45 protein-coding genes, 1 tRNA gene and 2 pseudogenes (1 of these 48 running past the window's edge) are annotated in these 57,671 nt (G+C 71.9%); 26 read left to right on the top strand and 22 right to left on the bottom strand.

All coding sequences use genetic code 11. From position 1 onward, the window contains the following. On the bottom strand, nucleotides 1-390 hold the 5' portion of the coding sequence (locus NW895_RS34690) for a phytanoyl-CoA dioxygenase family protein (protein WP_289940770.1). It extends 789 nt beyond the left edge of the window; 390 of the gene's 1,179 nt are visible here — the first part of the coding sequence; it begins with the start codon at nucleotides 388-390; its stop codon lies beyond the left edge, outside the window. A gap of 107 nt (nucleotides 391-497) precedes the next feature. Here NW895_RS34690 and NW895_RS34685 point away from each other — a divergent pair, with 107 nt between their 5' ends. After that, nucleotides 498-1,532, top strand: coding sequence for a LacI family DNA-binding transcriptional regulator (locus tag NW895_RS34685; protein WP_289940768.1), 1,035 nt, complete (start codon nucleotides 498-500; stop codon nucleotides 1,530-1,532). A 67-nt stretch (nucleotides 1,533-1,599) separates the two neighbouring features. Then, nucleotides 1,600-2,211 (top strand): TMEM175 family protein, encoded by a 612-nt coding sequence (locus tag NW895_RS34680; RefSeq protein WP_289940767.1) that lies wholly within the window; start codon nucleotides 1,600-1,602, stop codon nucleotides 2,209-2,211. A gap of 6 nt (nucleotides 2,212-2,217) precedes the next feature. Here the strand turns inward: NW895_RS34680 and NW895_RS34675 are convergent, their stop codons facing one another. Further along, nucleotides 2,218-3,381 carry a Gfo/Idh/MocA family oxidoreductase gene (locus NW895_RS34675; RefSeq protein WP_289940888.1) on the bottom strand — a complete coding sequence of 388 codons (1,164 nt, stop codon included), beginning with the start codon at nucleotides 3,379-3,381 and terminating at the stop codon, nucleotides 2,218-2,220. A 114-nt stretch (nucleotides 3,382-3,495) separates the two neighbouring features. On the opposite strand from NW895_RS34675, the gene NW895_RS34670 reads away from it, so the two are divergent. Continuing rightward, on the top strand, nucleotides 3,496-4,521 hold the full coding sequence (locus tag NW895_RS34670) for a LacI family DNA-binding transcriptional regulator (RefSeq protein WP_289940766.1): 1,026 nt from the start codon (nucleotides 3,496-3,498) through the stop codon (nucleotides 4,519-4,521). 339 nt (nucleotides 4,522-4,860) lie between these two features. Here NW895_RS34670 and NW895_RS34665 read toward each other — a convergent pair whose 3' ends face one another. Further along, on the bottom strand, nucleotides 4,861-5,748 hold the full coding sequence (locus tag NW895_RS34665; protein ID WP_289940764.1) for an EamA family transporter: 888 nt from the start codon (nucleotides 5,746-5,748) through the stop codon (nucleotides 4,861-4,863). Between the two features lie 68 nt (nucleotides 5,749-5,816). Here NW895_RS34665 and NW895_RS34660 point away from each other — a divergent pair, with 68 nt between their 5' ends. After that, nucleotides 5,817-6,671: a LysR family transcriptional regulator gene (locus tag NW895_RS34660; protein ID WP_289940763.1), complete on the top strand. Its 855-nt coding sequence runs from the start codon at nucleotides 5,817-5,819 to the stop codon at nucleotides 6,669-6,671. 106 nt (nucleotides 6,672-6,777) lie between these two features. Further along, nucleotides 6,778-6,851: transfer RNA gene (locus tag NW895_RS34655), tRNA-Pro, on the top strand. A 151-nt stretch (nucleotides 6,852-7,002) separates the two neighbouring features. On the opposite strand, the gene NW895_RS34650 is transcribed toward NW895_RS34655, so the two are convergent. Further along, nucleotides 7,003-7,641, bottom strand: coding sequence for an HAD-IA family hydrolase (locus NW895_RS34650; protein WP_289940887.1), 639 nt, complete (start codon nucleotides 7,639-7,641; stop codon nucleotides 7,003-7,005). A 133-nt stretch (nucleotides 7,642-7,774) separates the two neighbouring features. On the opposite strand from NW895_RS34650, the gene NW895_RS34645 reads away from it, so the two are divergent. Further along, nucleotides 7,775-8,209, top strand: a complete 435-nt coding sequence (locus tag NW895_RS34645) for a VOC family protein (RefSeq protein ID WP_289940762.1) — start codon at nucleotides 7,775-7,777, stop codon at nucleotides 8,207-8,209. Nucleotides 8,210-8,270: 61 nt separating this feature from the next. Here NW895_RS34645 and NW895_RS34640 read toward each other — a convergent pair whose 3' ends face one another. After that, nucleotides 8,271-9,329, bottom strand: a complete 1,059-nt coding sequence (locus NW895_RS34640) for a LacI family DNA-binding transcriptional regulator (RefSeq protein ID WP_354670146.1) — start codon at nucleotides 9,327-9,329, stop codon at nucleotides 8,271-8,273. Nucleotides 9,330-9,622: 293 nt separating this feature from the next. Between NW895_RS34640 and NW895_RS34635 the strand changes: the two genes are divergently transcribed. From NW895_RS34635 to NW895_RS34610, 6 genes are all read left to right on the top strand, one after another. Next, entirely contained in the window at nucleotides 9,623-10,711 is a 1,089-nt protein-coding gene (locus tag NW895_RS34635) for a fatty acid desaturase family protein (RefSeq protein WP_289940761.1), read from the top strand. Between the two features lie 13 nt (nucleotides 10,712-10,724). Then, entirely contained in the window at nucleotides 10,725-11,033 is a 309-nt protein-coding gene (locus tag NW895_RS34630) for a MocE family 2Fe-2S type ferredoxin (protein ID WP_289940760.1), read from the top strand. A gap of 3 nt (nucleotides 11,034-11,036) precedes the next feature. Beyond that, nucleotides 11,037-12,290: an FAD-dependent oxidoreductase gene (locus NW895_RS34625; RefSeq protein WP_289940759.1), complete on the top strand. Its 1,254-nt coding sequence runs from the start codon at nucleotides 11,037-11,039 to the stop codon at nucleotides 12,288-12,290. A 36-nt stretch (nucleotides 12,291-12,326) separates the two neighbouring features. Beyond that, complete coding sequence (locus tag NW895_RS34620) at nucleotides 12,327-13,328, top strand: aldo/keto reductase (protein ID WP_289940757.1); 1,002 nt, start codon at nucleotides 12,327-12,329, stop codon at nucleotides 13,326-13,328. Continuing rightward, a complete protein-coding gene (locus NW895_RS34615) occupies nucleotides 13,325-14,140 on the top strand; it encodes a creatininase family protein (RefSeq protein WP_289940755.1) in 816 nt (271 codons plus the stop codon). The genes NW895_RS34620 and NW895_RS34615 overlap by 4 nt, the downstream gene beginning before the upstream one ends. A 394-nt stretch (nucleotides 14,141-14,534) precedes the next feature. Continuing rightward, nucleotides 14,535-16,346, top strand: coding sequence for an ABC transporter ATP-binding protein (locus tag NW895_RS34610; RefSeq protein WP_289940754.1), 1,812 nt, complete (start codon nucleotides 14,535-14,537; stop codon nucleotides 16,344-16,346). 49 nt (nucleotides 16,347-16,395) lie between these two features. On the opposite strand, the gene NW895_RS34605 is transcribed toward NW895_RS34610, so the two are convergent. The 6 genes from NW895_RS34605 to NW895_RS34580 all read right to left on the bottom strand — a co-directional run bounded on the left by NW895_RS34605 (nucleotide 16,396) and on the right by NW895_RS34580 (nucleotide 23,689). After that, the gene (locus NW895_RS34605; RefSeq protein ID WP_289940752.1) at nucleotides 16,396-16,800 is read right to left on the bottom strand and encodes a hypothetical protein; all 405 of its coding nucleotides are present in this window, start codon (nucleotides 16,798-16,800) and stop codon (nucleotides 16,396-16,398) included. 195 nt (nucleotides 16,801-16,995) lie between these two features. After that, nucleotides 16,996-19,458: a CBM35 domain-containing protein gene (locus NW895_RS34600; RefSeq protein ID WP_289940885.1), complete on the bottom strand. Its 2,463-nt coding sequence runs from the start codon at nucleotides 19,456-19,458 to the stop codon at nucleotides 16,996-16,998. Between the two features lie 73 nt (nucleotides 19,459-19,531). Beyond that, the gene (locus NW895_RS34595) at nucleotides 19,532-20,356 is read right to left on the bottom strand and encodes a carbohydrate ABC transporter permease (protein ID WP_289940751.1); all 825 of its coding nucleotides are present in this window, start codon (nucleotides 20,354-20,356) and stop codon (nucleotides 19,532-19,534) included. After that, complete coding sequence (locus NW895_RS34590; protein ID WP_289940750.1) at nucleotides 20,353-21,273, bottom strand: sugar ABC transporter permease; 921 nt, start codon at nucleotides 21,271-21,273, stop codon at nucleotides 20,353-20,355. Before NW895_RS34590 ends, NW895_RS34595 begins: the two co-directional genes overlap by 4 nt. A 2-nt stretch (nucleotides 21,274-21,275) precedes the next feature. Beyond that, on the bottom strand, nucleotides 21,276-22,598 hold the full coding sequence (locus tag NW895_RS34585) for an ABC transporter substrate-binding protein (protein WP_289940749.1): 1,323 nt from the start codon (nucleotides 22,596-22,598) through the stop codon (nucleotides 21,276-21,278). Nucleotides 22,599-22,654: 56 nt separating this feature from the next. Beyond that, nucleotides 22,655-23,689, bottom strand: coding sequence for a LacI family DNA-binding transcriptional regulator (locus tag NW895_RS34580; RefSeq protein ID WP_289940747.1), 1,035 nt, complete (start codon nucleotides 23,687-23,689; stop codon nucleotides 22,655-22,657). Between the two features lie 117 nt (nucleotides 23,690-23,806). Between NW895_RS34580 and NW895_RS34575 the strand changes: the two genes are divergently transcribed. Continuing rightward, complete coding sequence (locus tag NW895_RS34575; protein ID WP_289940745.1) at nucleotides 23,807-25,945, top strand: alpha-galactosidase; 2,139 nt, start codon at nucleotides 23,807-23,809, stop codon at nucleotides 25,943-25,945. A 12-nt stretch (nucleotides 25,946-25,957) separates the two neighbouring features. On the opposite strand, the pseudogene NW895_RS34570 reads toward NW895_RS34575, so the two are convergent. Further along, nucleotides 25,958-26,038: pseudogene (locus tag NW895_RS34570) on the bottom strand (MBL fold metallo-hydrolase); the annotation flags it as partial. 147 nt (nucleotides 26,039-26,185) lie between these two features. After that, the gene (locus tag NW895_RS34565) at nucleotides 26,186-27,271 is read right to left on the bottom strand and encodes a M12 family metallopeptidase (protein WP_289940744.1); all 1,086 of its coding nucleotides are present in this window, start codon (nucleotides 27,269-27,271) and stop codon (nucleotides 26,186-26,188) included. Nucleotides 27,272-27,368: 97 nt separating this feature from the next. On the opposite strand from NW895_RS34565, the gene NW895_RS34560 reads away from it, so the two are divergent. Next, nucleotides 27,369-29,204, top strand: a complete 1,836-nt coding sequence (locus NW895_RS34560; RefSeq protein ID WP_289940743.1) for a LuxR family transcriptional regulator — start codon at nucleotides 27,369-27,371, stop codon at nucleotides 29,202-29,204. Nucleotides 29,205-29,224: 20 nt separating this feature from the next. On the opposite strand, the gene NW895_RS34555 is transcribed toward NW895_RS34560, so the two are convergent. Then, the gene (locus NW895_RS34555; protein ID WP_289940883.1) at nucleotides 29,225-31,792 is read right to left on the bottom strand and encodes a CHAT domain-containing tetratricopeptide repeat protein; all 2,568 of its coding nucleotides are present in this window, start codon (nucleotides 31,790-31,792) and stop codon (nucleotides 29,225-29,227) included. 185 nt (nucleotides 31,793-31,977) lie between these two features. On the opposite strand from NW895_RS34555, the gene NW895_RS34550 reads away from it, so the two are divergent. The 3 genes from NW895_RS34550 to NW895_RS34540 are packed head-to-tail and all read left to right on the top strand — an operon-like array spanning nucleotide 31,978 to nucleotide 34,570. Continuing rightward, nucleotides 31,978-33,408: a S8/S53 family peptidase gene (locus tag NW895_RS34550; RefSeq protein WP_289940742.1), complete on the top strand. Its 1,431-nt coding sequence runs from the start codon at nucleotides 31,978-31,980 to the stop codon at nucleotides 33,406-33,408. 59 nt (nucleotides 33,409-33,467) lie between these two features. Next, the gene (locus tag NW895_RS34545; protein WP_289940741.1) at nucleotides 33,468-34,043 is read left to right on the top strand and encodes a sigma-70 family RNA polymerase sigma factor; all 576 of its coding nucleotides are present in this window, start codon (nucleotides 33,468-33,470) and stop codon (nucleotides 34,041-34,043) included. Further along, nucleotides 34,040-34,570 carry a hypothetical protein gene (locus NW895_RS34540; protein ID WP_289940740.1) on the top strand — a complete coding sequence of 177 codons (531 nt, stop codon included), beginning with the start codon at nucleotides 34,040-34,042 and terminating at the stop codon, nucleotides 34,568-34,570. The genes NW895_RS34545 and NW895_RS34540 overlap by 4 nt, the downstream gene beginning before the upstream one ends. 34 nt (nucleotides 34,571-34,604) lie before the next feature. Here NW895_RS34540 and NW895_RS34535 read toward each other — a convergent pair whose 3' ends face one another. Beyond that, on the bottom strand, nucleotides 34,605-35,402 hold the full coding sequence (locus NW895_RS34535; RefSeq protein ID WP_289940739.1) for an N-formylglutamate amidohydrolase: 798 nt from the start codon (nucleotides 35,400-35,402) through the stop codon (nucleotides 34,605-34,607). Between the two features lie 144 nt (nucleotides 35,403-35,546). Between NW895_RS34535 and NW895_RS34530 the strand changes: the two genes are divergently transcribed. Continuing rightward, complete coding sequence (locus NW895_RS34530) at nucleotides 35,547-36,650, top strand: crosslink repair DNA glycosylase YcaQ family protein (RefSeq protein WP_289940738.1); 1,104 nt, start codon at nucleotides 35,547-35,549, stop codon at nucleotides 36,648-36,650. 81 nt (nucleotides 36,651-36,731) lie between these two features. Here the strand turns inward: NW895_RS34530 and NW895_RS34525 are convergent, their stop codons facing one another. The 4 genes from NW895_RS34525 to NW895_RS34510 all read right to left on the bottom strand — a co-directional run bounded on the left by NW895_RS34525 (nucleotide 36,732) and on the right by NW895_RS34510 (nucleotide 42,925). Beyond that, complete coding sequence (locus NW895_RS34525) at nucleotides 36,732-38,951, bottom strand: NADP-dependent isocitrate dehydrogenase (protein ID WP_289940737.1); 2,220 nt, start codon at nucleotides 38,949-38,951, stop codon at nucleotides 36,732-36,734. A 137-nt stretch (nucleotides 38,952-39,088) separates the two neighbouring features. Next, nucleotides 39,089-40,183 (bottom strand): mechanosensitive ion channel family protein, encoded by a 1,095-nt coding sequence (locus NW895_RS34520; protein ID WP_289940736.1) that lies wholly within the window; start codon nucleotides 40,181-40,183, stop codon nucleotides 39,089-39,091. Between the two features lie 185 nt (nucleotides 40,184-40,368). Then, entirely contained in the window at nucleotides 40,369-41,877 is a 1,509-nt protein-coding gene (locus NW895_RS34515) for an amino acid permease (RefSeq protein WP_289940735.1), read from the bottom strand. A gap of 67 nt (nucleotides 41,878-41,944) precedes the next feature. Beyond that, entirely contained in the window at nucleotides 41,945-42,925 is a 981-nt protein-coding gene (locus NW895_RS34510; RefSeq protein WP_289940734.1) for a hypothetical protein, read from the bottom strand. Between the two features lie 262 nt (nucleotides 42,926-43,187). Between NW895_RS34510 and NW895_RS34505 the strand changes: the two genes are divergently transcribed. From NW895_RS34505 to NW895_RS34495, 3 genes are read left to right on the top strand one after another with little or no spacing between them, the layout of a single operon-like run. Next, nucleotides 43,188-44,627 carry an FGGY family carbohydrate kinase gene (locus NW895_RS34505; RefSeq protein ID WP_289940732.1) on the top strand — a complete coding sequence of 480 codons (1,440 nt, stop codon included), beginning with the start codon at nucleotides 43,188-43,190 and terminating at the stop codon, nucleotides 44,625-44,627. Then, nucleotides 44,624-46,027 (top strand): FAD-dependent oxidoreductase, encoded by a 1,404-nt coding sequence (locus NW895_RS34500; protein WP_289940731.1) that lies wholly within the window; start codon nucleotides 44,624-44,626, stop codon nucleotides 46,025-46,027. Before NW895_RS34505 ends, NW895_RS34500 begins: the two co-directional genes overlap by 4 nt. Then, a complete protein-coding gene (locus NW895_RS34495; RefSeq protein WP_289940730.1) occupies nucleotides 46,024-47,232 on the top strand; it encodes an FAD-dependent oxidoreductase in 1,209 nt (402 codons plus the stop codon). The genes NW895_RS34500 and NW895_RS34495 overlap by 4 nt, the downstream gene beginning before the upstream one ends. 23 nt (nucleotides 47,233-47,255) lie before the next feature. On the opposite strand, the pseudogene NW895_RS34490 reads toward NW895_RS34495, so the two are convergent. Together NW895_RS34490 and NW895_RS34485 are read right to left on the bottom strand one after the other, a co-directional pair. Continuing rightward, nucleotides 47,256-47,552: pseudogene (locus NW895_RS34490) on the bottom strand (enoyl-CoA hydratase); the annotation flags it as partial. A gap of 9 nt (nucleotides 47,553-47,561) precedes the next feature. Continuing rightward, nucleotides 47,562-48,545 carry a lysylphosphatidylglycerol synthase domain-containing protein gene (locus tag NW895_RS34485; RefSeq protein ID WP_289940728.1) on the bottom strand — a complete coding sequence of 328 codons (984 nt, stop codon included), beginning with the start codon at nucleotides 48,543-48,545 and terminating at the stop codon, nucleotides 47,562-47,564. Nucleotides 48,546-48,776: 231 nt separating this feature from the next. Between NW895_RS34485 and NW895_RS34480 the strand changes: the two genes are divergently transcribed. After that, on the top strand, nucleotides 48,777-50,690 hold the full coding sequence (locus NW895_RS34480; protein WP_289940727.1) for an ABC transporter ATP-binding protein: 1,914 nt from the start codon (nucleotides 48,777-48,779) through the stop codon (nucleotides 50,688-50,690). Between the two features lie 127 nt (nucleotides 50,691-50,817). Then, nucleotides 50,818-51,114, top strand: a complete 297-nt coding sequence (locus NW895_RS34475; RefSeq protein WP_289940725.1) for a GlsB/YeaQ/YmgE family stress response membrane protein — start codon at nucleotides 50,818-50,820, stop codon at nucleotides 51,112-51,114. 96 nt (nucleotides 51,115-51,210) lie between these two features. On the opposite strand, the gene NW895_RS34470 is transcribed toward NW895_RS34475, so the two are convergent. Next, complete coding sequence (locus tag NW895_RS34470; protein ID WP_289940724.1) at nucleotides 51,211-52,500, bottom strand: NlpC/P60 family protein; 1,290 nt, start codon at nucleotides 52,498-52,500, stop codon at nucleotides 51,211-51,213. A 374-nt stretch (nucleotides 52,501-52,874) separates the two neighbouring features. Between NW895_RS34470 and NW895_RS34465 the strand changes: the two genes are divergently transcribed. The 3 genes from NW895_RS34465 to NW895_RS34455 form a co-directional block, all read left to right on the top strand. Beyond that, complete coding sequence (locus NW895_RS34465) at nucleotides 52,875-54,311, top strand: hypothetical protein (RefSeq protein WP_289940722.1); 1,437 nt, start codon at nucleotides 52,875-52,877, stop codon at nucleotides 54,309-54,311. Next, nucleotides 54,308-55,858, top strand: coding sequence for an FG-GAP-like repeat-containing protein (locus tag NW895_RS34460; protein ID WP_289940721.1), 1,551 nt, complete (start codon nucleotides 54,308-54,310; stop codon nucleotides 55,856-55,858). Before NW895_RS34465 ends, NW895_RS34460 begins: the two co-directional genes overlap by 4 nt. Nucleotides 55,859-56,737: 879 nt before the next feature. Then, the coding region (locus tag NW895_RS34455) for a polyketide synthase dehydratase domain-containing protein (RefSeq protein ID WP_289940720.1) at nucleotides 56,738-57,671 on the top strand (934 nt) is incomplete at its 3' end.

The raw sequence follows: 57,671 nt of genomic DNA, 5'->3' as shown, positions 1-57,671 counted from the left end.
CTTCTCCAGCGCGTTCCACACCCGGTCGTTGGCGCCCGGCTTGGCGAAGTGGTCGCCGGCGGTCGCCCCCGAGGCCCGCTGCTCGGCGATCAGGGCGCCGAACACCTCGGTGGCCCGGTCGACGACGCCCAGGTCCGCGAAGGCACCCCGGAAGACCACGATGCCGGGTCCGTCGGCGAGGGCACGGACCAGCTCGGCCTGGATCTCGCGACGGTCCCCGCCGGGGCGGCGGAGCCGGTCGGCGTCGTAGACCAGGACGTTCCGCTCCACGCAGGAGGCGTGCGGGTAGTCGGCGGGGTCGGTCGTCCGCTCGACGAGGGCGCGGAACGTGTCGAGGTCGCAATCCTGCTCGGACAGCCAGGCACGGCGGTGTGCGGCGGTGACGGACATGGTCGTCCTTTCGGTGACAGGGGCGACGCAGCGCTGTCATTCTTGTTCTGACAAACCCGTCGAACAACCAGCAGGGACCCATCAAAAACCCCTCAAGGAGCCGGCGCATGGGCCATCCCTTCCCGATCCGGGAGATCGCACGTCAGGCAGGCCTGAGCGAGGCCACCGTGGACCGGGTGCTGAACGGCCGGGGCGGCGTGCGGGAGAGCACCGCGCAGGAGGTGCACCGGGCGATAGCCGACCTCGACCGGCAGCGCACCCAGGTACGCCTGGTCGGCCGCACCTTCATGATCGACATCGTGATGCAGGCGCCGGAGCGGTTCACCACCGCCGTACGGGCCGCCCTGGAGGCCGAACTGCCGTCCCTGCATCCGGCCGTGGTGCGCTCCCGCTTCCACTTCCGGGAGACGGGCCCCGTCGAGGAGCTGATCGGAACCCTGGACCGGATAGCCCGGCGTGGCTCCCAGGGGGTGATCCTCAAAGCTCCGGACGTGCCCGAGGTGACGGCCGCCGTGGGCCGCCTGGTCGCCGCGGACATCCCGGTCGTGACGCTCGTGACCGACCTGCCCGCCAGCGCGCGGCTCGCCTACGTCGGCACGGACAACCGGGCGGCGGGGGCGACGGCCGCGTACCTCATGGGCCAGTGGCTGGGTGACCGCCCCGGCAACATCCTCACCAGCCTCAGCAGCGGTTTCTTCCGCAACGAGGAGGAGCGCGAGATGGGGTTCCGCAGCGCCATGCGCGCCCGGCACCCCGAGCGCGCACTCGTCGAACTCTCCGAGGGTCAGGGGCTGGACGCCACCCAGTACGACCTCGTCCGGGCCGCGCTGGAACGCGACCCGGGGATCCGGGCGGTGTACTCGATCGGCGGGGGCAACATCGCCACCCTGCGTGCCTTCGAGGATCTCGGCCGGGAGTGCGCCGTCTTCGTCGCCCACGACCTCGACCACGACAACACCCGGCTGCTGCGCGAGCACCGCCTGTCCGCCGTGCTCCACCACGACCTGCGCCAGGACATGCGCGAGGCCTGCCACATCGTCATGCGGGCCCATGGCGCCCTGCCGCCCGCGGGGCCCACGCTGCCGTCGGCGATCCAGGTGGTGACGCCGTACAACATGCCGACGCAGGCGACGGCCGTGTGACCCGCCTCAGCGACGGACCGGGCGTGTACGACCGCGTGGCGGGCCTCGGCTCCCTACCGTCGACCGCATGTGGAAGTCACCCCCGGACGGCGGGCCCGAGCGGTTGATCGCGCTGGCCGACGGCGTGTTCGCCATCGCCATCACCCTGCTCGTCCTGGATCTCACCGTGCCGAGAGGGCTGACCTCCGCGCAGTACCACGAGGCACTGCGCGAACTCGTCCCGGAACTGGGGGCCTACGCGCTCAGCTTCGTGGTGCTGGCCGGCTTCTGGCGCGGGCACCGGCAGATCTTCCGCACCGTCCGGCAGGTGGACCGGCAGGTGATCACCCTGTCCATGTTCGGTCTGGGCGTCGCGGCGCTGCTGCCCTTCCCCACCAGGCTGATCTCCGACTACGGCGACGAAGCCGTCTCGGTCGCCGTCTACGCGGCGGCGGTCGCCTCGCTCGGCGCCGGCCATCTCGCGCTGCTCGTGGTCCTGGACCGGCGCCCCTGGCTGCGCGACGCCGCGACCCCGGAGGCGGGCTTCGGGCAATACGGCCTCGACCTCGCCACGACGGTGGCGGTGTTCCTCCTCACCATTCCGCTCACCTTGGTGATGGGGTCCGGGGCCATTCTGTGGTGGCTCGTCCTGATCCCGGCCAAGATCATCCTCGGCCGACGGGCTCGCCGGGCACGCTGACCCCGGTCACGACGGCGAGTCCACCGTCACCCAGGCACCGCTTCGAGCCGACCGCGCCATCGCGTCCAGCGCGGCGGCGCTGTGCACGGCGTCCGCGAGGGTGGCCCCGTACGGGGTTCCCTCGGCGATCGAGCGCAGGAAGCGGTAGGCCTCGATCACCTTCAGGTCGTCGTAGCCCATGGCGTTCGCGGCGCCCGGCTGGAAGGCGGCGAACTCGCCGTGCCCCGGGCCGACGTACACCGCGCTGACCGGCTGGTCCTGGTAGGTCGTACCCCGGCTGATCCCCAGCTCGTTCATCCGGCGGAAGTCCCAGAACACCGCGCCCTGGGTGCCGTGCACCTCGAAGCCGTAGTTGTTCTGCTCGCCGACCGAGACCCGGCAGGCCTCCAGGACGCCACGGGCGCCGGAGGCGAAGCGCAGCAGGCAGCTCACGTAGTCCTCGTTCTCGACCGGCCCGAGCTCACCGCCCGTCGCCCGGCTGTGGCCCGCGGTGGCGCCGGCCGGGCGGGCCCTCTCCGGCAGGAAGATCGCCGTGTCGGCGGTCAGGGACGCGATGTCGCCGAGCAGGAACCGGGCGAGGTCCGCGCCGTGGGAGGCGAGGTCGCCGAGCACTCCGCTGCCGCCCCGCTCCCGCTCGTACCGCCAGGTCAGGGCGCCCTCCGGGTGCGCCGCGTAGTCGCTGAACAGGCGGATGCGGACATGGGTGACGCTGCCGATCTCGCCGGACGCGATCAGATCACGGGCGGCCTCGACAGCGGGCGCGTTGCGGTAGTTGAAGCCGACCGCGCCCTGCACACCGGCCTTGGCGACCGCGTCGGCCACCGCGCGGGCGTCCTCGGCCGTCAGGCCCACCGGCTTCTCGATCCAGATGTGCTTGCCGGCCTCGGCCATCGCGACGCCGATCTCGCGGTGCAGGAAGTTCGGGGCGGTGATGCTGACCGCCTTGACGCGCGGATCGGCGGCCACCTCACGCCAGTCACGGGTCGTCGAGGCGAACCCGAACTGCGCGGCGGCCTCCTCGGCCCGGCCCGGCACCTCCTCGGCGACGGTCACGAGTTCCGGACGCAGGGAGAGGTGCGGATAGTGGTGCGGGACGCGGGCGTACGCCTGGGTGTGCACCCGGCCCATCCAGCCGAAACCGACGACGGCGACGCCGAGCGTGTCCACCACCATGAGAGCCCCTCTTTGGACCGGTCCATCAACGTTCCAGCCCACCCTGTGGGCCCTGATGCAGCGATGTCAACCCTTTGACAAGGCGAGGCGACTCATGGAACGGTCCAATGCATGAGAGCGCCGACCATCCGAGACGTGGCCGAACGCGCAGGTGTCTCCAAGTCGCTGGTCTCGCTGGTGCTGCGCGGCTCCGAGCAGGTCCGGCCGGAGAAGCGGGAGGCGGTGCTGCGGGCCGTACGGGAGCTCGGCTACCGGCCGAACGCGGCCGCGCGCAGCCTCAGCGAGCAGCGCACGCGCACGATCGGCGTCCTCCTCAACGACCTGCGCAACCCCTGGTTCGTCGACCTCCTCGACGGGCTGAACTCCCTGCTGCACGACAACGGCCTGCACATGCTGCTCGCCGACGCCCGCCTGAACCGCCGCACCGGCCAGGATCCCACCGATCCCTTCCTGGACCTCGGCGTCGACGGCCTGGTCGTGGTCGGCACACTGCCCGACCCGGCCGCGCTCGGGGCGGTCGCCGCTCGCATACCGGTCGTCGTCGCGGGTGCCCACGAGCCGGTGCCGCCCGGCGTGGACGTCGTCGCCAACGACGACGCGCAGGGCGCACGGCTGGTCACCGAGCACCTCGTCGGCCTCGGTCACCGCCGCATCGCGCACATCGCGGGGTTCGGCGCCGTCGGCGAGCTGCGCCGGCGCAGCTTCGAGGCGACCATGGGCGAACACGGCCTCGCGGACCAGGCGCTGGTCGAGCCCAGTGACATGACCGAGGAGGGCGGCTACCGCACCACCGTCCGGCTGCTCAGCCGCGCCGACCGGCCCACCGCCGTCTTCGCCGTCAACGACATCGCCTCCGTCGGCGCCGTGTCGGCAGCCGAGGAACTGGGTCTGCGCGTCCCGCACGACCTGTCCGTGATCGGCTACGACAACACCAGCATCTCCCGGCTGCGCCACGTGTGGCTCACCACCGTCGACAGCGCCGGCCACGAGGTCGGCCGCCGCGCGGCCCGCTGCCTCCTCGACCGCATGGACACGCCGGGGGGAGAGGGACGCGTCCACCTCGCCGCGCCGACACTGGAGATCCGCGGGACGACGGCCCCGCCGCCCCGGAGGACCGCCGCCAAGCGTCGAAGGTGACGACGGCCTTCTCGGCGGCCCCCGGCGCCGACGCCGGAACGAAGGCCCGCTCCGCCGCGGAGGACGGGAGGCGATGGCCGAGTCTCCCTTGGCCGGCCGGGCCGGCCAGGCAGGAGCGTCTGACTGGCCGTGGCGGGGCTGTCGCTTCACCGGGCCGCCGGCTTCGTCTGCCACGCCGGGATTCCGCTCGACTTCCCACTCTCCGCGTGACCTCCTGTCAGGTCGTGCCCCGGTCCGCCTGGTTGATACGGCGGCTCGCATGGTCCGGTCCGAAGCGCGGCCGGGGAGGAAACCGCGCCGATCCACGCGCCCCGGGGCTTTCGCGTACCGGCCCGCCCGTCACCTGCGCGACGTCAGGATGCTGAGCGCGTTCGCCCCGACCACCGCCGCGATACCCGCCCACTCCGGCCCGCCCAGGTGCTGCCCGAGGACGACCCGGCCGACCACGGCCGCGAGGACCGGGTTGACGCTCATGAACAGACCGAAGGCCGCGGGTGGCACCCGGCGCAGGGTGAACAGGTCGGCGAGGTAGGGCACGGCCGAGGAGAGCACCCCGGCGGCCACGGCACACCCGGCGGCCCCCGCCGTCGGCGGATGGTGGAGGGCCACGACGAACCCGATCGGCAGGAACAGCACGGCCGACACCCCGGCCGCGGCCGCCGACCCCTGCGCGCCCGGGACACGTCGGCCGACGGTGTGGTTGAGCAGGATGTACGACGCCCAGCACACGGCGGCCAACAGCCCCAGCCCCATGCCGAGACAGTCGGTGGAGGCCTGCGGCCGCATCAGCGTGACGACCCCCGCCGCGGCGACCAGCGCACAGCACACGTCCACGCGCCGCCGGGTGGCCAGCAGGGCGATCGTCAGCGGGCCGAGGAACTCCAGCGTCACCGCCAGCCCGAGGCCGATGCGGTCGACCGCGCTGTACAGGGACAGGTTCATCGTCCCGAACACCACGGCCAGCAGCAGCACGGGCCACCACTGCCGCCAGGTGAACGACCGCAGCCGGGGACGGCTGACGGCCAGGAGCACCGCCGCGGCGACGTACTGGCGCACCGCGACCACGCCGACGGGCCCGATGACGGGGAAGGCGAGCGCGCCGATCGCAGCCCCGGTCTGGTTGGACAGCCCGCTGCCGACCATCGTGGCCACCCCCGCCAGGCGGTTGCGGGACGGCAACTGCGGTGTCGCGGGCGCTTTCACGGGGTGTGCGGGGGCTTCTTGCATGCGCTGATCGTGCCCCCGCCCGGGACTTGCGCAAAATGCATTCGCTGTTCGATCTATACGCTGCGCTCATGGATGTGGAGCTGAGGCAGTTGCGCTGTCTCGTCGCGATCGTCGACGAGGGCACCTTCACCGACGCCGCCCTCGCACTCGGCGTCTCGCAGGCTGCCGTCTCCCGCACGCTGGCCTCCCTCGAAGGGGCCCTGGGCGTACGGCTGCTCAGACGGACCTCGCGCGCGGTGACGCCGACGAGCACCGGACTGCGCGTGCTGGCGCACGCCCGGCGGGTGCTCGCCGAGGTGGACGATCTGGTGCGGGACGCCCTGTCCGGCCACGCCCATCTGCGGATCGGGTACGCCTGGGCGGCGCTCGGCCGGCACACCCTCGCATTCCAGCGCCGCTGGGGCGCCGAGCACCCGGAGACGGAGCTGCACCTGGTGCGCGTCAACTCGCCCTCGGCCGGCCTCGCGGAGGGCGCCTGCGACCTGGCCGTCGTACGCCGTCCGCTCGACGACCGGCGGTTCGGGTCGGCCATCGTGGGGCTGGAGCGGCGGCTGTGCGCCCTGGCCTCCGACGACCAGCTGGCCCGGCGCCGCTCGGTGCGGCTGGCGGACCTCACGGGCCGTACGCTCCTCGTCGACCGCCGCACCGGCACCGCCACTCCGGACCTGTGGTCGCCGGACGCCCGCCCGGCCATCGAGGAGACGCACGACGTGGACGACTGGCTGACCGTGATCTCCACGGGCCGCTGCGTCGGCATGACCGCGGAGTCGACCGCCAACCAGTACCCGCGGCCCGGTGTCGTCTACCGGCCGGTGCCGGACGCCGAGCCCATCGCCGTACGGCTCGCCTGGTGGCAGGACGACCCCCATCCCGCCACACAGGCCGTGCTGGAACTGCTGACCTCGCTCTACCGCGCGTCCTGACCGTGGCGACTACAGGCACACCGACCTCCTGGCCGAGCCGGAGCCTGTCGCACGCATGAGGTAGGCTCGACCTGCGCGATCACGCGGAACTCCGGGTGAAGCGCGCCGGGACGTGGCGCAGCTTGGTAGCGCACTTGACTGGGGGTCAAGGGGTCGCAGGTTCAAATCCTGTCGTCCCGACAGAGTACCTGGGGGGTATCTGCCCAGGTCGGGGCCTTGTTCCACTGCGGTGGGACGGGGCCCTTGGTCGTTTCCGGGACGAACCCCGGATCGCTGTGCCCCACCCAGGCAAAGACGACCTCCCAGTACTGTCCGGTGCCGGCGGAAGGGCTCAGACTCCGGCATCCTCCTGTGGGCCGGACATGCGGGCCAGGATGTGAGGGACTGCGTCACGCAGGCTGACGAAGTGGCGATGCACGCCCTCCACCGCGGCAGCGGCGTTCACGCCCCACACCGTCATCCCGGCGCTCAGCCCGGACCGCACTCCGGACGGGGCGTCCTCGATGACCAGGCAGTCCCCTGGCTCGGCACCCAGCCGTGCAGCGGCCTGCAGATACGGCACGGGAGAGGGCTTGCCCTCTTCCACAGCGGCCGCGTCCACGATCACGTCCGGCACCGGCAGGCCCGTGCGCAGGAAACGGCCACGCACCCGGTGCTCGTAGTTCGAGGTCACCAGCGCCCAGGCACCCGGCGGCAGGCCGTGCAACAGCTCCGACGCGCCGTCGAAAGCCGCATAGACGCCGGACCGCACGTCCTCGTCCTCCAGTTCGTGCAGCAGGGCCAGGCACTCGCTCGGATCACGGTCGGCGGCGACCTCAGCGAACGTCTCCATCGGCCGCGTCCGCAGAGCCACCCGGTAGACCTCGTCGGCATCCAGCCCGTACCGCATCGCCCAGGTTCCCCAGACCCGGCGCTGGTTGCTCACGGCGTCGATCAACGTGCCATCGACATCGAACAGCACGTACTTCATGCGGCCCGGCCGCCCAGGTTCGGTCACGTGTCGATCATGCCAGGCGGTTGTCGGGGGAGGAGTTCTTGCTCCCGCCAACAGGCCGGTCCGCGCCGGGAGATGAGCAACAGAGTCCCCTTGCTATGGTTCGCCGATGTCATCGATCAAGCAGTTCCAGGTCACCTTCGACTGCGCAGAACCTGCGCGCCTCGCCGGTTTCTGGTGCGAGGTGTTGGGATATGCCGTACCGCCGGTCCCGCAGGGGTTCGCCACTTGGGAGGACTACCATCGCTCGCTGCCGCCTGAGGATCAGGTCACCTACTTCGCATGCAGTGATCCCTCCGGCGTGGGCCCGCGCTTGCTCTTCCAGCGCGTTCCCGAAGGGAAGATCGTCAAGAATCGGGTGCATCTCGACGTGCGGGCCGGCACCGGACTCGTGGGTGAAGAGCGCCTCGCCACGCTGGAGGCCGAATGCGCACGACTGGTCGCGCTCGGTGCGGTACACGTGCGAACGCTGCTTGCCGATGACGACAACGAGTCGTGCATCGTGATGCAGGACATCGAGGGCAACGAGTTCTGTCTCGACTGAGCCCCTTGTCCACTCGCCGGCGGAGCAACCCCGGGCACCGGCTTCCCCCCCGGAGCCACTCTCATCCGCGTCCGGACGGCGGCGGGGCCGTGGAGCCCCGGACCTGGAGTGCCGGCGTGATCAGCCGGGTGGTGGCCGGACGCGCGGGTTCCTCGATACGCGCGAGCAGGGCTTCGGCCGCCTGTCGGCCCACTTCGACGGCGGCGCCGTCCACGCTGGTCAGACAGATGGTACGGAGCTTCGCCAGGTGGGAGTTGTCGTAGCCGACCAGGGACAGACGGTCGGGCACCGCGATGCCGAGTTCGGCTGCCGCGGCCAGCGCTCCCATGCAGGACAGGTCGTTCGCGGCGAAGATCGCGGTGGGCGGTTCCGTCCGGCTCAGCAGGCGCAGCGCCGCCCGGTAGCCGGTCTCCTCGGTGAGGTCGGCGGGCTCGACGGCGATATGGGCGCCGAGCCCGTGGGCCCGCATCTCGTTTTCGTAGGCCTGCTGTCGCAGGGTTCCGACGGCTCCGGTGGGGGCGGAGATGTGGGCGATGCGCGTGTGGCCGAGTTCGATCAGGTGACGGGTCGCCAGAGCGCCCCCGGCCGTGTCGTCATTGGCCACCGTGTCCACGCACGGCGCGTCCATGTCACGACTGCCGACCACGACCGTCGGCACCTCCCCCGCCATCTTGGTGATGTTCGGGGACTGCGGCATCGTGCCCGCCAGAACCAGCCCGTCGATCCCCATTTCCAGGAAGGTCGCGGTCAGGGCCTCGTCGGTGAGGCGGTTGAGCTGTCCGTCGCCGAGCAGCAGACGCTGGCCGCGGGCGTGCAGAGGTGGGGTGAGTCCGCCGAGCATGTCCGCGAACCACGGCTGGTGGAGGTCGTTGAGCAGTACTCCGACGGCCCGGCTGCGCCGTTCGGCGAGGCTCCGGGCGGCGGAGTTGGTGCGGTAGTTGAGCTCCGTCACCGCACGCAGCACGGCTTCACGCTTGTCCCGGCTCACCTTCGGGGAATCGCGCAGCACCAGTGACACCAAGGACCTGGACACACCGGCCCGTTCGGCGACGTCCTCCATCGTCGGACGCCTGCCCCCGCGTCCGTCGCCGTCGTGTCCGCCGCTGTGGGCAGTGATCAACGTCGCCTCCGCCGGCCGCCTGTACACCGAACCGATCCGCGTGGGGCGGTGGAGCGCTCCAGCGGAGATACCGCGGGAAGGCGGCTCTCTGGATCGACCGGTGCACCTCCGTACCGTCCCGCTGCCTGCCCAAGCTACACCGGAGGGAGCAGGAGCGTCGCGTTGCCGTAGAAGATCCCGTCGATTCATCGCGGCAGTATGTCTTGACATGACGTGTGGCCGCTTTCACCATAACCGGAATTAGAGCGCTCCAACCATCTGCATGGCCGGCTCGATGGAGAGGACAGGGATGCATGGTGAGGTCCAGGGAACGTCTGCAGCGCTACAGCCTCGTCGGTCCTGAGGGCGAACGCGCGGAGGCGGCGGGGCTCGCGGGCGGCACCGACTGGTTCCGCAGCGAGGTGCCGCGCCGCCGGATGAAGGAGCTGATGCGCCGCTCGGACGGCCCCGCGATCCGCGACACGGTCATCTGGCTGGGCGCCATGGCGGTGTTCGGCACACTGGGCGCGGTCTTCTGGGGCAGCTGGCTCGCGGTGCCCTTCTTCGCCGCCTACGGCGTGCTGTACGGCTCGGCGTCGGACTCACGCTGGCACGAGTGCGGCCACGGCACGGCCTTCAGGAACCGCCGGCTCGACGACGCCGTGTACGGGCTGGCGTCGTTCATGGTCATGAGGAATCCGACCGTGTCACGCTGGAGCCACACCCGGCACCACACCGACACGCTGATCCTCGGCCGCGACCCGGAGATCCAGGTGATGCGGCCGGCCCGGCTGGCCCGCATCCTGGCCAACTTCCTCGGCCTGGTCGACGTGCCCCTGGCGATGCGTGACACCGTCCTGCACGCGTGTGGACGGCTCACCGCCGAACAGCGCACCTTCGTCCCCGACACCGAGCGGCAGAAGGTGTTCCGCACGGCGCGCGTCTGGCTGGCGGTCTATGCCGCCGTGATCACCGCCTGCGTGCTGACCGGATCGATCCTGCCGGCGATGTTCGTCGGCCTGCCGCGGATGTACGGCGGCTACATGCTCTATGTCTACGGCCTCACCCAGCACGCCGGCATGGGGGAGAACGTGCTCGACCACCGGCTCAACACCCGCACGGTGCACATGAACCGGATCAACCGGTTCCTGTACTGGAACATGAACTACCACGTCGAGCACCACATGTTCCCGATGATCCCCTACCACCGGCTGCCGGAGCTGCACGAGGAGATCAAGGACCAACTGGCTCCCGCGTACCCGTCCCTGTGGGCCGCCTACAAGGAGATCGTCCCGGCGGTGCTGCGCCAGTTGAAGGACCCCACCCACTACGTGCGCCGCGAACTGCCCCCGGGCGCACCCCCGCTGCACGCCCGCTCCGACGGACGGGCGCTCGCCCTTTAGGAGGACACCTCGCATGTGGATCGCCGCCTGCCGTACCGACGACGTCGACCCGGAGGACGTCGTCCCCTTCCAGCACGAGGGAGTCGACTACGCCATCTACCGCTCCCCGGACGACGACTTCTACGCCACCGCCGGGCACTGCACCCACGAACGGATGCTGCTCTGCGACGGCCTGGTGATGGACAACACCATCGAATGCCCCAAACACAACGGCCGGTTCGACTACACCACCGGCAAGGCCGCGGGCGCCCCCGTCCTCGTCGACCTGAAGACCTACCCGGTCCGGGTCGAGGACGGCACCGTCTTCATCGAGGTCGGCTGACCCGTGGACGGCACACCCGGGATGGTCGTGGCCGGGGCCGGTGAGTGCGGCGTACGGGCCGCGTTCGAGCTGCGAGAGGCGGGCTGGACCGGCCCGGTCACCCTGGTGGGCGCGGAGAACGCACTGCCGTACGAACGCCCGCCGCTGTCCAAGTCCGTGCTCGCCGAACCCGAGGGCGCCCGCGAGCCGCCCGCGCTGTGCGAGGACCGCGCGCTGCAGGACGCCGGAATCGAGTTCCTCGCCGGGGCCACCGTCACCGGCATCGACCGCGACCGCCACCAGGCCGTCCTCGCCGACGGCCGCCGCATCCCCTATCAGCGGCTGCTGCTGGCCACGGGGGCGAACGCACGGCGCCTGCCACTGGCCGGCGTCGACGCGGGCGGCGTGCGCTATCTGCGCAGCCGGGCCGACGCGATCGTCCTGCGCGACCGGCTGCGGCCCGGGGCGCGCATCGGCGTGATCGGCGCCGGTTTCATCGGCCTGGAACTGGCCGCCGCGGCAGCCGCGCGGGGCTGCGCCGTCACCGTGATCGAGGCGGCGCCGCGCCCGATGAGCCGCGCGGTGCCGGCCGACCTCGCCGCCACGGTGGCCGACCGCCACCGGCAGGCAGGCGTGGATCTGCGCTGCGGGCAAGGGGTCGAACGGCTCGTGCGCCGGAACGGGGCGCTGCTGCTGGAACTGGCCGGCGGCGAGACGGCGGAGTACGACACGGTGGTCGCGGGCGTCGGTGCCGTACCGGAGACCGCCCTGGCGGAGAAGGCCGGGCTGGCCGTCGAGAACGGGGTGCGGGTGGACGACCGCCTGACCACCTCCGACCCCGACATCTTCGCGGCCGGCGACTGCTGCTCGTTTCCGCACCCGCTCTACGGCGGCCGCCGCATCCGCCTGGAGGCCTGGCGCAACGCCCGGGACCAGGGCCGGGCCGCGGCGCGGAACATGCTGGGGGACGACCGGCCGTACGCCGCCGTTCCCTGGTTCTGGTCCGACCAGTTCGACCTCACCCTGCAGATCGCCGGACTGACCGACGCCGCCGCGCGCGCGGTGGTGCGCGCCCGCCCCGACGGGGTGCGGATCCGGTTCGGACTCGAAGCCGACGGCCGGCTGCTGTCGGCCGCCGCGGTCGGCCCCGGCAACAGCGTGGCCAAGGACATCCGACTGGCGGAACTGCTCATCGCCCGCCGGGCCGCCCCGGACCCGGCCGCGCTGGGCGACCCGGCCATCCCGCTCAAGACCCTGCTGCGGCAGGCACCGAGCTGAACAGCGGGTACCGAGCTGAACAGGAGGCACCACCCCATGCGTCACTCGTCCTTCCCCCGCTCCGAAGAGCCGATCAGCAAACTCGGCTTCGGAGCCATGGGATTCGCCGGCTGGTTCGGCGGCACCGCCGACGACTCGGAATCCCACTGGATCGACAGCCTGCTGTACGCCCTGGACCGGGGCGTGAACTTCATCGACACCGCACGGGCCTACGGCACCTCCGAACGCATCGTCGGCAAAGCGCTGAGCCAGTGGTCCGGACCCCGCCCCTTCGTCGCCACCAAAGTCGAGAACCTCTCCGGACAGCGCGGCTGGGGCACCCCCGTGGAGCCCCGGCTCGCCCACCCGCCCGGCCATATCCGCGCCAGCGCCCAGCGCTCGCTCACCGAACTCGGCCTCGACCACGTCGACCTCCTGCAACTGCACATCTGGTGGCCCACGTGGGGCGTGACCGGGTACTGGATGGACGAGCTGCAACAGCTCAAGCAGGAGGGGCTGGTGCGTCACATCGGGGTCTCGATCCCGGACCACCGCTCCGACATGGCGCTGCCGCTGGTGCAGTCCGGCCTGATCGACTCCGTCCAGACCATCATCAACATCTTCGATCCCCTGGCCCTGGACAACCTTCTGCCGGCCTGCGTCGAACACGACGTCGCCGTGATCGCGCGGTGCGTCCTGGACGAGGGCGGACTGACCGGCACCCTCACCGAGGACACCGTCTTCGCCGAGGACGACTTCCGGTACGCGTACTTCGACGAGATCGTGCCGCGCTCCGTCTATCTGGAGAAGGTCGACGCGCTACGGCAGTACGTGCCACGGTACGCCGGCTCGCTCGCCGCGCTCGCCCTGAAGTTCGTCGTCCAGGCGGAGGGGGTCACCACGGCGATCTCCTCGATGCAGGTCCGGGAATTCTGCGAGGCGAACATCGCGGCACTGGAGGAACCCGAACTCCCCTCCGAGATCCATGAGTTGCTGCGCTTCAAGCACCGCTTCATCAAGAACTTCAACGAAACCAAGATCTTTGGGGAGTACCGATGACGACCTCACCATCCGAACACCGCGAAACCGTCCGCTGGGAAGACCTGCTGCCGCGCGAGTTCGAGCAGCGGCTCGCCCAACTGCCGCTGGTCTACCTGCCGATGGGCCTCTGCGAGCCGCACGGCCATGTGGCCGCCTTCGGTCTGGACACCCACAAGGCCGTCCACCTCTGCGAAGAGGCCGCCCACCGTTTCGGTGGCATCGTCGCCCCGACGCAGACCTACCAGATCCATGAGACCGGCTACCACCGTCCCTGGCTCAAGGAGGTGATGGGCGACGTCAATCCGCGCATGGGCAGCCTGCCGCCCGACGTCGTCCTGCGGCTGCTGGTGTACCAACTCCGGGCCTTCGTGAACGCGGGCTTCCGAGCCGTCGTCGTGCTCACCGGCCACAACGCCAACCAGCCCGATCTGCGGCTGGCAGTGGAGGAGTTCCGCCGCGCCCGCGACATCCCGATCACCGCCGTCAGCGACCCGGAACTCGTCATGGGGCAGTTCGAGGGCGACCACGCCGGCCGGTACGAGGTTTCCCAGCTGATGTACGTCCGTCCCGACCTGGTCGACCTCGGCCGCATCGGCGACCGCGACACCACGCCGCTCGGCCGCTTCGCCCAGGGCGAGGACGCCCATCTGGCCTCCGTGGACGAGGGCCGCGCCATCATCGAGGCGAGTCTGGACGCGATCAAGGCGATCGTGGACGGCTGCCGGCCGCTTCCCGAGGCGGACGCCGCGTTCATGTCGTTCGAGGAGGCCGAGGAGGTCTGGCAGCGCGTCGCCGCCCGCGCGGACGAATGGTGCACCCTTCGGGAGTGACCGCGACACAGCGGCGCCGACCGCGGATCAGAGGCCGTTGCGGAGTGATCCGCAGCGGCCTCTGATCGTTCCCTGGCACCGATCGGCAGAGCCGGACGGACCCCAGGCGCAGCACGCGTAACGCCTGGCTGCACACCGTCCGGTCGATGCCGCACATGTGTGCGGGGTGTCAGCCGGCCGGGTAAAAAAGCTTGGACTGCGCGAGCGCCGACGCGGGACACTGCCATTCCTGGCCTGCCCGTACTCGCGTGCAGGGGCCCGTCATCGCCCCGCTCGGCGGAGGGCGGACCGGGGGAGGGGGCTCACTCGAACCGCGGCGCGCACGGCCGTCGAGGCGACGGCATCTCGCCGGAGAAGCGCATGGCCGGCTGCCGCACGACAACACAGGGGTGGGATGGGATCTCCTGAATCGCGCGTTCCGCCGAGCAGGGGCTCGGTGCTCCTCGCGCTTCGTCACTACGGACGGGAGTTGGTCCGGCTCCGGCGGCTGACGGGGCCCGCGATGCTGCTGCCGGCCCTGGGCAACATCGGCATCAACTACATCGCGCCGCTGGTCGTCGCGAAGCTCGTCGGCCGCATCGCCGGCGACGGCGGTGCCAGCCTCGGCTCGACACTGCCGTACGTCCTCTGCTTCGCCGGCGTCCTGCTGCTCGCGGAGGCGCTGTGGCGCATCGGCCTGCACTGTCTGAACCGCCTTGACGCGCACGGTATCGAGCACCTGTACGTGATCGGCATGGACGAACTGTTCGCCAAGGACGCCGCGTTCTTCCACGACAACTTCGCCGGGTCGCTGACCAAGCGCGTCCTGAGCTTCGCCTCCCGCTTCGAGGAGTTCGTCGACACGCTGACGTTCCACATCATGGGCCGCCTCGTACCGCTGCTGTTCGGATCGGTGGTGCTGTGGCGCTACGAACCGCTGCTCGTCCTCGGGCTGCTGGCGATGATCGTCCTGACGGCGCTGTGCGTGGTGCCCCTCATTCGCCGCCGCCAGGCGCTCGTCGACCAGCGTGAGGAGGCGATCGCCCGGGTGTCGGGCCATGTCGCCGACAGCCTGGCGAACATGGACACGGTGCGGGCGTTCGCCGCCGAGGAGCGCGAGGCCGCGGAACACCGGTCACGGGTCGCGGAGTCGCGGCGGCTCACGCTGAGGTCCTGGGACTACGGCAACCTGCGCATCGACACGCTGGTCGCGCCGATGTCCGTGCTGACCAACGTGCTGGGCCTGCTGCTCGCGGTCACGCTCGGCGCGGGCGGGCACGGGGTGGAGGCGGTCGTGGTCGCCTTCACGTACTACACCAACGCGACCCGGATCATGTTCGAGTTCAACCAGATCTACCGCCGTCTGGAGAGCTCGATGACGGAGGCCGCGCAGTTCACCGAACTGCTGCTGGAGCCGCCGACCGTGCTCGATCCGGCGTCGCCGGAACCGCTGCCGTCCCGGGCGGCCGATGTCCGCTTCGAACAGGTGACCTTCGCCCACGCGGGCTCCGATCCGCTGTTCCAGGGCCTCGACCTGGTGGTGCCGAGCGGGGCGAAGCTCGGTCTCGTCGGCCGTTCCGGCGGGGGCAAGACCACGCTCAGCCGGCTGCTGCTGCGGATGACGGACATCGACGCCGGCCGGATCCTGATCGGCGGTCAGGACATCAGCAGGATGCGCCAGGCGGACCTGCGCAGCCTGATCGCCTATGTGCCGCAGGAACCGGCGATGTTCCACCGCACCCTGCGCGACAACATCGCGTTCGCCCGGCCGGACGCCACCGACGCCGAGATCCGCCGCGCGGCCGAGGCGGCGCACGTCACGGAGTTCGCCGACACGCTGCCGGACGGCTTCGACACCATGGTGGGCGAGCGCGGCGTCAAGCTGTCCGGCGGACAGCGCCAGCGGGTCGCTCTCGCCCGGGCGATCCTCCGCGACGCACCGATCCTGCTGCTCGACGAGGCGACCAGCGCTCTGGACTCGGAGAGCGAGCTCCTGGTCCAGGAGGCGCTGTGGCGGCTGATGGAGGGGCGGACGGCGCTGGTGGTGGCGCACCGGCTGAGCACGGTCGCCACCATGGACCAGCTCATCGTCCTCGACCGGGGACGGATCGTCGAGCAGGGCACGCACCATGAACTGCTCGCCTTGGACGGTGCTTACGCGAAGCTGTGGCAGCACCAGTCGGGAGGCTTCCTCGACGACAGCCCCGCACGGGCCGACCTGCACTGAAACACGTCGACCACCTGGCAGCCGGGCGGACGTCGGAGCGCACCAGGCCCTACAGCGTGCCGCGCGACGATTCCGCGGGCAGGAGAGGAGGGAGGTAGAACCACCACTCGGGGTGCGTCCGCACCAGAGCCTCCAGGACCGGGCTGTTTGCCAGCGTGTACCGGCAATACGCTTCCCACGGCGCCGCACTGGTGCTGTCGGGGACCTTCCGGTGGACGTGGATGCCGCTGCTCAGAACGTCGGCGAGCAGTTCGGCGATGGTGACGATCGCCTCGCGCTGGTCGGCTTCCTCGGGAAGTGGCTTTCCGTCGTAGAAGCACCCGCGTGAGCCCGGGTACTGGAGCATCAGGGCGTGCACCTCACGCAGCGAACGGAGCACCATGTCGTTCGCCGAGACGGCGGCCACCGCGTTGCTGATCCTGGTCTGCCTGGCGAGGTACAAGATGGATAACACGGACACCGCAAGCGCCAGCGCGGCAACGCCGACGCCCGCTGCTTCAGCCGACCACCAGTCCAAGGTCTCCCCGCCCTCCCCGCAGCAGTGGCGGGACAATACCGCAACCCGCCCCGGTCCGGGCCACGCAGGCATGACGCAACCTCGTGGTCAGGATCGGGGCGGGCGGAAGAGACCGGAAGGCCGGACGGGGAGCTAGCCGATGACCCGGCCCAGTTCGATGCGGTCGATGTTCGGGGCCCACGCGGTCGCGTTGCCGAACGTCACCTTGTTGGAGCCCTTCTTCAGGTCGACGGGGACGCCCAGGGTCCAGTAGTCGTCCCAGCTCCAGGTGTTCTTGAAGGTCACCTTCCGGGGAGCGGCGCCCCCGACCGTGATGTCCGCCGTACGGGACACGATGTCCGTGTTGTAGGCGTGGCCGTTGTCGCGCCGGTCGTTGTGCGCGTAGTGGACGACCAGCAGGTAGCGGCCGGAGCGGGGCGCGGTCACCGTGAAGTCCGCCGTGCTGGACGGGCTGTTGCCGAGCGAACCGATGTAGGAGCCGGCGGACGCGTGCACGGAGTCGACCAGCTTGGCCCCGCCCGCGAGGACCGCGGAGGCGCCCTCGTAGGAGAGGACACCGGCCGTCGAGCCGTCGCCCGAGACATCGAGGGAGCGGACGGCGGCGCGCCCCGCCGTCATGGCGATGCGGTTGTTGCCCGCCTCCAGGTAAAGCCTCAGGGGCTGTCCGGGCCGCGCCGTCACCGTCTCACCGTGCAGACCGAGCCTCACCGGCGCCGAGGCCCGCGACACCACCGAGAAGTAACCGTCGCGCGGCGCGTACACGTCGAAGACCGCCTGGTCGCCGGAGCGCAGCACGAGGGCACCCGTGCCCGTCCCGGCCGAGGAGGAGTAGTCGTACGACGGCCTGCCGCTGATGTCCGCCAGGGTCGCTTCGTACGACGCGGTGGGCGGGCCGGTACGGGCGGTCAGGTCGATGCGGTCGAGGGTGACCTCGGCGTCGCCCTTGGCCAGCGACAGGACGTGGGTGCCCGCCGAGAGCCGGAGGGAGACGTCCTTCTTGGCGCGGTAGGTCCAGTTCTCCGTCGAGGGGTAGGAGACGGTGGCCGGGGCGCCGCCGTCGACCGACAGCTTCTGCGTGGCCGGACCGCCGGACTGGTTGCCGTACAGGATCGCCAGGTCGTACGTCCCGCTCTTCGGGACCGACACCGTGAAGTCGACCTTGCTGGTGGCCTGGTTGAGCGAGCCCACGTCCTTCGTGCCGGAGGCCGCGTAGCCGTTGGCGTTGCTCACCGTGCCCTGCGTGTAGACCTTGCCGTCGGTGATGGCCGCCTCCTCGGCCTCGTACGACGCCGACCAGGGGACGGAGACGGGGGAGGGGCTGCCGGCTCCGCCCGGGGTGAGGACGATCCGGTAGGCCGACATCTTCCGCATGCCGCGCAGCGGGACGGTCACCGAACCGTCGTCCGCCACCTTGACCTTCGTCCGGGCCAGGACCTGCGGCGTAGCGTGCTGACCCTCGTAGCCGGACCAGGCGGCCTCGGCCACGGTCGCGGTGACGGTCCGGCCGAAGACGGACCGCGGGACGTTCTTCACCACGACGTCGGAGTCACCCGCCGAGCCGCCCAGCAGGACCTGCGCCTGACGGCGGGACGTGTCGAGGGAAGCCAGCCCCTGGAGGGTGTCGATGGTGTTGGGCTGCGGCGGGGCCACCTTCACGGTGTCGCCGGTCAGGCCCGCGTACCAACGGAAGAACCACCAGCCGCCGTTGGGGATGTTGGAGCGCACCACATGGCCGCTCATGTTGCCCGCGGCGTCCCAGTACGCCATGTTGGCGTACACCTTGTTCCGCTCGAACATCGAGACCCACTGCACGAGTTGCCCCGGCACCGAAAGATCACGGCGGTTGGCGTACTCGTCGATGTTGATCTTCAGCGGGTCGATGCCCAACTCGCGTTCCAGCGAACGGTAGTTGTCGTAGTGCGCCTGGAAGTCACGCAGTGATCCGGAGCTCAGCTCGTGCCAGGTCATGATCTGCGGCATGACGTTCTCGCGCTTGGCGAAGGTGAGGAAGTCCCGCAGGAAGCGCGGGTAGTAGCCGGTCTCGTTCGGTCCGGCGATCCTGGCGTCCGGATCGATGGCGCGGATCCGGTTGTAGACCAGTTTCCAGTGCGCGAGGAACCGGTCGCGTTCGACCTCGTACTCCGCCTGGGGTCCGTTGAGCTTGTACCAGATGAAGTCCGGTTCGTTGAACGGAATGTAGACGAACCGGTCGCTGTTCGGGGCGGACGCAATCTCCTTTGTGATCTTGTCGACCTTGGGGAGGTAGTCGTCGATGCCGAGGTCCTCGTACGGCCACTTGGCGTAGATGTCCTGCATCATCACGTTGATCTCGCCGCCGCCGTTGCGGAAGAACGACTTGGAGACGGCGATCGCGTCGCCGTTGGGGTGCTGGGCACCGCCGTCCGGCTTCTGCGAGATGCTGGTGAGCTTCAGTGGCTCCAGGGCGGCGTCGCTCGGTACGCCGTCGTCGCTGAGCCCGTACAGCGCGCCGTTGGCGCCGAGCGTCACCGGACCCTCGGAGGCGGCGAGGTCCACGGTGAGGCGTTGCGGGTCCGCGGCCGACGCGGATCCTACGGTGGGCAACAGGGCGGCCAGGGCAAGTACCGCTGTCAGCAGTGCGGTTCGGGATCTCGTGCGGGCGGGGGTGATCACGCTGCTGGACCTCCGGTCATTTGACGGCTCCACTGGTGATTCCGGACACGATCTTTCGCTGGCCGACGAGGAACACGGCGACCATGGGCAGGCTCATCACCACGACGTACGCGAAGACGAGATGCCAGTTGTTGAGGTAGAGCTGGGCGCTGGCGACCTTGTACAGGTTCAGTGGGAGGGTCGCCCGCTCTCCGCCGCCGAGGACGAAGAAGGCGTAGAAGATGTCGCTCCAGGCGTAGAGCATCACCATGATCGTCGCGGTGGCGATCACCGGCCTCAGCAGCGGCAGGACGATCCGCGCGAAGATCCGCCACGGCGGAGCCCCGTCGATCCGGGCGGCCTCCTCCAGCTCCATGGGGATGGCGCGGACGAAGCCGGTCATGAAGAAGATCGACGTCGAGAGGTACATCCCGGTGTAGACGGCGATCATCCCGGGGCGGGTGCCGGCCAGGCCGAGCTGGCGCAGCTCCATCACGACGGTGATGACGGCGGGCGGCAGCAGCAGCCCGCTGATGCACAGCGCGTACGCCGCCGAGACCAGCCTGGACTTGCGGCGGGCGAAGACCCACGCGGCGCCCGCCCCGAGGAGCAGCACCAGGATCACCGAAGGCACCACGATCAGCAGGGAGTTGAGGAAGCCCCGCAGCATCTCGCCCTCGCTGACGGCGTCCGCGTAGTTGCTCCCGGGCTGCCAGTGCCGGGGCAGGTCGAGGTTGGGTTTGACGGCCTCCGCCTGCGGCTTGGCCGAGGTGACGGCGACCAGCCACAGCGGGACGCCGACGGCCAGTGCGGCGAGCAGGACGACAAGGGCGGGGCGGCCGTACCGCCATGCCGCGGTCACAGCATCTGCTCCCTTCGCCTGAGGCCGATGACCAGGGGAATCGCCACGGCCACCACGACCAGGAAGAGGACCAGGCTCATCGCGGAGGCCTGGGCGTACAGGCCCTGGCCGAAGATCCGGAACATGTAGATGTTGAAGACCTCGGTGGAGGCCGCGGGCCCGCCGCCCGTCGTGGCCTGCACGATGTCGAAGGTGTTCATCGAACCGATCAGCGCCGTGGTGACGTTGAAGGTGACGGCCGGGGCGAGCATCGGCCAGCGCACCGACCGGAAGGTCCGCCACGGCCCGGCACCGTCCATGCGAGCGGCCTCCAGCATGTCGCCGGGGATGCCCTTCAGCCCGGCCAGATAGATCAGCATGGACAGGCCCATCCACTTCCAGCCGTGGATGAGGGTGACCAGGACCAGCGTCCACGTCGTCGAGCCCAGCCAGGGAACGTCCGTCCCCAGCAGGGAGTTGACGGCCCCGTCCTGGTCGAGGAGCGCCTGGAAGACATAACCGGTGGCGAGCGCCGAGATCAGGACCGGCAGGAAGAAGACGGCACGGAAGAACCGGTTGAAGCGGGTGTCGTCCTCCAGCAGCAGCGCCAGTACGAGCCCGAAACCGTTCTGGAAGAGGGCCGCGAGCAGCGCGTACAGCAGGGTGGTGCGGATCGCGCGCAGCAGCGAACCGTCGTCGGCGATGGTCCTGAAGTTGTCCAGGCCGGTGAAGGCGATGTCCGCGTGGTAGGACGACCAGTCGGTGAACGGGTAGTAGAAGTTGAGCAGGTTCGGCATCAGGAAGAAGCCCGCGAAGACGACGATCGCGGGCAACGCGAACCACCAGGGGTGGTGCACGGCGGCGCGCGGCAGGCGTCCCGCCTTCTTCGGCGCGCCTGCCGCCACCGTGGGCTCGTCACGTACGACGGTGTGAGCCATGGTCAGAACCCGGGAGCGCCCTGGGCCTTGGCCACCTGCGCGAACTGGTCCTGGATCGCCTGGGCGACCTGCTGCGGGCTCTTCTTGCCGTAGATCATGTCGGCGAGATAGAGATGCGTGTCGGGGGCGACGATCGCCTTGGCCTGGAAGACGCCGATGGCCTTGGGCAGAGCCGCGACCTGGTCCTTGGAGGTCCCCGGAAGGCCGTCGGGGGTGGGCACGGACGGCTGCACGGACGGGATCTTCATCGCCTTGATGTAGTCGGCGTAGTCGGGGCCGAGCCAGAAGGCGAGGAACTGCCGGGCCGCGTTCTGCCGCTTCTCGTCACCCGTCTTGAAGGCGACCACGCCGTTGGTCTGGTCGGGCGAGTACATGCCGGTCGCGGAGGAGTTGGCGATCGGGAACCAGCCGATCCTCTTGTCGATCTCGGCGGTGGAGTGCCCCGCCTGCAGCTGGGTCTGGAAGGAGGTGACGTTGAGGACCATGCCCACGTCGCCCTTCCACAGGGCGTCGGCCTGCCCCGTGAAGGTGCCGGTGCGGTAGTTCTTCTGGGCGAGACCGGCGTCGAGCAGCTTCTCCTTGTACTTCTTGATCGCGGCGACGACGACCGGGTCGGTCCACTTCTCCTTGTTCCGGTTCAGGTCGGCCCACCACTGCTTGTCCAGGTCGGTGAGCTGGACCTGCATCTGCCACTGCAGGGGCCACTTGTCGCCGCCGGCCTCGTAGAAGGCGGCCGTGCCCGTCTTGTCCTTGATGGTGTGGCCGAGGGCCAGGAGCTCGTCGTACGACGTCGGGAAGTCCTTCTCGGTCAGTCCGGCCTGCTTGAAGACGTCCTTGTTGTAGTAGACGCCGAGCATGGCGGGGCTGGTGACGATGGCCGCGTACCGCTTGCCGTCGATGACGCCGAGCGACCTCTCGGTGCCGCCGAGCCTGGAGACCCAGTCCTCCCCGTCGAGGGTGAGCAGGTTCTGCTGCGGCTGGACGAAGGGCAACGTGGAGATGGACGGCTGCCAGAACATCAGGTCCGGCCGGTCGCCGGAGGCGAGCTTGGTCGGCACGTTCTGCTCGTACAGGTCCGGGATCGCCTGCGTCTCCACCTTCGCGCCGGTGGCCTTCTCGAAGGCGTCGATGACCTGCTTGGGCGCGTTGACCGTGTTCTGCGCGGTCCACATGGTCAGCTCGACGCCGTCCAGGCGGGCGGTCGGATCGACCGCGGTCCGCTTGGCGTCCTGACCGGAGTCGCCGGCGGTGGGGTCGCTGCACGCGGTGGCGGCCAGTCCGGCGGCGCATATCAGGGCCAGGGCAGGGAGAGCTCTTCTCTTCATCACGTGCCTTTCGGAACAAGTGGTTCAGGAAGCAGGACTCACGAGCGGCGGTTCGGTCACCGGCGGGCGGCGGCCCCCGAGCTCTCCCGCACCACCAGCTCCGGTACGGAGACGCGATGCGGGGCGATCTGCGCGGACTCCTCCAGCACCCCGTGCAGCAGGGCGAACGCGGCCCGCCCGAGGCCGGTGAAGTCCAGGCGTACGGTCGTCAGGGACGGGGTCAGATAGGCGGAGTGCGGGGCGTCGTCGAAGCCGGCCACGCTGACCTCGTCCGGCACCGCACGGCCCGCTTCGTGCAGGGCGCGGAGTACCCCGAGCGCGAGGTCGTCGTTGCCGCAGAGGATCGCGGTGACGGCCGGGTCCCGCGCCAGTTTCAGGCCCGCGGCGTGGCCGCCCGCGGGGCCCCAACTGCCCTGCACGGGACGGGGCTGCGGTGCTCCGGCCTCCTTGAGCGCCTGTCGCCAGCCGGTGGTGCGGGCGCTGGTGCGCCGGGTGCTGGACGGGATGGCGACGTAGTGCACGGTCTCATGGCCGAGGGAGAGCAGATGGCGGGTCGCCTCGTAGGCGGCCTCGCGGTCGTCGGTCCACACCCAGGGGCGGTCGCCCGCGGGCGGGCTCGCCGGGGTCTCGACCACGCCGACGACCGGCAGTTCCGCGGGGACGGCGGCCAGGGCGCGTACACCGGCCGGATCGTAGGCGATCACGATCAGTCCGCCGCCCGCGTCCGCCGCCCGCTGCACTTCCGCGGTGACGGCGGACTCCTCCGCCGACTCCAGGACGCCGATCCCCACCGCGTAGGACGCGGCGCGGGCGGCCTCCTCGATGCCCTGGAGGATGGAGGCGTAGCCGTAATGGGTGGTGTTGGCGGTGAGCACGGTCACGGCCCTGCTGCGCCCGCTGGCCAGGGCGAGCGCGGTGGCGTTGCGCCGGAACCCCAGCTCGTCGATGGCGGCGAGCACCCGCTCCCGGGTGGACGGCCTGACGCTGGGATGGCCGTTGATCACTCGGGAGACGGTCTGGTACGAGACTCCGGCGGCGGTCGCGACATCCCTGATGCTCGCCGGGCGCCTTGTGTGACCGGTCACATTCATGCCAGGATTGTGACCGGTCACACTACGGTCGTCAAGAGACCGTGACGACGGATGCACGCGACTGACGCGGATCGCTGCCCGCGGACGGGCAGGGAGGGCTCAGGAGGGGGAAGCACCTTGACCGGTACGGCGAATGGGGCGCGGACGGACTCCGACCAGCCGGAGAGCGGGCTCAGTTGGGGACACTCGGCGCTCGGGGCCGAGTTCGCCACCGCCCCCGACGGGACGCTGCGGCTGGTCCGCCTCGCCCCTCCCGGCGACACCCGGCCCGCCGATCCCGAAGCCGCCCTCCACCTCGTCGAACTGACCGCCCTCGGTCACGGCAGCGGCTGGTCCGGCCCACGCTTCACGGGCACGGCCTTCGGGACACGGCTGAGATACCGGGACCACCGCAGCGGCAGACGCGCCGACTGGGAGTGGCTGACCATCGAACTCCACGACGAGGCAACCGGGTTGACGGCCTTCGTCGAGCTGACGTCCCCCACCGCAGTGCCCGTCCTCCGCTCCCGCGTCCGGCTCCGCAACGAAGGGACGCAGCCCCTGGTCGTCCAGTCCGTCAGCAGCCTGCTGCTCGGTGGCCTGCCCTCGCCGGACGCCCTCGATGTGCACCGGGCCCGCAACGACTGGCTCGCGGAGTGCCGTTGGTACGCGGAGCCGCTGCGGGACACCGTCTGTGACATCAGCGTCGACGCACACCAGCACGACAGCCGGGCCGCCCTGGTCCTCGCCGGGCGCGGCAGCTGGCCCACCGACGGCCATCTGGCGATGGGCGCGCTCACGGAGAGGGACGGCGGCCGGACCTGGCTGTGGCAGATCGAGTCCCCGGCCGGCTGGCGCTGGGACCTGGGGGAGCGCGCGCACGGTACGTACCTGGCGCTGAACGGCCCCACGGACGCGGAGCACCAGTGGCGGACCAGGCTCACGCCGGGTGAGGAGTTCACCACCGTGCCGGTGGCGCTGGCCCTCGGTGCCGGGTTCGACGAGGCGATGGGCGCGCTGACCTCGTACCGCCGTGCCGTGCGCCGCCCGCACCCGGACCATGCCACGCTCCCCGTCGTCTTCAACGACTACATGAACACGCTGATGGGCGACCCGACGACGGAGAAGCTGCTGCCCCTGATCGACGCGGCGGCACGGGCCGGCGCGGAGTACTTCTGCGTGGACTCCGGCTGGTACGACGACTCCGCGGACGGCGGCTGGTGGGACAGCGTCGGAGCCTGGCAGCCCTCCTCGCGCCGCTTCCCCGGCGGGGGAATCCAGGCGGTCCTGGAGCGGATCCGGGAGCGCGGCATGGTGCCCGGGCTGTGGCTGGAGCCGGAGGTGGTCGGGGTGCGCAGCCCCGTCGTGTCCGCGCTCCCACCGGACGCCTTCTTCCAGCGCGACGGCGTGCGCCTCGCCGAACAGGGCCGGCACCAGCTCGACCTGCGGCACCCGGCCGCCCGCGCGCACCTCGACCGGACGGTGGACCGGATCGTCGGGGACTGGGGAGTGGGCTACCTGAAGCTCGACTACAACATCGTGGTCGATCCGGGGACGTGCGCCCCCGGAGACATCTCACCGGGCGCCGGCCTGCTCGGCCACGCCCACGCCTACCTGGACTGGCTCTCCGCCGTCCTGGACCGCCACCCCGGGCTGGTCATCGAGAACTGCGCCTCGGGCGGCATGCGCATGGACGGCGCCACACTGGCCGTCACCCAGCTGCAGTCCACCAGCGACCAGCAGGACCCCCTGCGCTGCCCGCCGATCGCCGCCGCCGCGCCGACGGCGGTGCCGCCCGAGCAGGGCGCCGTCTGGGCCTACCCGCAGCCCGAGTACGACGACGACCTGATCACCTTCACGCTGGGTGGGGCGCTGCTCGGGCGGATCCATCTGTCGGGCCATCTGAACCGGATGTCGGTGCGCCAACTCGCCCTCGTACGGGACGCGGTGACCACGTACAAGTCGATCCGCGGGGACCTCACCCGGGCCGCGCCGTTCTGGCCGCTCGGTCTGCCGGGGTGGACGGACGAGTGGCTGGCCCTCGGGATGCGGGTGCCCGGTGACCGTACGTCGTACGTCTCGGTCTGGCGCCGTGGCGGTGCCGGCGAACTGCGCTTTCCCGTGGGTCACTTGGCAGGGCGTGAGATCCGCGTGGACGTCCTGCACCCGTCCGCCCCGGCCGCGGGCTCGGCGGTGTGGGACGGGGAGGGGCTGCGGGTGTCGCTGCCGCGTACGCCCGGTGTTCTGCTGATCCGTCTCACGTGCGAACCGGCGTGACGGAGAACCCGGTCAGTGGCCGCGTTGGATCCGTTCCTGGAGGTGGGGGGCTTCGCCACCGATGGTGGGGGCGTCGCCGTGGCCGGTGCCGACCGTCCGCAGCGGGCCGCTGGGCCCCGTCGGCCGGCGCTACATGACGTGGCCGCGGACGTCACCCTCCCCCGAAGGTGACGTCCGCGGCCGCTCCCCCGGCGCCGGACTGTGGTCCGTGCGTCCGCGTGGGGCGGCGGCGCCGTGCTGTCACCAGCATATGACCGCCGTCCGGCCCGGACCCCACGCGGAGTACAGGCGCACACGGACGACATAGCGGCGGCCCTTGACGAGACGGGCCCTGATGGCCGTGTTCCCCGGTGTTCCGCCGTCGTCCTGCCCGGCGAGGTAGCGGGGCTCCCCGTTCCGCTCCTCGAAGACCACGACGAGGGCGTCGCTGTCGCCGAAGGTTCCCACGGTGTACGCGCGGGTCTCCGGCGGCTCCACGACGAAGTCGGCCTGCTCACCGGGGCCCAGACCGAGCGGCACCGAGCGGAACGGCGCCAGCGCCGATGGCTCCGGCGGGCCGGCCGGCGGGTACCAGCGCAGAACGAAGTCCTTGTCGGCGGCGGACAGGGTGCCGGGCGGGTTCAGGCCCGCGCGGTACTGCTCCGGCTCCAGGATCAGCCCCGACGGGAAGGGGTACTCCATGATCGACTGCGGGTCCCAGACGGAGCCGTTGACCTCGTCCGGGTCGAGCTTGCGCAGGATGTTGTGGTACGTCCGGTCCCGGCTCCAGAAGTTCGGCGGTCCCGCCAGTTCGGCGTGGACGGCCTCGTCGTCCCAGTGGATGCCGGCGAACGGACTCTGGTGCTCGTGCAGCATGCCGAGCGCGTGCCCGATCTGGTGCAGGGCCGTCCCGCGTTCCCCGGGCACGGTCAGGTCCCACCCGAAGTTCATGGTGCGCTCGTTCTGCCCGACCTGGAGCGCGTCCTTGCCCACGGCCGACCAGGAGCCGTCGCCCAGCTGGAACCCGATGCGCAGTTCGGCCTCCGAGCGGTCCTCCACCTCGGCGAAGGTGACCCCGATGCCGAGGCCCTGCCACTCCTGGAAGCACTCGCGCACCACGTCCCGCTGTTCCTTGCCCCCGACCCACGTGACGCGTCGGGTCCGTCCGGTTCCCGGTACGGCGATGACGGACGCGTCGGCGTCGCCGTCGAAGAAGCAGTAGTGCAGAACGGTGCCGTTGACCCACATCCGCCGCCCCGCGACGAGCGCACCGATCCGCTCGGCGGCCAGCCCCGGCGCGAAGGCGGGGGCAGGCTGCTGCACGAGGGAGCAGTAGCGTGCGGTCATGCGCCCAGGTTGCCGTCCGGCCCTCCCGGGCGCCTGAGTCGGGGGCTACTCAAGTCCCCCTGTATCAGACGTGAGTATCCGCGCTCCCGTTGCCGTGATGACTTTCGAGCGGGACGCGAAGACGCTGGAGACGCCCTGGCCGTTCACCGGGCGGGAGGACGAACTGGAACTGGTCCGCGGCTCCCTGGCCGCCGGACGTCACGGCATCGTGGTCACCGGACCGGCGGGCTGCGGCAAGACCCGCCTCGTCACCGAGGCCGTCCGCGGCACCGACTGCGCCCGGGCGGCCGGGACACCCGAGACACGTCACATCCCGTTCGCCGCGTTCGCGCACCTGCTGCCCGAGTCGGTCACCCTGCACCGCGCGGTGCACCTCCTGTCCGGCGTACGCCTGCTGCTGGTCGACGACGCCCATCTGCTCGACGACGCCTCCGCCGCCCTGGTCCACCAGCTCGCCGTCCACGGACGCACCCGCCTGATCGTCGTCGCCACCGACGGCACCCCGGTGCCGGGCGCGGTGTCCCGGCTGTGGACCGGGGAACTGCTGCCCCGCCTCGCCCTGGAGCGGCTGCCGCGGGAGGAGGCGGCCCAGCTGCTGACGGGCCTCGACGCCCTCACCGTCAACCGGCTGCACGGCCTCTCCCAGGGCGACCTGCGGCTGCTGCGCGAGCTGCTGGGCGCGGTGCGCGAGCGGGGACCGCTGACGCGCGTCCCCGGCGCCGACGAGTGGGCGTGGCGAGGAACGGTGCCCATGACCGCGACCGTACGCGAACGCACCGCCCACCTGCTCGACCGCGCACGTCCCGAGGAACGCGAGATGCTCGACCGCCTCGCCTTCGCCGAACCCCTGCCCCTGCACCTGGACGACCTCGACGTCACGGTCCTCGAACACCTGGAGGCCGAAGGCCTGGTCCGCGTCGACGACCTCCCCCACGCTCTCGGCTCCGCTCGACCGGCGGACACGCCCGTCTCCGTCCGGCTCGCCCACCCCCTGCACGGCCCGGTGCTGCGTGCCGCCGCCGGCCGGCTGCGGGCACGGCGGCTGGCCCGCACACCGCGGGAGTGCGGCCCGGCGCTGGAGGCGGAGGCGGCCGCCCTGACGCGGCGGATCGCCGAGGCCGACGTACGGGAGCTGCCGACGCCCGTGGGGGAGTGGCTCGTGGCGGAAGGGGCGCCGGTGCCGGCCGGGTACGCGGCCGTACGCGCTCGGTTCGCGCGGCTGCGCGGGGATCTGCGCGAGGCCGCGGCATGGGCGCGGGCGGGACTGCGGGGCGCCGCCGGCGACCGAGCCTGCCACACCGAACTCGCCCTGGCCGCCGCGCAGTCGGGCGACGTGACGAACGGTCATGGCGCGCTCGTGGCCCGCCCCCACGGGGGTGGGGCGGCCACCTGGCGGGCGGCGGCCCGGGGCCACCTCGACGCGGCCCTCGCGGCCGTCACCGAGGAGCCCTACGACGCCGTCCGCCTCGGCGCCCCCGACCGGGCCGCCGGTCGGCTCACCGGCGTCTTCGCCACCCACGCCGACGCCCTCACCCGCGCCGACGGAGCGGCCCTGGACCGGGCGGCCGAAGAACTGGAGGCACGCGGCTTCCTGCTGTTCGCGGCCGAGGCGCACGCCCAGGCCGCACGCGCCCACCGCGACCCGCGCGCCGCCCGCACCTCACGCACGCGTGCCGTCGCGCTGGCCCGCCGCTGCCAGGGCGCCCGTACCCCGGCGCTGTCGGGACTGGTCCTGGGGGAACTCACCGCCCGTCAGCGGCAGATCGTCACGCTCGCCGCCGCCGGTCTGAGCAACCGGCAGATCGCCGAGAGGCTCACCCTCTCGGTCCGGACCGTCGGCAACCACCTGTACAGCGCCTACGCCCGGCTCGGCGCCGGCGACCGCGGAGACCTGCCCTGGCTGGTGGACCTCCCTGCCACGCAACCGGCGTAGGCCCCGCCCGGCACCCGGGCTCAGGCGGCTCCGAACGCCGAGAACGCCCACCCCGTGGCCTGGTGCACCGCGTCGCCCGGCAGCGCGGCACGCGCGTCGCGCAGCGCCTCCGCCAGCGACAGACCGACGCTCAGCCCCTTGTGCAGCGCGAGCATCAACGGCACCACCGCGGCGTCGTTGACGGGCGCGCTGCACGCCACCACGCCCGCCGTGCCCAGCGGCAGCAGGGCGGTGACCAGGCCCAGCAGTTCGTCGGCGCCGACGGACGCGAAGCGGGCCGTGTCGCAGCAGGAGAGGATGATCCGGTACGGGCTGCGGTCCAGGCGCTCGAAGTCATGGACGATGAGCGGCCCGTCGGCCATCCGCAGCGAGGAGAACAGCGGGCTGTCCGCACGGAACGCGCCGTGCGCGGCGATGTGCGCCAGCGCGGCCCCGTCCAGCTCCTCCAGCACCCGCGGCACCCGCGCCTGAGCACCCTCCAGCACGGTCGGCATGCCGTACCGGTCGGCCAGTTCGGGCACCTCCGCGCCGCCGGTCGCCAGGCCCGGGCCGCGCACCAGCACCTGCCGGTGGTCGGGCGGCGGCGCGGTCTCCCGGGCGCGCAGCCAGCTGCTCGCCGACGGCGACACGCTCACCACCCGCTCCCGCAGCGACGGCAGCAGCGCCCACGGCACCCCGTGCAGCCGGCCCGGCGGAACGACCACGACCGGGCCGGAGCCCAGGTGCGCCGCGGCCGGGCCGAGCAGCAGTTCCTCCAGACGGCGGCCCGCGGCCTCCACCACCGGAAGCCGGGCCTCCGCCCCCGGGTGGGCCAGCCGCCGCAAGCCGGCCTGCACATACTCGGCCTCCCGCTCCGCCTCCACCAGCGGCCCCGCCTCGAACCGCCGCACCCGCCCCTGCCCGCACAGCAGCACCTGCACCCGCCCGTCGAGCACGGCGAGCTCCACCAGCCGTACGCCATCACCCAGCCGCTCCAGCAGCCTGCCGGGGTCGAAGCGGTCCCCGCCGCCGGTGGCGTCGCCGCGGATGTGCAGGGTCCGGGAACGGATCTCCCGCTCCAGGCGCCGCTGTTCGCGCTCCAGGGCGGGCACCGGCCGGCCCTCCATCCGGGCCTCCTCCGCGCGGGCCGCGATCTCCCGGTACGCGGTCATGCCGCTGAGCAGCGCCGGGTCGGCGGGCGGCCGGGTGGGCGGCGCGGTCAGCACGGTGGCCCGCCAGCGCTCGCTCCACACCAGCAGCCGCCGCGGCCCACCGGAGACGAGACTCGCCCGCTGCGCCAGCGCCGCCAGCTCCGCGCCCTGCTCGGTCGCGCGCGCCCTGAGCTCCGAGGCGCCCAGCGTCATCCGGTGGTCGTCGAGCACGTCCAGGCCGCGCCGGCAAGCCTCCAGGACACCGCGCGTGGAACCCGCCGCCCGCGCGCGCAGCGCCTGCGCGGCCCAGCCCGTCATCCGTGCCAGCGGAGGCCCGCTGTGCCTGCTGCGGGCGGCGACCGCCAAGTGCCGCTCCGCGTCCGCCGTCCAGCCCAGTCCGAGCGCGATCCGGCCCGCGAGCAGCGACGCCTCCGGCGCGGCCGGCGCACCGAAGGAGGCCAGCTTCTCGGCCACCGCGGCGGCGTCCGCGACCAGCCGCCCCGAGCCCCGCCCGGCGGCGAGCCGCGCCTCGGTCAGCACCAGCCGGGCGTGCGTCTCCCACCAGGTGCGCCGCTGCCCCGCGAACAGCCGTACGGCCACGGCCGCGCGGGCGATCGCGGTCTGCGGATCGCCCGCCAGCCGGGCGGCCCGCGCCGCGACCAGCAGCAGCTCCGCCTTGCGGGTGGACTGCCCGCCGATGCCGTCCAGCACGGCGATCGCCGCGTCCGCCTCGGCCAGCGCCTCCGGGGCGAGCCCGGCCGCCATCAGCACCTCGCAGCGCCGGATGGTCAGCATGAACGTCGGCGTGCCCAGCTTGGCGTACCGCTCCTCGGCCTCGTCCAGCAGCCTGAGCGCCGCCGGGACGTCACCGGACCGGAACGCGGCCAGTCCCCGGCTCTCCACGGCGTCGGCCTTGTCGTGCTCCTGGCCGGTGGTGTCCCACAGCGCCTCCGCCGCGGTGAAGTCGGCGTCGGCCCGCTCCACCGCACCCAGCGCCAGATGCACGGTGGCGCGCAGCGTCAGCGCCCGCGCCGTCCAGATCACGTCGTCCGCCTGCCGCAGCACGGGTATCGCGCGCCGTACGTCCTCCAGCGCCTCGCGGTGGTGGCCGAGCACCCACCAGGCGTAGGCCCGCTTGTACAGCACCCGCGCCCGGGTGTGCGCGCTGCCCCGCCCGACCCCTCGCTCGAACGCCGCCAGCCCCTGCCGGGTGCGGCCCGCGTGCACCAGCGCCACCCCGAGCGTCGACAGGACGTCGGCCTCCCGGTCGGCCGACTCGGCGCGGGCGGCGAGATCGCGGGCCCGCCGCAGATGGGTCAGGGCGAGCCGCATGTCGCCGAAGTCCCGCTGCCAGATGCCGATCACCTGGTGGGCGACGGAGGCGTGCAGCGGTGGGGGATCGGCGTCGAGCAGCCCCTCCGCCCGCTCCAGAGCCTCGTTGGGGGCGGCGAACACCATCGGCAGCAGTTCGAGAACCGAGTCGCTTCCCGCTGTCACCCTCCGGATGGTAGTGGTCCGGAACCGGGCCACACAGGTTTGTGTCTGTATCAATCGACGCCCCCCTGGCTCTGATTGACGACATCAGTCAGCGATCCCCCTCCGCTCTGATCGACGACCGCTCCGCCTCAGTGGGAGGACACGCCATGGCACCACAGCGATTCCGCGAGCAGTTCGACCAGATCCAGCGCTCCCTGCCCGACGTCCCCCTGGCCATGGGGCCGGACGACTCGGCCGAATTCCTCTACGAGAAGGGCGTCATCCTGGTCCGCGACGGCGAGGACGCGCGTGAGGTCGAGAACACCGTGCGGGCGCACTTCACCGAGGCCCCCGACCTGACCGCGGACCATGTGCGCCGGGCGAGCCCGGAGGCCAACCGCTCCGGCATCACCCGCATCCGGGTCGGCGACCCGGGGGAGGGAGGCCGGCAGGGTGACCGCACCGTCGCGCAGGCGCTGCGGGCCGTACGGGAGCGGGAGGACCGGGCGGGACGCCGGCTGGTCAGCCGTAACCACGTGGTGCACATCGCGGTCAACGCCTGCCCCGGCGACGAGCCCGTGCCCGCCCCGCTCACCCAGCCGCCGAACCCGGCGGCGGCCGGGACGCCGTACGACGCGGACACCGCGGTCGGCGTCCTCGTCATCGACACCGGCCTCGTGCACGACTACGGCTCCTACCCGCTCCTCGCGCACACCCAGGGCGACGCCCAGGCCGAGGAGTGCGACGACAACGGCGTCCTGAAGCAGTACTGCGGGCACGGCACCTTCATCGCCGGGCTCGTCGCGGCGGTCGCGCCCAACACGGACGTCACGGTCCTCGGCAGCCTCAACGACGCCGGTGCCGTCCTGGAGTCCGAGTTCGGCGAGAAGCTCTTCGAGGCCGTCGACCGGCACGGCTGGCCCGACGTCCTCAGCCTCTCCGCCGGCACGTCCAACGGCCGCACCGACGGACTGCTCGGCGTGGACGCCTTCATGGAGGAACTCCGCGACCGGCGCACCCTGCTCGTCGCCGCCGCAGGCAACAACGCCAGCGCCACGCCCTTCTGGCCCGCCGCCTACGCCGACCTGCCCGGCTACGAGAACGCCGTGCTGTCCGTCGGTGCGCTGCGCAGCGACGGCGAGTTCGGCGCCTGCTTCAGCAACCACGGCCCCTGGGTGAAGGTCTATGCCCCCGGCGAGCGCCTCACCAGCTCCCTCACCGGCTTCGACTCGCCCGTGCCGTACGTGTACCAGCACTCCACGTACGACACCTGCCGGTACGGCTTCACCTACGCCTGCACCTGCCAGTCGCCCCGGCACGCGGGCGTGCTGAGCGACGAGACCGCCTCGGCCAAGCCGGACCAGGTGATGTTCGAGGGACTCGCGCACTGGAGCGGCACCTCGTTCGCCACCCCCGTGGTCGCCGGACTGGTCGCCGAGCACATGACGGCGCACAAGGAGACCGACCCGCGCGCGGCCCGGCGGCAACTGCTCGCAGGCGACGCGGGCTTCGCGGAGGTGCGGGGGGCCCATGTCCCGGCGCTGCGGCCGCCCACCTGGAGTCCGGTCCCGGTCGTGCGGCCGGCTGACGGCGTATGAGGGGCGGAACCACCCCCTCCACGGCGTACGATGACGTGTCGTACACGAGGGGTGGGGCCGTGGAACGTGCAGATGTCGGGGTGCTCGTCCAGTCTGCCGCCGACGGCGACGCGGCGGCCTGGAAGGCGCTGGTGGAAGGGCTGGGACCGCTGGTGTGGTCCGTGGTGCGGTCCCACCGGCTCTCCGACGCCGACGCGCACGAGGTGTACCAGACCGTGTGGTTCCGCTTCGCCCAGCACCTGGGCCGGATCCGCGAACCGGACAAGGTGGGCTCGTGGCTGGCGAGCACCGCGCGGCACGAGTGCCTGAAGGTGCTCCGGACGCTCAGGCGACTGACCGTGACGGACGATCCGCAACTCCTCGACCGGGTCAGCGAGGACCGTACGCCCGAGCAGTCGGTGCTGGACTCGGAGGAGGCCGCCGCCCAGAGCGAGCGCGTGCGGCGTCTGTGGCAGGAGTTCGAGGAACTGGGCGAGCGGTGCAGGCAGTTGTTGCGCGTCCTGATGGCCTCGCCGCCGCCCAGCTACCAGGAGGTGTCCACCGCACTGGGCATCGCCGTGGGCAGCATCGGGCCGATGCGGCAGCGCTGTCTGCGGCGCCTGCGGGCGCGACTCGAAGCACGGGGGGCGGTATGAGCGACCTGCACGACGACATGTTCGACGACGACTTCACCGACGACACCGCGGACGACTTCACGGACGAGTCCACCGGTGACTTCGCCGACGGCGAGTTCGACGACGGGCTGCTGGAGGAGGAGCTGCGGCAGGCGGCCGCGATCCTGGATCCGGTGCCGGCCGAGTTGCGGCAGATCGCCGTCGAGGCCTACGCGCTGCACGACCTCGACGCCCGCATCGCCGAGCTGACCTTCGACTCGCTGGTCGACGGCATCCCGGTCAGGGGAGCGACGGACCCGCCGCGGATGCTGACCTTCCGCGCGGGTGAGGTGACCGTCGACGTGGAGGTGACCGGGCAGGGCCTCATCGGGCAGGTGCTGCCGCCGCAGCCGGCTCGCATCGAGGTGCTGAGCGGCCCGCAGGCGGCCCTGCCGCTCATGGCCGACGACATGGGCCGGTTCACCGCGGACGCCCCGCCCGCAGGTCCGTTCGCCCTGCGGCTGCGGGCAGGCGGCGATGTGGTGGTCACGGAGTGGCTGCGGGCCTGATCGCCGCGCCACCTGGGCATCCCCGCCCTCGCTGTCAGCGTGGGACGGCGTCGACGACGGCCGCGAGCGCTGCGGCGAGGCGGGAGAGCCCGGGACCGGCGGGGCCGCCCGGCTCGCTCATGTATCCGTCCCGGCGGATCTCCACCATGAGGGCACTGACGTCGGGTCGCCTGCCGTAGAACTCCAGTGGGACATAGGCCCCGCTGAACGGGCTGTCGAGCCCCGTCTCCCCGCACCGGGCGAACGCCTTCCGGGCCGCGGTCAGCAGTTCGGGCGGTGTGTGGAAGGCGTCGGTGCCCAGGCAGACCGGCGGCCGGGGGCCCTCGCCGTGCAGCTCGTAGGGCAGCCGGGCGGTCGGGTAGGAGTGGACGTCGATGATCACGGCCCGCCCGGTGGCGGCGAGCCGGTCGGCGACCGCCTCCGTCATCGCCTGTGCGTACGGCCGGAAGTACCGTTCGACGAGCGGTTCCGGGTCGGCGTCCGCAGGCCGCAGGGCGGTGCGGTGGGTGGTCCGCGTGTACACGGCGCCCATCCCGACGGCCAGCATCTCCTCCCGCTCGTCCGGAAACCGCTCCGGGTCGACGACCAGCCGGGACAGCCGGTTCACGAACCGCCAGGGCGTGACGGCGGCCCGCCCGGCCGCCGCGTCGGCGATCCGGTCCGTGTAGGCGTCGGTGATGTGGTCCAGCTCCCGCTCCAGCTCGGCGTCGCCCAGCACGATGCCCGCCCGTACGGCCGGCGGTATCTCCCGCGCGGAGTGCGGCACATGGAGGATCACGGGGGAGTCCGCGGCGCCGGGCAGGAGGGCGAAGGAAGGCGGGGCGTCGGTCATGAGGCTGCTCCGGGGGCGCTGGCAGTGGCGTGCGGCAGGATCAAGGTGCCACATCGAGCAGCCAGGGCAGGGGGCGTCATGCCGATCACCGACCGGCGGCCCGCACGAGGGCCCCTTGTCAGACCCGTCACCTAGCCTCGTTCCGTGACCGTACACAAGCTCTCCCGTACCGACGCCCGCCGTATCGCCGTGCGCGCGCAGCTTCTGGGCGGCTCGCGGCCGGCGCGGCTGCTCGACGTGGTGCGGGGGCTGACGCTGCTGCAGATCGATCCGACGGCCGCCGTGGCGCCCAACGCCGATCTGGTGGCGTGGAGCCGGCTCGGATCGGCGTACGCCCCGGACGAGCTGCGTGCCGCGCTGGAGGACCGGGCCCTGCTGGAGCTGCAGGCGATGATCCGCCCCAGCGAGGATCTGGCGCTGTACCGCGGCGAGATGGCCGAGTGGCCCGAGCGCGGCACGCCCTCGTCCTGGCGCGAGTACCACCGCACCTGGGTGCAGGCCAACGACGCGTGCCGCCGGGACATCCTCGACCGGCTCGGCGCCTCGGGCCCGCTGCCCTCCCGCGCTCTGCCGGACACCTGCGCGAAGCCGTGGAGGTCGAGCGGCTGGACGAACAACCGCAACGTCACCAAGCTCCTGGAGCTCATGGTGCAGCGTGGCGAGGTCGCCGTCGCGGGACGCACCGGCGGCGACCGGCTCTGGGACCTGGCGGCGCGGGTCTACCCGGACGTCCCCGCGGTCCCGGTGGGGGAGGCCCTGCGCATCCGTGACGAGCGGCGGCTGCGCGCCCTGGGCATAGCCCGTGCCCGGGGCCCGGAGTGCCCCGTCGAGCCGGCGGACGTGGGCGAGGCCGGGGAGCCGGCCGTGGTCGAGGGCGTCCGCGGCACCTGGCGCGTCGACCCCGCGCAGCTGGGCCGGCCGTTCTCCGGGCGTACGGCGCTGCTGTCGCCCTTCGACCGGCTCGTCCACGACCGCAAACGCACGCTGGAACTCTTCGAGTACGAGTACCAGTTGGAGATGTACAAGCCCGTCGCCAAGCGCCGCTGGGGCTACTTCGCCCTGCCGGTCCTGCACGGCGACCGGCTGGTCGGCAAGCTCGACGCGACCGCCGACCGCAGGGCCGGTGTGCTGCGGGTCCACGCGCTCCACGAGGACATGCCGTTCACCAAGGCCATGACCGCGGACATCGGCCTGGAGATCAAGGACCTGGCCGAGTGGCTGCGGCTCGACCTCGTCCTTCCCGGCTGAGGGGACGCGCACACGGCTCCGCCCCGGCCGGGCGGTGCGCCGGCCGGGGCGGAGCCAGGAGTGGCCTTCGGGCCCGGAGCGTCAGCTCAGGGACGCGAGCACCTCGTTCCAGGTGGCCGACGGGCGCATGACCGCAGCGGCCTTGGCCGGGTCGGGCTGGTAGTAGCCGCCGATGTCGGCCGGCTTGCCCTGGACGGCGTTCAGCTCGTCGACGATCTTCTGCTCGTTCGCGGTGAGCGTCTCGGCGATCGGCGCGAAGGCCTTGGCCAGGTCCGCGTCGTCGGTCTGCTTGGCCAGCTCCTGCGCCCAGTACAGGGACAGGTAGAAGTGGCTGCCGCGGTTGTCGATGCCGCCGACGCGCCGGGTCGGGGACTTGTCCTCGTTGAGGAAGGTCGCCGTGGCGCGGTCGAGGGCGTCGGCGAGCACCTGGGCGCGGGCGTTGCCCGTGACCTTCGCGTACTGCTCAAGGGACGGCACCAGCGCGAAGAACTCACCGAGGGAGTCCCAGCGCAGGTAGTTCTCCTTGACCAGCTGCTGGACGTGCTTCGGCGCGCTGCCGCCGGCGCCGGTCTCGAACAGGCCGCCGCCCGCCATCAGCGGGACGACCGACAGCATCTTGGCGCTGGTGCCCAGCTCCAGGATCGGGAACAGGTCGGTCAGGTAGTCACGCAGCACGTTGCCGGTGACGGAGATCGTGTTCTCGCCGCGGCGGATGCGCTCCACCGACAGCTTGGTCGCCTCCACCGGGGACAGGATCCTGATGTCCAGGCCCTCGGTGTCGTGCTCCGGCAGGTACTGCTTGACCTTGGCGATCAGGTTGGCGTCGTGGGCGCGGGTCTCGTCCAGCCAGAACACCGCCGGGTCGCCGGTGGCGCGGGCGCGGGTGACGGCCAGCTTCACCCAGTCGCGGATCGGGGCGTCCTTGGTCTGGCAGGCGCGGAAGATGTCACCGGCGGAGACGGTCTGCTCGATGACGGCGTTGCCGTTGCCGTCGACCAGACGGACCGTGCCGGTGGTCTGGATCTCGAAGGTCTTGTCGTGGCTGCCGTACTCCTCGGCCTTCTGCGCCATGAGGCCGACGTTCGGCACCGAGCCCATGGTCGACGGGTCGTAGGCGCCGTTGGCGCGGCAGTCCTCGATCACGGCCTGGTACACGCCCGCGTAGCTGCTGTCCGGCAGGACGGCGAGGGTGTCGTGCTCCTGCCCGTCCGGGCCCCACATGTGGCCGGAGGTGCGGATCATGGCCGGCATGGAGGCGTCGACGATGACGTCCGAGGGGACGTGCAGGTTGGTGATGCCCTTGTCGGAGTCGACCATCGCCAGGTCGGGGCCCTCGGCGAGCTCGGCGTCGAAGGAGGCCTTGATCTCGGCGCCCTCCGGCAGGGACTCCAGGCCCTTGTAGATGCCGCCCAGACCGTCGTTCGGGGTCAGGCCGGCCGCGGCGAGCTTGTCACCGTACTGCGCGAACGTCTTCGGGAAGAAGGCGCGCACCACGTGACCGAAGATGATCGGGTCGGAGACCTTCATCATCGTGGCCTTCAGGTGCACGGAGAACAGCACGCCCTCGGCCTTGGCCTTGGCGACCTGCGCGGTCAGGAACTCGCGCAGCGCGGCGACGCGCATCACGGACGCGTCGACGACCTCACCGGCGAGGACCGGTACGGACTCGCGCAGGACGGTGGTGGTGCCGTCGTCGCCCTTGAGCTCGATGCGCAGGGTGCCGTCCTCGGGGATCACCACGGACTTCTCGGTGGAGCGGAAGTCGTCCACGCCCATGGTGGCCACGTTCGTCCTGGACTCGGAGGTCCAGGCGCCCATGCGGTGCGGGTGGCTCTTGGCGTAGTTCTTCACCGAGGCCGGGGCGCGGCGGTCGGAGTTGCCCTCGCGCAGGACCGGGTTCACGGCGGAGCCCTTGACCTTGTCGTAGCGGGCGCGGATCTCGCGCTCCTCGTCGGTCTTCGGGTCGTCCGGGTAGTCCGGCAGCGCGTAGCCCTGGCCCTGCAGCTCGGCGATGGCGGCCTTCAGCTGCGGGATGGACGCCGAGATGTTCGGCAGCTTGATGATGTTCGCGGCGGGCGTCTTGGCCAGCTCGCCGAGCTCCGCGAGGGCGTCCGGGATGCGCTGCTCCTCGGCCAGGTACTCCGGGAACACGGCGATGATGCGCCCGGCCAGCGAGATGTCGCGGGTCTCCACAGCGACACCCGCCTGCGAGGCGTACGCCTGGACCACCGGCAGGAAGGAATACGTTGCCAGGGCCGGGGCCTCGTCAGTGTGCGTATAGATGATGGTCGAGTCAGTCACCGGGTGCTCCGCTCCACGTCTGCAACATTGCTCGACATCAAGATATCTCCTGATCGACCTCGTCTCGACAGGGGTCCGCGCAGAGATTCGAGGCAGTTCCCCGGATCACCCCACGGCCCCCTGCTGTCCCGAGGGACTCAGTCGAGCCGGGCGGAGGCCACCTCGTCCGGCTCGGTCTCGACACGCTGGTGCGGAATGGTGACCGAGCCCTGCTGGAGCGCCACCGTCCGGGTGGGCGCCGGGATGCGGATGCCCTCCTCGCGGTACCGCTTGTGCAGGCGCTTGATGAACTCGTGCTTGATCCGGTACTGGTCGCTGAACTCTCCGACGCCCAGGATGACCGTGAAGCCGATACGGGAGTCGCCGAAGGTGTGGAAGCGCACCGCCGGCTCGTGCTCGGGCACCGCGCCGGTGATCTCCGTCATCACCTCGGCCACGACCTCGGTCGTCACCCGCTCGACGTGCTCCAGGTCGCTGTCGTAGGCCACCCCCACCTGGACCAGGATGGTCAGCTGCTGCTCGGGACGCATGAAGTTGGTCATGTTCGTCTTCGCGAGCTCCCCGTTGGGGATGACGATGAGGTTGTTGGACAGGGCCCGTACCGTCGTCTGCCGCCAGTTGATGTCCTCGACGTACCCCTCCTCCCCGCTGCTGAGCCGGATGTAGTCACCGGGCTGCACGGTCTTCGAGGCGAGGATGTGGATGCCGGCGAAGAGGTTGGCGAGGGTGTCCTGCAGCGCCAGCGCGACCGCCAGGCCGCCGACGCCCAGGGCGGTGAGCAGCGGGGCTATGGAGATGCCCAGCGTCTGCAGCACCACCAGGAAACCGATCGCCAGGACCACGACCCGGGTGATGTTGACGAAGATCGTGGCGGACCCGGCGACCCCGGAGCGGGACTGCGTCACCGTGCGCACCAGACCGGCGATGACCCGGGCCGCCGTCCCCGTCGCGACGAAGATGAGCAGCACGGTCAGCACCTGGTTGGTGTGCCGCTGCACCGCGCTCGTCAGCGGCAGCGCCGCCGCCGCGCTCGCCGCGCCGCCCACGACCGCCGCCCACGGCACCACCGTGCGCAGCGCTGCCACGATCACGTCGTCCCCGCTCCAGCGGGTGCGGTCGGCGTGCTTGCCCAGCCAGCGCAGCAGCATGCGCAGCAGGAACGCCGCCAGCAGGCCCGCGGCCAGCCAGATGCCGGCGATGACCAGGTCGTCCACGGTGAGGGTTCGCGTCACCGGTCACCTCCGGGGAGTGCAGCTGCGGCGAAGTGCCTCGCCGACGGCCGGATGTGAAGTGTCGTCACGTCGTCACCTGCTCGATTCCGGGATGTGCCACCGTGCCGGCCGGCGGTGCCGCGCGGCCGGCGCGAGGGACCATCCTGCCGTATCTGGAACAGGAGTTCGTACCGAGCGGCGGGGCCTCAGACGATACCTTCGGCCAGTTCGGCCTGTTCCTGGTCCGATCCGTAGGCGGCGGTGGTGGGCGTTCCGTACGAACGGCGGGCGACGTACCACCACACACTGGCCAGGACCAGGACGACGACGAGGGCGACCGACGCGTAGTTCATCGTCTTGGCCGTCACCGGTGACGACTGCGGCAGGCAGAACAGCACCGTGACGAACGACACCCACACCACCGCGATCCAGCCGACCGGTTTGCTCCACCGGCCGAGGTTCCAGGGACCCGGCGTGAAGCGGTCGCCCGCGCGCAGCCGCAGCAGGACGGGGATGGCGTACGCGGGCGTGATGCCGATGACGTTGATGGCGGTGACCGCGCCGTACGCCGTCGCCGAGTACAGGGACGGCAGGGCGAGGACGCAGGCGACCGCCACCGACAGCCACACGGCGGCGACCGGCGTCTGGGTGCGGGAGGAGACCTTGCGCCACAGGTCGGAGCCGGGCAGGGCCCCGTCCCGGCTGAACGCGAACACCATGCGGCTGGCGGCGGCGACCTCGGCGTTGCCGCAGAACAACTGGGCGACGATCACGACCAGCAGCAGTGCGCTCGCCCCGTCGGTGCCCAGGCCGTCGAGCAGGATCTGCGCGGGCGGCACCCCGGTCTCGCTGCCGCGTGTGGCGTCGTAGTCCTGGATGGCGAAGGTGAGCCCCGCCAGCAGGACGAAGCCCGCGATCCACGACACCCAGATGGACCGGACGATGCCACGCGCGGCGGACACCGAGGCGTTGGCGGTCTCCTCGGACAGATGGGCGGAGGCGTCGTAGCCGGAGAAGGTGTACTGCGCGAGCAGCAGGCCGATCGCGGCCACGTAGAGGGGGTTGTCCCAGCCGGTGTCGTCGACGAAGGTCGTGAAGACGAAGGACGGGGACTGGTGGTGGTCGGGGACGACGGCGAGTGCGCCGACGATGAGCGCCACGCCCGCCAGGTGCCACCACACGCTGATGGAGTTGAGCAGGCTGACCAGCCGCACGCCGAAGAGGTTGAGGACGGCGTGGAGCAGCAGGATGACGCAGAAGATCAGCATCGTCTTCTCCGGCGTCGGCGCGAATCCCCACTGGAGGTTCAGGAAGGCGCCGGTGAACAGGGCGGCGCCGTAGTCGATCCCGGCGATCGCGCCGAGCAGGCCGAGAAGGTTCAGCCAGCCCGTGTACCAGCCCCAGCGGCGGCCCCCTAACCGGTCGGCCATGTAATAGAGGGCGCCCGACGTGGGATAGGCGCTGGTGACCTCCGCCAGTGCGAGCCCCACGCACAGCACGAACAGGCCGACGCCCGCCCAGCCCCACAGCATCACGGCGGGACCGCCCGTGCCGAGGCCGAAGCCGTACAGGGTCATGCAGCCCGACAGGATCGAGATCACCGAGAAGCTGATCGCGAAGTTGCCGAAGCCGCCCATCCGGCGGGCGAGCACTGGCCGGTAGCCGAGTTCGCGCAGGCGCTGTTCCTCGTCGTGGTGGGCCGGAGTCGGAGACATGCGGAAACCTCCAGAAAAGGGTTGATTCGTATCAAAAGGATTGACGGCAGCGCAGGGCCGGTCCGCGTCAGCGGCGGGCGGCGGACCTGCTGCGGGCCTGCAGGAAGACCCCCGCGGCCTGGGCGAGATCGCCCGGATCGGCGGCGCGGTAGGCCCACGGCAGGGGCGTGTAGTACGGGCCGAGCGCGTCGAAGACCCGGGCCGCCTCGGGAAACTGCAGCGCGCCCCACAGCGCGTGGGCCAGGTGGTTGAGGTCCGGCAGGGAACGCTCGGCCGGCGTGCTGAGCTCGAACCAGGAGTGGAACGCCCGGCGTGCCTCACGGGTGGCGTCCTCGGCGACCCAGTGCAGGTCGAGGGCGGCGTCCCGACCACCCGAGCGGCGGTAGCGCTCGACCCGCACGTACAGCGGAAGGACGTGCAGGGCGGAACCCGGCGGGGCCGAATCGGCCGCCCAGTGCGCGTAGCCCGCCGCCTCCGCCAGCCGGCCCGAGGTCCCGCGGGCGTACAGGAACTGCAGCATCCGGTGATGGGCCTCGCGGTTGTACGGATCGCGCTTGCCGGCCTGGGCCAGCAGTCCCCACGGGCCCGCCGGAAGCATCGGCTCCGGCGGTGCCACCCGGTGCTCCTCCCAGCGCTGCGCCGGGTCCAGTCGGGCCAGCGCCAGCAGACACACCCACGGCACCGGGTCGTGCGGCGCGGCCCGTGTCGCCGCGTCGCTCGCGTGCCACGCCTCCTGCCACAGCTCGTGGGTGTGGCGATGGTGCTCGCGGTGGGCCCGTAACGCGCGTTCCACCGCGACCCGGGCGTGCATCACGGTGGCCGGGACGCTGTGCGGCTCCTCCCTGAGCCAGGCCCGCACCACATCGGTGCCGGCGGCCGCGGCCGCCAGGATCTGGGTGCGCTGCGTCCACTGCCACCAGGTCGTGGTCTGGTCGAGCAGGGTGCGCATCGACATCCAGCGCCCCGCCCGCACCTCCTGCAAGGCGGCGCGCAGCGCGGCGTCGTGGCCGGCGGGATCGTACGCGGGTCGTGCTCCTTCTCTCGCCATCACCCGTCCGCTCCCGGGAGCGGACCGGGCAGGACGACAGGGTGGAGTAACAAACAGCCCTCCTCTGGGCGGCAGTTGAGGAGTCGCGCGCTCGGTCGGTCGGCCACTATAGAGGCGGAGGTTCCGGATCTCCGCCGTTTTCCGGCTCGTTTTCGAACTCCGTTACGAGCAGACGGGCGTACCGTGCGTCAGCGCCGCTTGACGCGGCGTGCTCGCCGGCGGCAGGCTGGCGCGGCAGTGATCACCCAGCGGGAGGGACGCGATGAGGGGTCCGGTGCTCGCCGTCGACCAGGGCACGTCCGGCACCAAGGCCCTGGTCGTCTGCCCGGAACGCGGCGTCCTCGGCAGCGGGTTCGCCGCCGTCCATCCCCGTCACCTGCCCGGTGGCCGGGTGGAGGCCGACCCGGAGGAGCTGTACCGCTCGGTGGTCGACGCCGGGAGCCGCGCCCTCGCCGAGGCGGGCGAGCCCGTCATGGCGCTGGGTCTCGCCAACCAGGGCGAGACCGTCCTCGCCTGGGACCCGGACACCGGACGCCCGCTGACCGACGCCCTCGTCTGGCAGGACCGCCGCGCCGAGCCGGTGTGTACCGAACTCGCCCCAGCCGCGGCCGAGTTACGGCAGCTGACCGGCCTTCCCCTGGACCCGTACTTCGCCGCGCCGAAGATGGCCTGGATTCGACGGCACCTCACCCGCGAAGGAGTCGTCACCACCAGCGACGTCTGGCTGATCCACCGGCTCACCGGCGCGTACGTCACCGACGCCGCCACCGCCGGCCGCACCCAGCTCCTCGACCTCGACCACGCGCAATGGTCACCGCGCGCACTCGACCTGTACGGCCTGTCCGGCGAACGGCTCCCGGACGTCGTGGACAACGCGCAGTTGGTCGGTACGACCACTGCCTTCGGCCCCGAGATCCCGCTCACCGGCCTCGCCGTCGACCAGCAGGCCGCCCTGCTGGCCCAGCGCATCACGGCACCCGGCGGCGCCAAGTGCACCTACGGCACCGGCGCCTTCCTCCTCGCTCCCACCGGCGGCGCGCCCCGGCGCGGCACCTCCGGCCTGGTCAGCTGCGTGGCCTGGCGGCTCGCCGGACGCACCAGCTACTGCCTCGACGGTCAGGTGTACACGGCCGCCTCCGCCGTGCGCTGGCTCACCGGCCTCGGCGTCATCCAGGGCCCCGCCGACCTCGACACGGTGGGCGGTTCCGTGCCCGACAGCGGCGGCGTCACCTTCGTACCGGCACTGGCCGGGCTCGCCGCCCCCTGGTGGCGCGGCGACCTGCGCGGTTCCCTCACCGGCCTGGGCCTCGACACCACCCCCGGGCACCTGGTCCGCGCCCTGTGCGAGGGGCTGGCCGCCCAGGTCGCCGAACTGGCCGAGGCCGCCGCGGCCGACCTGGGCGAGGCGCTGGTCACCCTGCGCGTCGACGGCGGCCTGACCCGCTCCGCGCTGCTCATGCAGACCCAGGCCGACCTGCTGCAACGCCCCGTCGAGGTGTCCGAGCTGCCGGACGCCACCGCGCTCGGCGCCGGAGCCCTGGCCCGGCTGGGCGCGGAGCCGGGGCTGACGGTGGCCGAGGCGCTGCCCGACGGCAAGCCGTCCGCGGTCCACGAGCCCAGAATCGGCGCCGACGAGGCCGCCGAGCGTCTGGCCGCGTTCCGCTCCGCGGTCACCGCCCTGCTCGACCGGACGCCCGTATGACGGTCACGGCCCGAGGACCGCTGCCGCCGGAGCCGTACGACGTGGCGATCGTCGGCGCCGGTGTCGTCGGCTGCGCGACCGCCCGCGCCCTCGCCCGCCACCCCCGGCTGCGTGTCGCCCTCGTGGAGGCGCAGGACGACGTCGGCCAGGGCACCTCGAAGGCCAACACCGCCATCCTGCACACCGGGTTCGACGCGACCCCCGGCTCACTGGAGGCGCGGCTGGTCCGCGAGGGCGCCCGCGCACTGGCCGCCTACGCCGCCGAGTCGGGCATCCCGGTCGAACCGGTCGGCGCGCTGCTCGTGGCCTGGGACGAGGAACAGCTGGCCGCGCTGCCCCGCCTCGCGGAGAAGGCCGAGCGCAACGAGTACCACGCGACGCGCATCATGGGCGCCGACGAGGCGTACGCGCACGAACCCCACCTCGGCCCCGGCGCCCTCGGCGCCCTGCACGTCCCCGGCGAGAGCATCGTCTGCCCCTGGACGACGACCCTGGCGTACGCCACCCAGGCGGTCCGCCACGGAGTCCACCTCCACCTCGACTCCCCCGTACACCGGGTGAGCCGTCAGAACGACACGCACGTCCTCGCCACCTCACGGGGCACCCTGCGCGCCCGATGGCTGGTCAACACGGCCGGACTGCACGCCGACACGCTCGACCGGCAGCTCGGCCACCACGACTTCACCGTCACCCCGCGCCGCGGCCAGCTGATCGTCTACGACAAGCTCGCCCGCGGCCTGGTCCGCCACATCCTGCTGCCCGTTCCCACCTCCCTCGGCAAGGGCGTCCTGGTCGCCCCCACCGTCCACGGCAACGTGCTGCTCGGCCCCACCGCCGAGGACCTGGACGACAAGCACGCCACCGGCTCGACCGCCGACGGTCTCGCGCTGCTGCGGGAGAAGGGCCGCCGCATCCTGCCCGAGCTGCTCGACGAGGAGGTCACCGCCGTCTACGCGGGGCTGCGGGCCGCCACCGAGCACGACGACTACAAGATCGCCGCTCATCCCGGCCAGGCCTACGTCACGGTCGGCGGCATCCGCTCCACCGGCCTGACCGCCTCCCTCGCCATCGCCGCCCACGTCACCGGCCTGCTCACCGACTCCGGGCTGGACCCGGGCCCGGCGCGGGAACTGGAGCCGGTGCGCATGCCGAACATCGGCGACGCCTTCCCCCGCCCGTACCAGCGGCACGAGCTCATCGCCGGGGATCCGGAGTACGGCACCCTCGTCTGCCACTGCGAGCGCGTCTCCCGCGGAGAGATCCGCGACGCCCTCGCCAGTACGATCCCGCCGCGCACCCTGGACGGGCTGCGCCGCCGCACCCGGGCGCGGGCGGGCCGCTGCCAGGGCTTCTCCTGCGGGGCGGCGGTCCGGGCGCTGTTCGAGGAGGCGCGGGCATGACCCGTCAGGTCGACGTCCTGGTGATCGGCGCCGGTCCCGCCGGACTCGCCGCCGCGTCCCGGCTGGCCGCCGACGGGACCCGTGTCGAGGTCCTGGAGCGGGAGCAGCAGGCCGGGGGAGTGCCGAGGCACTGCGCGCACGGGGGCTTCGGCACGTGGCTGCGTCCGCTGACCGGTCCGGCGTACGCCCGTCTGCTCGCCGGTGCGGCGGTACGCACCGGAGCCGTCGTACGGACGGGAGTGACCGCCCTCGACTGGGCGGGCCCGCTCGTGCTCACCACCGTCGGCCCGGCCGGCCCCGAGACCATCGAGGCCAGGGCGGTCGTCCTGGCCACCGGCGCCCGCGAACGCCCCCGCGCCGCCCGCCTGGTACCCGGCACCCGGCCCGCCGGCGTCTACACCACCGGAGAGCTCCAGCAGGCCGTGCATCTGTACCGGCAGCGGATCGGTACCCGCGCGGTGGTCGTCGGCGCGGAGGACGTCTCCTACGCCGCCGCCGACACCGTACGGGCCGCCGGAGCCGAGGTCGTCGCCCTGGTCACGGAGCTGCCCTGCGCCCAGACGGCACCCGCCCGTGCCCTGGACGCCCGGCTCCGTCGCCGCGTGCCCCTCCTCACCGACACCACCGTCACCGAACTCCTCGGCCACGGACGGCTCTCGGGTGTGCGCGTCCGCCACCGCGACGGCCGTGCGGCGACCCTGCGCTGCGACACCGTCGTGTTCACGGGCGACTTCATGCCCGACCACGAGCTGGCCCGGCGCGGCGGACTCACCCTCGACTCCGGCACCCGCGGCCCCGCGGTCGACGGCGCCCTGCGCACCTCGCACCCGGGTGTGTTCGCCGTCGGCAGCATGCTGCACGCCGTGGAAAGCGCGGCCACGGCCACCCGCGAGGGTGCGCACGCGGCAGCCGCCGTACGGGAGTGGCTCGCGCAGGCGCGCTGGCCCGTCGGCGTTCCGCTGCTCGTGGACCCGCCCCTGCGCTGGATCGCCCCCAACCGTGTCACCCCGGCCGTGCGCAGGCCGTACGTCCTGCGCACGGCGACCCCGCTGCGCAGCCCGGTCCTGTACGTCACCCAGGACGGCAGCCGGCTGCACCGCCAACCGTTGCTCTCCGCCGTTCCGAACCGCACCCTGACCCTGTCGGCACGCTGGACACCCCGCGTCGACCCCGAGGGCGGGCCGGTGCGCGTCACGGTCGGCTGAGACGCACGCGGTGGGGCTGACCCGTCCGTGAACGACCCGTGCCGCCCGGCACCGCAGGCGAACCGGGCGGCCCCTTCCAGCTCTCGGCCAACACGCCCATGCCGTGCCGGAGTTCGCTCCGCAGCGCCGTCTCCTCGTCCAGCCCCTCCTGGTCGAGCACGGAGGCGCGGTCGGAGCGCAGGCAGGACTGGGGGAACCGGGCGATCGCGGCGGCCGGCTCCTCGGCCTCGGTACGGGCGGTACCGGTGGGCACGACCCGGTTGGCGAGGCCCATCGTGAACGCCTCCCGGGCCGGCACCGCCCTGGTGATGTCCGGTGAGGGCCGCGGGTCAGATGACCTTCAGCCGTACCAGCGCCCCCAGCGTCAACGCCCCCGGCAGCAGCGGAAGCCACACCGTCATGATCCGGAAGGCGAGGACCACCGCCGTGGCCACGGCCGCCGGGCCGCCCGCCGCCACCAGCGCCACGACCAGCGCCGCCTCCACCGAGCCGACCCCGCCCGGCGTGGGCACCAGCGCCACGGCGACCGTCGCCGCCAGGTACGCCACCGCCATGTGTGCGGGCGGCACCTGCAGACCCAGGGCCAGCCCGACCAGGACCAGCACGGAGGCCTGCAGCGCGGGGAAGGCGAGCGAACCACCCCACAGCGCCAGCGCCCGGGACGGACGGGTGTGCACCGAGCGGGCCTCGCCGAGCGCCGTGCGCAGGAAGGAGAGCGCAGCCGTCCGCAGCCGCCGTACGCACGCCAGCGTGCCCGCCGCCACGAGCAGCACCAGGCCGGCGGCCAGCAGCAGCGGGCCGAGCGCCCCTTCGGGCAGGAGGACGCCGAGCCGCAGCGCGCCGGGGAAGGCGACGAGCAGCGCGCCCAGCAGAGCCAGCCGGCCGATGCTCTCCGCCAGCAGATACAGCGCGAGGGCGGCCGACGAGCGGGCGAGCGGCAGCCCGCACACCGTCATGAACCGCAGGTTGACCGCGCTCGCGCCCAGCCCGGTCGGCAGCAGGTGGTTGGCCGCCCCCGCCGCGAACTGCGTGGCGAGCAGCCGCCGTCTGGGCAGCCGCTCGACGACCGCGCCCTGCCGGGTGCACGCGGCGGCGACCCAGGTCAGACAGGTCGCACCGGCCGCCGCGAGCAGCCATGGCCACTCGGCGGTGCCCAGATGGGCGAAGCCCGCGGCGAGCACGGACCGGTGCTGCACCGCGACCACGGTGACGAGCAGGAGCGGCAGAAGGCAGAGGATCTTGCGGACCGGGACACGACGGGAAAGCCGGGGGAGTCGTCCCGGAGGGCTGTCGGGGAGGTGTACCGCTGTCACGTCCTGAGAGGCTCTCCCCACCGCACCAACGGCGGGTTGCGAATGCGGAGACGGCGGCTTACCTACGGGAAGCGGCTGGGGAGGAAGCGTCATCGGAGCCTTTGCGCGGGGGAGTCGGGGCTTTCGAGCGGGGAGTCCGGGCCTGCGAGCGGGGGAGTCGGGGACCTCTTGAGCGGGGGCCGAGGATCGGGCATTGACCTCAATGATGCTTGAGGTTCTACGTTCTCTCCCATGAGCATGGAGACCACAGCGTGGACACAGCTGCACAGCGTGATGAACGCCCAGGAGGAACGCCGCCCCTTCGCGCGGGCGACGCTGCGCCGCATCGGCGCCTTCGCACGCCCGCACCGACACCGTATCGCCCTTTTCGTCGTGCTTGGGGTGCTGACCGCGCTGCTCGCCGTCGCCACCCCCGTCCTCGCCGGGCATGTCGTGGGCGCGATCGTGACGGGCGGCGACGAGGGCAGGGTCGTACGCCTGGCCCTGCTGATCGCCCTCATCGCCCTCGCGGAGGCGGCGTTGGGCATCCTCGGCAGACGGCTGTCGGCGACGCTGGGGGAGGGACTCATCCTCGATCTGCGCACGGCTGTGTTCGATCATGTGCAGCGCATGCCGGTCGCGTTCTTCACACGCACTCGTACGGGGGCGCTCGTCTCCCGTCTCAACAACGATGTCATCGGCGCCCAGCGCGCGTTCAGCAACACCCTGTCCGGAGTGGTCAGCAACCTGGTCACGCTGCTGCTCACCCTCGCCGTCATGCTCACCCTGTCCTGGCAGATCACCCTGCTCGCGCTGGCGCTGCTGCCGGTGTTCGTGATCCCGGCCCGGCGCATGGGCAGCCGCATGGCCCGCATGCAGCGCGAGGCGGCCGCCCTGAACGCGGCGATGGGCACCCGGATGACCGAGCGCTTCTCGGCACCCGGCGCCACACTGGTCAAGCTCTTCGGCCGACCGGAGGAGGAGTCGGAGGAGTTCGCGGTGCGCGCCCGCCGGGTCGCGGACATCGGCGTCCGCACGGCAACGGCCCAGGCCGCGTTCATCACCGCGCTGACCCTCGTCTCCGCCCTGGCACTGGCCCTGGTCTACGGCCTCGGCGGCTGGTTCGCCCTGCGCGGCACCCTGGAGCCGGGCGCGGTCGTGTCCCTGGCGCTGCTTCTGACCCGCCTGTACGCGCCGCTCACGGCGCTCGCCGGGGCGCGCGTGGAGGTGATGAGCGCGCTCGTCAGCTTCGAGCGGGTCTTCGAGGTGCTCGACCTCCGGCCGCTCATCGAGGAGAAGCCGGACGCGCGGCAGGTCCCCGACGGCCCGGTGTCGGTGGAGTTCACGGACGTCCGTTTCGCCTACCCGTCGGCCGACAAGGTCTCCCTCGCCTCTCTGGAGGAGGTGGCGTCCCTCGACACACGCGGCGGCACCGAGGTGCTGCACGGCCTGACGTTCCGGGCCGAACCCGGCCAGACGGTCGCGCTGGTCGGCTCCTCCGGGGCGGGCAAGTCGACCATCGCACAGCTGCTGCCACGCCTGTACGACGTCGACGAGGGCGCCGTACGCATCGCGGGCGTCGACGTCCGCGACCTGAGTGCCCAGTCCCTGCGCGAAACCCTCGGCATGGTCACCCAGGACGGCCACCTCTTCCACGACACGGTGCGCGCCAACCTCCTCCTGGCCCGCCCGACCGCCACCGACGCCGAGCTGTGGGACGCCCTGTCCCGCGCCCGCCTCGACGACCTCGTACGGTCCCTGCCCGACGGCCTCGACACGGTGGTCGGCGAACGCGGCTACCGCCTGTCCGGCGGCGAGCGCCAGCGGATGACCATCGCCCGGCTGCTCCTCGCCCGCCAGCGCGTCGTCATCCTCGACGAGGCCACCGCCCACCTGGACAACACCTCCGAGGCCGCCGTCCAGGAGGCGCTCACGGAGGCTCTGGAGGGCAGGACGGCCCTGGTGATCGCCCACCGCCTCTCCACCGTCCGCGCGGCGGACCAGATCCTGGTCGTCGAGGCCGGCCGGATCGTGGAGCGCGGCACCCACGAGGAACTGCTCGCGGCGGGCGGCCGGTACGCGCAGCTGTACCGGACGCAGTTCGAACGCCAGTCGGGCGAGTGGACCGAGACGGCGCCGGCGCCGGCGCAGGAGGCGGTGGCGTAGCGGGGCTGGTCACTGCACGTCAGACCCCTTGCGGGGCAGGGCATCGGCGCTTCGGCAGGGCAGGCGGTTTGGCGACGTGCGGCTTGGACACTCGTTCGGCGAGCCGACAGCAAGGAGTTGTTCTGTCATGGGCATCATCGCGTGGATAGTCATCGGTCTGCTCGCCGGGGCGATTGCCAAGGCAATCATGCCGGGCAAGGACCCGGGCGGAATCATCATCACCATGCTCATCGGTATCGCCGGTGGGCTGCTGGGAGGCTTCCTGGGCAAGGTGATCTTCGGAGTCGACTCGATCGACGGCTTCTTCGACCTGTCCACCTGGATCGCGGCCATCGTCGGGTCCGTCATTCTCCTGGCGCTGTACCGGCTGTTCACCGGTCGCGGGCACGGGCGCGGACACCGGCGTGGGCACGTCCATGCGTAACGGGCACGGGTAGCCGCGTGGCCGGGTACGAAGCCACATGAAGTGAGGTATGCGAACGCCCCCGTCTTCCGGCGGGGGCGCTCGTGTGTCAGGGGCCTAGGCGGGGCGCACGGCGCTGTGGACGGGGGCTGCCTCCACGGCGGCGAGGACCGGTTCCTCGCGGATGACGGCTCCCGGGGCGGGCGCGTGGACCATCATCCCGTCACCGGTGCACAGACCGACGTGACGGGCATCGGCATGGAAGAAGACGAGGTCGCCAGGCTGGAGGTCGGTGAGCGAGACCGGCGTCCCGGCACGCGCCTGGTCCTGTGCGGTGCGCGGGAGGTCGACCCCGGCGGCTCTCCACGCCGCCTGGGTGAGGCTGGCGCAGTCGTAGGAGTCGGGCCCGGTCGCACCCCAGAGGCACGGCTTGCCGGTCTGCGCGCGGGCGAAGGCGACCGCCGTCGGACCCCTGCCGCCCGCGCCCTGGGCGTATGTCCCCCCGCCCTGGCCCATGGCCCAGGCGCCGTCGGCTGCCGCGAAGTCGGCGGTCGTCGGTGCGGTCGGTGGGTCTGCAACAGGTGCCGCCTGCCAGGGCAGCGACTCGTACCCGACCGCGGGCTCCGCGGGGGACGGCACGGTGGGAGCCGACGTGGGAGCCGACGTCCACGATGTGGTTTCTTCTGGGGTCGGCAGTGTGGGAGCCGGCGTGGGAGTCGACAGCCACGGCGTCGTTTCTTCCGGGGACGGCGGCGTGGGAGCCGACGTCCACGACACCGTTTCCGTCGGGGACGGCAGTGCCGGAGCCGGCGTGGGAGTCGACAGCCACGACACCGTTTCCTCCGGGGACGGCCACGGAGTCGTCGGCGCGGCAGGAAGGGCCTGCGCGGTCTCGGCCGGCGCTGCCACGACCGCGGGCGCCGACGGCGCCACGGCGGTCGGTGCCGCCTCAAGGGCGAGTGCCGGGACGGCGGCGGTCTCTGCCGGGCCGATGGCCGGCCGCCCTGCGGGGGCGGCCGGCAACTCCGGCGCGGGACGACCGGGTGCCAACTCCCTGGCAGGGGCGGCGGATTCGGTCGCGCGCACCGCCGGCCCCGCGGAGGCGCTCTTGGCCGCCTGCGGTCTCAGCCGGTCGGCCGGCAGGACGGCCGGGACGGTCGGGCCCAGTGAGGCGCGAGCGACGTTGAACCACCGCTGTTTGATGGAGTCGAGGCCGGAGCCGGAACCCCCGCGTGCCCGGCCGCCGGCCGGGTCGACACGGGTGCTCGCTCCCGCCGCCCAGGCGCGGGTCGCGTTGAAGTTCCCGGTGTCGGACTCGGCCCGGTCGTAGAGGCTGTTGATGTGTCGCCTGACCTCGTCACGGCTCGGCTCGCTGCCCGCCAGCCCCAGGTTCTGCTCCGGCGCCATAGAAAAGACGTTCTCCTTCCGTGCTTTACCCGCCGTGCCGTCGCGACGGCGATCAAGCAGGTGTGCGTCAACCTAGCCGAAATGTGTTCGACGGGTGAAGGTTTGGCATAGCGATGGTCACATCATCGCGTCGATGCGCGAGCGGAGTCGCCTGACTACGGCGGTCGATGCCCGGGGGGAGTGGCGGAGATCACGGGGATGTCTCCGTGCTGTCCGTCCTTGATTCCTGGCAGCTCCCCGTCCCCGTACAACCCTCCCGTCCCTCCAGAAGTCTTGTGTGCGCCGATCCCGCCGATGCCGTGCCGGGCAGGGCTCCTGAAGTGGGTCGGTGCGTCGCCCTTTTATTCCGGATGCACCTTTTCTGGAGGAGCCCCGTGCGTAAACGCACTCTGCTGATGTCCGCAACACTGCTCGCCTCCGGGCTCACCCCGCTGGTCATGTCGAGTGCCGAGGCCGCCGCCGGCACGCCGGGCGACGTGAACAAGGACGGCTACCGTGATGTCGTGGTCTCCGCCCCCGACGCCGCGGTGGCGGGTCACGCCAAGGCCGGTGCCGTGGTCGTCCTGTACGGCACCTCGCACGGCATCGATCCCTCCAGACGCACCGTGCTGACACAGAACTCCACCGGCGTTCCGGGAGCCGCCGAAGCCGGTGACCGCTTCGGCGCGGCCGTCGTCGTGTACGACCTGAACCGCGACGGGTACAGCGACCTGGTCGTGGGCGCCCCCGGCGAGGACGTCGCCGGGGACGACGGCGGCGGCTCGGTCACGGTCGTCTACGGCACCGCGTCCGGCCCGACGAAGGCGAAGACGGTCGACGACCCGTGGCCGACCTCGCACGACGCGTACGGCCGGACGCTGGCCGTGGGCACCTACAACGGCCTGAACCCCGTCAACGACGGCAAGCTGTCGATCGCCGTCGGCGCCAACGACGCCGAGGTGACCTTCATGCCGGCCGACCTGTCCGCGCAGTCCGGCACCTCCGGCAACGGCTACGCGTTCAACCCGGCTCACGGCATCGTGGCCATGACCCCGATCGACCTGCCCAACACCGACGACGACCGCCTGATCGTGCACGGCCGGGGTGTCTCGGACGGCGGCTGGGGCTACGACGGGACCGGCGACGACCCCAGCACGTACTTCGCCGACCCGGCCGGCTTCGAGGGCACCAGCCTGCCCGCGGGCACCGCGTCCGCGGTCGGCGACCTGAACGGCAACGGCTCTTTGGACCTCGTCATCGGCAACCCCGAGGACCCCTCGCAGAGCCCCGGCACCTCACTCGGCGGCCAGGTCACCATCTACTACGACGCCGGGTACGGGGGTTCGCCGAGCCGGGTCCAGACCATCACCCAGGACACCCCGGGCGTGGCCGGTGCCGGCGAGGCGAAGGACCGTTTCGGCGCCTCGGTCGCGATCGGTGACACCGACAAGGACGGCCGGGCCGACCTCGTGATCGGTGCCCCGGGCGAGAACGGCGGCAGCGGAGCCGTCACCGTCGTACGCGGAACCACGGGCGAACTGGACGCCGCCCACGCCCGCACCTGGACGCAGAACAGCCCCGGTGTTCCGGGCGCCTCGGAGGCGGGCGACGCGTTCGGGACGGCCGTGCGTGTCGTCGACACCAACAAGGACGGCTACGCGGATCTCGTCGTCGGCGCCCCCGGCGAGAACGGCGGCGCGGGCGCCCTGTGGTCGCTGCGTGGCTCGGCGACGTCCGTCACCGCGACCGGCTCGACCAGCGTCAGCACCGGCGGCGCGGGCCTCGGCTCGGCCGGTGCCGCCCGATTCGGAAGCGTGGTGACCGGCCCATGACGCGCCCCCGCCCCGCCCTGTCCCTCCCCCGACCCGGAGCCGTCATGCCGTTCCGCCCCTCCGTCCGCACCCCGGGCACCTCCACCTCGCGACTCCTCGCCTCCGCCATCGCCGTCAGCGCGGCCGCCACGCTCACCGCCGTCACGCTGCCGGCCGGTACCGCAGCGGCCGACGCGCCGTACAAGGGCGCCAACACGGCGGCCGTACAGGACGACTTCAACGGTGACGGCTACCGCGACCTGGCCGTCGGCGCGCCCGGCGCCGCCAACGGCACCGTCGACGCGGCCGGTGCGGTCGTCGTGCTGTACGGCTCGGCGAGCGGGGTTTCGGCCTCCCGCCGCACGGTCATCACCCAGGCCACCTCCGGCATTCCCGGCGCCCCGGAGGAATGGGACCGGTTCGGCACGGCGGTCGCCTCCGCCGACCTGGACCGCGACGGCTACGCCGACCTGCTGATCGGCACCCCGGACGAGTCCGCGGGCACCATGGGAGGCGTCGGCTCGCTCACCGTGGTGTGGGGAAGCTCCTCCGGCCTCCAGGGCGGAGCGGCCGTCCCACCGCCCACCGGACTGGACGAGGGCTGCGGCTTCGCCGCCGGCATCGCGGTGGGGGACGTCACCGGCGACGGAGCCCCCGATGTCGGAGTCACCGGCGACTGCGGCGCCACCTCCTACACCGGGCCGTTCACCCGCACCGGCGCTCCGGCGAAGCGGACCTTCGTCAACGAGCTGGGCACCAACCGCGGCGTCGTCATGGGAGATGTCGACGGCGACGGACGGGCCGAGCGCTTCTGGCTGCCCGGCCCCACCGACGGAGACGTCAGCGGCCCCGTCTACGCCGAGGGACACGACGGCACCTACACCGAACTGCCCCTCGCCGACGGCCTGTCCGGCCGGATCGGCGACATCGACGGTGACGGCTACGGCGACCTGGTCACCGGAGTGCCCTACGACGCGTCCCTGACGTCCGGCTCCACCCCCGCCCACCGCGGCGGCGAGATCCAGGTCCTCTACGGCGGACCCCAGGGCATCACCCCCGACCAGAAGCCGCAGGTCATCCACCAGGACACCGCCGGAGTACCCGGCACCGGTGAGGACGGCGACCAGTTCGGGGCGTCGCTCAGCGTCGGGGACACCAACGGTGACAAGTACGCCGACGTCCTGGTCGGTGCTCCCGGGGAGGCCCTGGGGTCCGCCAGGGCCGCGGGGCAGGCGACGCTGCTGCGCGGTTCGGCCGCCGGTCTCACCACGACCGGCTCGCTCACCTACTCGCAGAACACCAGCGGCGTGCCCGGAACCGCCGAGGCCGGGGACCTGTTCGCCACGGCCACGCATCTGGTCGACCTCACGAAGGACGGCAGGGCGGAGGTCGCGGTCGGCGTCCCCGGCGAGAACTCCGACGGCCTGCTGTGGACGGCCCGGGGGGCCGCGACCGGACCGGTGACCAGCGGATCGACGACGATCAGCGGAACCGGCGCCGGTCTCAAGCGCCGGTACTCGGACATCGACTTCGGCGAAGCGCTGCCCGGGGCCCACTCCACGGTCTGATGACGGCCCGTCAGGAGAGGCCCGCCGGACGGGTGGCCGGGCCTCTCCTGTGCCCTGGGTGTCGCGTGCCGGCACCACGCGGCCGGCCGAGGGCGCCCGGGCGGTTCGGCGCGTCCCGTGGCCCACAGCCCGAGCCTTGCGCCGGGTCGAGGGTGTGCACCAGGGGCTCCACGATTCCCGACGCGGCGAAGCCCTCGTGGTTCCGCGACCGCACGGGCCCTCGACGGACCAGTAGGCGGAATTCCAAGCGGCGACCGCAAGCACGGGGGATTTCCGGAATGTTGAATTCCGGGTTGGATCGGCAAAGGTTGAAGGGCGTACCCGGGAAGTCGGCGCGAACCGGGTGGTGAGCCGGTCGGCGGACTTCCACGGCTGTACACCGGACCTGGCACCGTCGATGCCGCGCGTGCGGGACCCGCCGATCGAAATTGGGTCTTGATCTGGAGGGGCGGGGTCCTGATAAGCTCCAGGAAACTGGACGTCAGGGCGATGTGGCCGTGGGGCTCCCATCGACAAGACCAGTGCTACGGGGTTGAGTCAGCCGGCATCCATGTCGGCCGAGTTTACGGGGGAGTCAGGATGAAGTTCTGCGGGACTTAGCCGAGTCGCTTCTGGACATTCCGGAAAGCGGCCTCTTCGGCATGTCTTCCGTGTACGGATCTGGGCCGTGTTGCCCAGGTGCGGTTTTTCTTCGGCAGTGCCGAGCCAACGGTGTTGGCGCTCTTTGGGCTGGGCTGATGAATTCGTCGACCGTCTTGGCCCGCAGCGAAAATCGGCATGGGGATACCGGAGTCTTTTCCATGCGCTCCGGGCCTTTCTCCGACCGCTCCTGCAATCAGGCGCCCCAGCCGGTTTGACGATCTTCTGGAATGGATATCGATGACCGAATCGCGCACGTTCACCGAGACCTTCACCGTTACCGCCGACAACCCATTGCTGGCCGGACACGTCGTTTATGGGCGCAGCCTGCTGCCCGGCGTTGGATATGTCGATCTGGTGTTGCAGGTTCTCGCGCGGCACGGTCACGCGTTGCGGGATGTGGAACTGCGCGACATCGCCATTCTGGCGCCGCTCGTCGCGAACCCGGGCGAGCGGGTGCTGACCACGGTGGAGGGCCGTCCCGCCGCAACGGGGGGCTGGCGGATCGAGGTGCGGAGCCGACGGGCGAACGACGGCGACGACGTCGTGCACGCCGTGGTGCGGGCAAGGCGGCGCGAGCCCTCCGCCTTCGGGGAGAGACTGGCGCTGCCGCTCACCGGGGCGCATCAGGTCACACCGCTCACCGACATCTACACCTGGTGCAGGCAGTACGACCTGGTGCACTCCGGGATGATGAAGATCGAGGGCAAGGTGCACCACCGGCCCGAGGACTGGGTCGCCGAACTGGAACTGGCCCCGGAGTACCAGAACAGCGCCGACGGCTTCCTCTTCCACCCCGCACTGTTCGAGGCAGGGCTGCTCGGCGGGGGTGTGGCCCTCAGCATGCTGCACGCGGGGAACGACGGTGCGGGACTGTACCTGCCGCTCGTGTTCGAGTCGTTCCGGGCGGCGGCCCCGCTCGGCACCCGCTGCTTCGTCCGTGTCCCGGCCGCGTCGGTACATCGCGACGACGAACTCATCCGGCTGGCTGTGGAGTTCTACGACGCCGACGGGGCGAAGGTCGCCGAGGTCGGCCGGTTCGTGGCGAAGAGGATCCGGGCCGCGGCGGCCCTCGACGTCAGGGGCGAGCCTGTGCGTGAGGTGGTGGCGGGGCCGGTGTCGGTGGGTGGGGATCTGGTGGGGGTGGTGCGGGATCTGGTGGCGGTGAGGTTGG

This window comes from Streptomyces sp. S.PNR 29 (assembly GCF_030386795.1).
Lineage (GTDB): Bacteria > Actinomycetota > Actinomycetes > Streptomycetales > Streptomycetaceae > Streptomyces.
This window is presented reverse-complemented; position numbering and strand designations above follow the sequence as displayed.

Coding starts and splice junctions, on each gene's coding strand:
- NW895_RS34685 (WP_289940768.1), top strand. CDS start 498: ATGGGCCATCCCTTCCCGATCCGGGAGATCGCACGTCAGGCAGGCCTG.
- NW895_RS34680 (WP_289940767.1), top strand. CDS start 1,600: ATGTGGAAGTCACCCCCGGACGGCGGGCCCGAGCGGTTGATCGCGCTG.
- NW895_RS34670 (WP_289940766.1), top strand. CDS start 3,496: ATGAGAGCGCCGACCATCCGAGACGTGGCCGAACGCGCAGGTGTCTCC.
- NW895_RS34665 (WP_289940764.1), bottom strand. CDS start 5,748: ATGCAAGAAGCCCCCGCACACCCCGTGAAAGCGCCCGCGACACCGCAG.
- NW895_RS34660 (WP_289940763.1), top strand. CDS start 5,817: ATGGATGTGGAGCTGAGGCAGTTGCGCTGTCTCGTCGCGATCGTCGAC.
- NW895_RS34650 (WP_289940887.1), bottom strand. CDS start 7,641: ATGAAGTACGTGCTGTTCGATGTCGATGGCACGTTGATCGACGCCGTG.
- NW895_RS34645 (WP_289940762.1), top strand. CDS start 7,775: ATGTCATCGATCAAGCAGTTCCAGGTCACCTTCGACTGCGCAGAACCT.
- NW895_RS34635 (WP_289940761.1), top strand. CDS start 9,623: ATGGTGAGGTCCAGGGAACGTCTGCAGCGCTACAGCCTCGTCGGTCCT.
- NW895_RS34630 (WP_289940760.1), top strand. CDS start 10,725: ATGTGGATCGCCGCCTGCCGTACCGACGACGTCGACCCGGAGGACGTC.
- NW895_RS34620 (WP_289940757.1), top strand. CDS start 12,327: ATGCGTCACTCGTCCTTCCCCCGCTCCGAAGAGCCGATCAGCAAACTC.
- NW895_RS34615 (WP_289940755.1), top strand. CDS start 13,325: ATGACGACCTCACCATCCGAACACCGCGAAACCGTCCGCTGGGAAGAC.
- NW895_RS34610 (WP_289940754.1), top strand. CDS start 14,535: ATGGGATCTCCTGAATCGCGCGTTCCGCCGAGCAGGGGCTCGGTGCTC.
- NW895_RS34590 (WP_289940750.1), bottom strand. CDS start 21,273: ATGGCTCACACCGTCGTACGTGACGAGCCCACGGTGGCGGCAGGCGCG.
- NW895_RS34585 (WP_289940749.1), bottom strand. CDS start 22,598: ATGAAGAGAAGAGCTCTCCCTGCCCTGGCCCTGATATGCGCCGCCGGA.
- NW895_RS34580 (WP_289940747.1), bottom strand. CDS start 23,689: ATGAATGTGACCGGTCACACAAGGCGCCCGGCGAGCATCAGGGATGTC.
- NW895_RS34565 (WP_289940744.1), bottom strand. CDS start 27,271: ATGACCGCACGCTACTGCTCCCTCGTGCAGCAGCCTGCCCCCGCCTTC.
- NW895_RS34560 (WP_289940743.1), top strand. CDS start 27,369: ATGACTTTCGAGCGGGACGCGAAGACGCTGGAGACGCCCTGGCCGTTC.
- NW895_RS34555 (WP_289940883.1), bottom strand. CDS start 31,792: ATGGTGTTCGCCGCCCCCAACGAGGCTCTGGAGCGGGCGGAGGGGCTG.
- NW895_RS34550 (WP_289940742.1), top strand. CDS start 31,978: ATGGCACCACAGCGATTCCGCGAGCAGTTCGACCAGATCCAGCGCTCC.
- NW895_RS34540 (WP_289940740.1), top strand. CDS start 34,040: ATGAGCGACCTGCACGACGACATGTTCGACGACGACTTCACCGACGAC.
- NW895_RS34535 (WP_289940739.1), bottom strand. CDS start 35,402: ATGACCGACGCCCCGCCTTCCTTCGCCCTCCTGCCCGGCGCCGCGGAC.
- NW895_RS34515 (WP_289940735.1), bottom strand. CDS start 41,877: ATGTCTCCGACTCCGGCCCACCACGACGAGGAACAGCGCCTGCGCGAA.
- NW895_RS34510 (WP_289940734.1), bottom strand. CDS start 42,925: ATGGCGAGAGAAGGAGCACGACCCGCGTACGATCCCGCCGGCCACGAC.
- NW895_RS34505 (WP_289940732.1), top strand. CDS start 43,188: ATGAGGGGTCCGGTGCTCGCCGTCGACCAGGGCACGTCCGGCACCAAG.
- NW895_RS34500 (WP_289940731.1), top strand. CDS start 44,624: ATGACGGTCACGGCCCGAGGACCGCTGCCGCCGGAGCCGTACGACGTG.
- NW895_RS34495 (WP_289940730.1), top strand. CDS start 46,024: ATGACCCGTCAGGTCGACGTCCTGGTGATCGGCGCCGGTCCCGCCGGA.
- NW895_RS34480 (WP_289940727.1), top strand. CDS start 48,777: ATGAGCATGGAGACCACAGCGTGGACACAGCTGCACAGCGTGATGAAC.
- NW895_RS34475 (WP_289940725.1), top strand. CDS start 50,818: ATGGGCATCATCGCGTGGATAGTCATCGGTCTGCTCGCCGGGGCGATT.
- NW895_RS34470 (WP_289940724.1), bottom strand. CDS start 52,500: ATGGCGCCGGAGCAGAACCTGGGGCTGGCGGGCAGCGAGCCGAGCCGT.
- NW895_RS34460 (WP_289940721.1), top strand. CDS start 54,308: ATGACGCGCCCCCGCCCCGCCCTGTCCCTCCCCCGACCCGGAGCCGTC.